Here is a 57,671-nt window from a genome sequence, read left to right as displayed (position 1 = left end):
GCACCTGGCTAACCGTCACCTCGACCGCCTGCACGGTCGCTACCTGCTGCAGCGCAAGTCAAGTGGCGAGCTGGAGCTGGAAATCGTCGATACCTGGCAGGCCGACGTCTGCCGTGACACCCGCACCCTGTCCGGCGGCGAGAGCTTCCTCGTCAGCCTCGCGCTGGCGCTGGCGCTGTCGGACTTGGTCAGCCATAAGGCCTCGATCGATTCGCTGTTCCTCGACGAAGGCTTCGGCACGCTGGACAGTGACACGCTTGACATCGCGCTAGACGCGCTCGACACTCTCAACGCCAGCGGCAAGACCATCGGCGTAATCAGCCATGTGGAAGGGCTGAAGGAGCGCATCGCGGTGCAGCTGCGGGTGGGCAAGGGCAACGGCATGGGGGTGTCGACGCTCAGCATTCACGGCTAGCCGGTGCCAGCGTTTCGGCCGACGTTGAATGTTAGCCGAACGCCGTTTTCGCATTTGCGCACTGGCGGGTCACCTCCCGATGCGAATCGGAATACGTCGCCGCCCGAACTGCCGGTCGAAGCGGCCAAACCGCCCCGCAATCGGCGTGGAGCATTCGGAGCATCGGCCTCCCTGAGTTAGGCGGTAGTGTTCGATGTCATGCCAGTCGCGCACGATGAGCGGCGCGCGACATACCGGGCAATAGGTCGTGGCACCATCGGTATCATGAACGTTGCCCGTGTACACGTATCGCAAGCCCTCTGAAATAGCGATCGCGCGCGCACGAGCGAGTGTAGAAGGCGGTGTCGGTGGCACGTCGCTCATCTTGTAATCGGGGTGAAACGCCGTGAAATGCAGCGGCACGTCGCGGCCAAGCTCGTTCGCGATCCACTGCGTCTCGGCGCGAATTTCGTCGCTGCTGTCGTTCTTACCGGGAATGAGCAGCGTCGTGATTTCGAGCCAGACATCGGTTTCATGCTTCAGGTACTGGAGCGTCTCCAGGACCGGCTGCAAGTGGGCCCCGGTGAGCGTCGCGTAAAAGTCGTTAGTGAAGGCCTTCAGGTCGACGTTCGCCGCATCCATCTTCGCGTAGAAATCGCGCCGGGCTTCTGCCCCCATATAGCCAGCGGTCACCGCCACCGTCTTGATACCCCGCTCATGGCAGGCATCGGCCACGTCCATCGCGTATTCGGCGAAGATCACCGGGTCGTTGTAGGTAAAGGCCACGCTTTTGCAGCCGTTGGCCGCGGCCGCCTTAGCGATGGCGTCGGGCGCGGCCTTGGCAGCGAGCGTTTCCATCTCGCGGGACTTGCTGATGTCCCAGTTCTGGCAGAACTTGCACGCCAGGTTGCAACCGGCCGTGCCGAAAGACAGAACGCTGGAACCGGGGTAGAAGTGATTGAGTGGTTTTTTCTCGATCGGATCGATGCAGAAACCCGATGATCGGCCATAGGCAGTCAGGACCATCTGGTCGCCGACCCGCTGGCGCACAAAACAGGCGCCGCGCTGGCCCGCGTGCAGGCGACAGTTACGAGGACACAGGTCGCATTCGATCCGTCCATCCCCCAGGAAATGCCAATAACGGCCAGGGTAATGCGCATCCTTCATGGCAGTGGCAGCGTGACGGCTGCTCTCCCAAACGGCTTGGGCCCGTGGGCAACCCGCCAGCCTCTATCCAACGCAACGGCCCCACGTGCACTCATTATCCGCCGGGTCTAGCCAATCTACAGCGGCTTCCCCGACTGACGGCGGACAAGCGTTGAAGTGAAGAAGAGGGATTCTGCCCAACATTGGCAGACAGGACGCAAAGGGTGCAGCATCCACAGGCGGGGCGCTGCACCACGGATGGCAGCCGCTCAGTGCGCCTTGAGCTTGAAGTCGCGCAGCACCTCGCGCGCCGCATTGTGCCCGGGCGCGCCGGTCACGCCGCCGCCGGGGTGGGTGCCCGAGCCGCAGGTATACAAGCCGGGAATCGGCCCACGGTAGTCGGCATGCCCCAGCATCGGCCGCGCAGAAAACAGCTGATCCAGTCCCAAGGAGCCGTGCATGATGTCGCCACCGACCAGGCCAAAGGTACGCTCCAGATCGAGCGGACTCATGATCTGCCGGCCCAGCACCGATCCCTTGAAGTTGGGAGCGTAACGGGTGACGGTGTCGATCATCAGATCGGCCACGGTTTCGCGGTGCTCATCCCAACTCGAGCCATCCGGCAGTTGTGGTGCCACATGCTGGCAGAACAGGCTGGCGACGTGCTGGCCGGGCGGGGCCAACGTCGAATCGAGCGTGGACGGGATCAGCATTTCGACGATGGGTTCGCGCGACCAGCCATCGGTACGCGCATCGTGATAGGCGCGCTCCATATAGGCTAGGCTCGGAGCGATGATGATGCCGCTGCCGTGATGCTCGGCAGCCTGTTTGCCGGGCAGGCAGGTGAAGTCAGGCAGTTCAGACAGCGCCACGTTCATCCGGAAGGTACCGGAACCGCAGCGCCAGTTCTCCATGCGGCGCAGGAAGTCGTCCGGCAACGCCGACGGATCGACCAGCTTGGTATACAACAGGCGCGGATTCAGATTGGAAATCACCACACGCGCATCGAGCCGTTCGCCACGCGCGGTCACCACACCGACCGCGCGCCCCTTTTCCAGCAACACCTCGCGCACCGCGCTGTCGGTGTGGATCTCTACCCCGCGCGCCGTCGCCGACTTAGCCATCGCCTGCGTAATCGCGCCCATACCGCCGATCGCGTGCCCCCAGGCTCCTTTCTTGCCGTTAACCTCGCCGAAAACATGGTGCAACAGTACGTAGGCAGAGCCGGGCGTGTACGGGCTGGCATAGTTACCAACTACGCTGTCGAAGCCGTAGGCCGCCTTGATTGCCGCGCTCTCGAACCAGCCGTCCAGATAGTCACCGGCCGATTTGGTGAACAGATCGAGCAGTTCGCGCTGGGTCACCACGTCGAGCTTGCGCATGCGGTTGCCTAGGCGGCCGGCCTTGAGCAGCTCGGGCAGCGCGCTCAGCCAGCTGCCTTGCACCAGATTCGGCGGCGTTTCCAACACCAGCTCACGCAGCAGGTCGGCCGCGACATCCAGGTGCTGCGCGTAGGCGTCCAGCCGCTCGGCATCACGCTTGGAGAATTTCGCGACCTCGTTGGCGGTCTTGCCGGCGCCGACCTTCAGATACTGCCCATCGTCAAGCGGCAGAAAATTGGACAGAGGTCGCTCCACAATGCGCAATCCGTGCTTGGCCAGCTCCATGTCGTGAATCACCTTGGGATTGAGCAGCGACACGGTGTACGACGCCACCGAGTTGCGAAAGCCCGGATGAAACTCCTCGGTGACCGCCGCCCCACCGACCACGCCACGCCGCTCCAGCACGGTCACCTTCAGCCCGGCTCGCGCCAGGTAATGAGCACAGACCAGACCGTTGTGGCCGCCTCCCACGATGATTACGTCGCGCATGTTCTTCTCCTTGTCTTGGGAAGACTCATTGTCCGGGGCGACTCGGCAAAATGCATTATGCATTGCGACGAACCGCAGGATAATATTGATCGAATCGACGAAATATCAGGCAAAACGCAAACATGGACCCGACTGATCAGCGGCTGCTCGCGCTGCTGCGCGAAAACGCGCGCGCCTCGACCGCGGAGCTTGCCCGCCAGCTCGAGCTGTCCCGCACTACGGTACAAAGCCGCATCGAGCGTCTGGAGCGCACCGGGGTGGTGATCGGCTATACCGTGCGCACCAGCGCCGACCACAATGCCGGCCAAGTGCGCGCACTGGTGATGATCACCGCAATGCCAAAGCTGACTCCCACTATCGAGATTGCGCTACGGCGCATCGCTCAGGTTCGCACACTGCACTCGGTGAGCGGCATCTATGACTTCATCGCCGGGCTTGAGACAGGCTCGGTGGCAGAGCTGGACAGGCTGGTGGACCGCATCGGCGCGCTGGATGGCGTGGAGCGCACCACCACCGCGATTGTGATGACCACGCGTATCGATCGCTGAGGACTATCTGCGGAATGCCTCCTGCCAACTTCCGGGGCATCGCTGCGCACCGTATTTTTCCCGAGTTGGCCATGACTCGTGAGATGGCATTTCCTTGCGTCAGGGTTGGTTGACGTCCTGCTTCTTCTGCTTGGACATCATCAAACCGGCCATTCCGATATCGGCAACATCGCCCGAATGGAAAAATCCGAGAATCGGTCCCCAGTAACGATCCTGGTCTTGGGGTGTGATCGCGGCATCATGAGTCAAGGCATCCAGCATCACCAGTCGATGCGGGCTTGTCACCGCCTTACTCAACCGAACGGCCTGGTGCCAATCCAGCACCTCATCGGCACGACTATGGACGATCAGGACCGGGGACTGGACAAGTCTCATCCGAGATTCGTTGTCCCAAACATCGGGCAACAACCAAGCAAGCCATTTCGGCATCAGGCCCACGGCGATAGTTGCTTCTCGGGCAGAGGCGAACCCGGAGGCAATGACCACACCATTTGGGGCAGGGTGCAAGTCGGGGAGAATATCCAAAAGCACGGCGGCACCGAGCGAAAAGCCCAGCAGGTAGTGGCGGCTAGCCTGCGGGGTAAGTGCCATGAATCGCTGGTGGGCGCTTAGTCCATCCTGATCGAGATGCCGCACAGACGGTGCGCCGGTACTCGAGCCGTAGCCGCTGTAGTCGAACACAAACGAGGAAACGCCGTTCTCATAGAGCAGCTTCTGGACATAAGCCCAATCCGCAACATTCTCCTCATCGCCATGAAAGATCAGAACGGCTGCAGCCCCCAGGCGCGGTGCCTGCACATAGCTGCCATGAAGCGCCCGATCACCGCTGTGGAAAACGATCTGTTGCGACGGAACCCCCAGTTTCTCCGGTGTAAGCGTGCCACGCGGCGTGGTAGTGAATGCTTGGCGCTCAACGAGAAGAAAAGCGCTGTAGCGGCCGACGCTGACAAGCAGCGCCAAGCCGATGAGAATCACGAGGAACAGGCGAGTACGCGTCATTGAGATTCCCCAAAATGGGGTGCATTCCAACGAAACAGGAACGCTGCTTAACTGACAGGGCGGCAGTTGCAAGGGGCGCGTCACATTGTTTCTATCTCAGATTTGTAGAACGATTTTGACGGTCTGTTAATTGATTTGATAGGCCCCTGCGGCGCATCATTTGTATGTGCATAGGGAGTAACAACCAGCAATGCACCGGCACCCAAACCATGCACGTAACATCGGTCTTGCTATAATCCTTCAAACCCATTGACATAGCCGACCTGCGCCGAAAGGCAACAGCCAAGCACCCCCGGTGCCGGCAGGATGGCTCAAGGTGAGACGAGGTGTTTCGTGGCAGCAACCAAGATCACATCGCAAAGCACACCACCTACCGGCCCAGCTGTGTCGTCGGGCAGTTCCTTTCATATCGCCTTGCGGGTTCTTCCCGAGCAGCAACGCCTGGCCATGTCCGAGATCTACGCCTTTTGCCGCGCGGTCGACGACATTGCCGATGGCACCGGCTCGCGGGCCGAGCGTCTGGCCGGCCTGCAGCAGTGGCGTACCGACATTGCCGCCTGCTATGCAGGTGCCGCGCCACCCGCTCAGGCTGGCCTGACGACGCAAATTGGCGGCTTCGGCCTGGCGCAAGAAGACTTTATTGCCATCATCGACGGCATGACCATGGACGTGGTTGCCGACATCTGCGCGCCGGATGAGGCAACCCTCGATCTGTACTGCGACCGCGTCGCCAGCGCAGTGGGCCGTCTGGCCGTGCGCGTGTTCGGACTCGACGAGGTGGCAGGCCCAATGCTCGCTCACCATCTCGGCCGGGCTCTTCAGCTGACCAACATTCTTCGCGACATCGACGAAGACGCGGCCATCGGCAGGGTCTATCTCCCGGCCGAGGCCTTGCATGCTGCAGGCATTGCGCCGGGTGAACCGCATCGGATAGTGGCTCATCCCAATCTCGGCCAAGCCTGCATGGCACTGTTGAGCAAGGCGCAGGCACATTACGATCAGGCCGATACAGTGATGGCCGGCTGCCAGCCCGATCTGGTGCGCTCACCCCGTATCATGTCCGAGGTTTATCACGGCATCTTGACCCGCTTGGCGGCTCGCGGCTGGGGCGCCCCCCGCACCAAGGTACGAGTGCCGCGCGCGCAATTGCTGTGGATAGTGTTGCACTACACAATCGGCCGACCAGGCTGGTTCTCCCGATTAGCGGCGCGTCCGGCGTAATGCCTGGCAATCCGCGCAGTGAACGAGAGCGCTTCGACCGATGGACCAAACGACCTTTTCGCCAATACGGCAAGCAGTCATCCCGCCTCAAGCACGTGATGCCGACACGGCACTCGAACAGGCACTGGACGCGTTGTTGGCACATCAGCGCGATGATGGCCATTGGCTATTCGAGCTAGAAGCCGACGCCACCATCCCGGCAGAATACGTGCTGCTGGTGCACTACCTGGGCGAAACGCCCGACCTGCAACTGGAAGGGCGCATCGCGAGCTATCTGCGCCGCATCCAGAATGCCGACGGCAGTTGGCCGCTTTTCCATCAAGGGCAGGCCGATATCAGCGCCAGTGTTAAAGCCTACTTCGCGCTGAAGATGATCGGCGATGCGCCGGAAGCGGAGCATATGCAACGCGCGCGAGCATCAATCCTGGCGCAGGGCGGGGCAGAAGCGAGCAATGTATTCACTCGGACACTGCTCGCGCTGTTCGGCGTGATGCCCTGGCAGGCAGTGCCGATGATGCCGGTGGAAATCATGCTGCTGCCGCAATGGTTTCCCTTTCATCTGTCCAAGGTGTCCTATTGGTCGCGAACCGTACTGGTGCCACTGCTGGTACTGAACAGCCTGCGGCCGCAGGCACGCAACCCACGCGGCATCGGCATCGACGAATTGTTCGGTCGCCCCCGCCAGACCGTACGCCTGCCGCGCAAAGCACCGCACCAGCGATGGCTATGGTTCGGGGCATTCCGCTGCCTCGACGCCGCGCTGCGCGCGTGCGAGCCCCTGTTTCCGCGCCGGACGCGCCAACGGGCCATTGAGCGTGCAGAGCGCTTCGTGCGCGAACGGCTCAATGGCGACAACGGTCTCGGTGCCATCTTTCCGGCCATGGCCAATGAGGTGATGATGTTCGAGGTGCTGGGCGTACCGCGCACCGACCCCTCCGTGATGCAGGCTCGCGCCGCGATCGACCGCCTCTTGGTCGTGCGAGAGCACGAAGCCTATTGCCAGCCCTGCCTCTCACCAGTCTGGGACACCGCGCTGGCTTGCCATGCACTACTTGAGATCGGCAGTCCGCGCGCAACGGATGCGGCGGCACGCGGTCTTGCTTGGCTGCGCCCGCTGCAGGTATTGGATGTGAAAGGCGACTGGGCGGTGCGACGACCGCACCTGCGCCCGGGCGGCTGGGCATTCCAGTATGCCAACGCACATTACCCGGATGTGGACGACACCGCCGTGGTGGCGATGGCGCTGCACCGGGCGGCGTATGCGGTGGACAACAAGGGGCAGAACGGGCAGCCACCAAGCGCCGAAAGCATCGCGCGTGCCGCCGAATGGGTCACCGGAATGCAGAGCCACAACGGCGGTTGGGGCGCGTTCGAGCCGGAAAACACCCATTTCTATCTGAACAATATCCCCTTTGCAGACCATGGCGCGCTGCTGGACCCACCAACCGTGGATGTCTCGGCGCGCTGCCTGTCGATGCTGGCGCAACTGGAGGGCGGGGCGACAGGACTGTCAGCACAGGCAGCTCTGCGCTATGTACTGGCCGGGCAGGAGGCAGACGGTAGCTGGTTCGGCCGCTGGGGGACCAATTACATCTATGGCACTTGGAGCGCTCTGTGCGGGCTCAACGCCGCGGGCCTGCCTGCCGATGCACCCGAAATGCGGCGCGCAGTAGACTGGCTAATCGGCATCCAGAACGAAGACGGCGGCTGGGGGGAAGACGGCGACAGCTATCGGCTGGACTATCGTGGCCATATGCCGGCGCCGAGCACGGCCTCCCAGACCGCGTGGGCCTTGCTCGGCCTGATGGCCGCCGGCGCAGCAGGGCATGAGTCGGTGACGCGAGGGATCGATTATCTAGTCCGGACCCAGGAACCCGACGGCAACTGGCCGGAAGAGCGCTTTACCGCTGTGGGCTTCCCGCGCGTGTTCTATCTGCGCTATCACGGCTATGCCCATTATTTCCCGCTGTGGGCGCTGGCACGCTACCGCAACTTCCGGCAGGACGGAGCTCGTGCAATAGCGTGGGGCCTGTGAGCGCAGCCAGCGTAGTAGTGGTGACCGGCATGGCTTTCGAGGCCCGCACTGCCGCAGGTACCGGAGCGGAGGTTCTCTTTGGGCTGCGCGCCGGCGCGCTTGAGCGCGCACTGGCCGTGCGTCTGAGTTCACCGTGCGCCGGCGTGATCAGCTTTGGCGTGGCGGGTGGACTGGACGCCGCCCTTGTCCCAGGCACAGTGGTGGTGGCAAAGCGCATTGTCGATGGTGAACACGGTTTCGATACCGACCAAGCCTGGTCCGCAGCCTTGCGCGCAGCGCTTCCTCAGGCAGTGTACGGGGCCGTAGCGGGCAGGGATGCCGCCGTAGCCGACGTGGCAGATAAGAGGATCCTGCACCGTATGAGCAGTGCACTGACGGTCGACATGGAGTCGCACATTGCAGCGCGCGTGGCTCAAGCCGCCGGTGTGCCATATACCGCATGCAGGGTGGTGATCGACCCTGCCTGGCGGTCTGTTCCTTCATCTGCGCTGGCTGGGATGGGGAGTGATGGCCACACCGACATTGTCGCCTTGCTGCGCGATCTTGGCGAACAGCCACGCCAGTTGGCAGGCCTATTGCAACTGGCGCGAGACGCTTTCACGGCCCGATCAGCCTTGCATGCGGCACGCCGGGCTTTGGGGGAAAGGTTTGCCATGCCGTAGCAGGGGCGTCGCTTGTCCTCAGCTCATTCGGTTTAAGAGCAGCCGCTGGCAGTGCAAGGAAGCAGCGGGTTTTGCAAAGCTAAACCCGGCGTCGTGATCCTGCTTGTCGCTGAAGCCGGTACGCAGCTGGCACGGTAAAGCCGAACCGTATTGGACAGGTTGGCGACGCTGAACTCGTTTCTTACTTGACAGGTGTTGCTTCGGTATTGCCACTGCCTTCGTGATCAGGCATTGGGTTCGGTGTTTTCCCCTCCGCTTTGACTCCTTCCGTGGCAGGCGCTGCCTCGATGGCGTTATCGTCTTCGCGGGCCGGCTGCTTGGCAGGAGCATCCCCTTGCGGTGTCGCCCCTATTGGCAAGCTCTTGGAAGGGCCGTCGCTCTCATGCTCTGGCGGATTGGCCGGACCGGTCCCAGCTGGTTTCGTCCCTTGCGTGGTTGGCACCGTCTCAGTGTCACCATAATCTTCGTATTCAGGCAGCTTGGCCGGGCCTTTCCCTTCTTGGAGCCGATAGCGTCGCTGCTGCAAATAGGCATCCCGCACAAAGGAATACTTGTCCAGTGCCGCCTCCGCTAACAGATCGGTGGCCCCCAAAAGATTGGTACGGGTGTTGACGAAGTTAGCGCCGAACAGCGAATTGCGCACCGCTGGCTCCGTGTAAGTAGTCGGATCGAGTTGGAAATCGGCGGCCAGCCCCAGACCATCGCGAATCGAGCTGGGACCGAATAGCGGCAACACCAAGTAGGGGCCGGACTGGGCGCCCCAGGTCCCCAGCGTCAGGCCGAAATCCTGCGGGTGCTTATGTAGCCCGGCAGGCGTGGCGATGTCGATCAACCCGCCAAGGCCAAACACCGTGTTCATCGCCACCCTCATGAGGCTCTCCATCGCCGCCTCACCCTTGCCCTGCAGCAGGTTGTTGACGGTGTTGCCTATATCGCCCAGGTTGGAAAAGAAGTTGGTGATCGCCGTGCGCACCGGTTGTGGAGTGACTGCCTTGTATCCCTTGGCAACCGGCGTCGCCACATACTGGTCGAGCTTGTCATTTGCTTTGAAAATGGTGCGGTTGAGTGGTTCCAGAGGGTCGTTTGGGTTGGCTGTTGGCCCGGTGGCGCAGCCGGCCAGCAGCGCTGACAACAACAAGAGCAAAGCGCAAGCGCTTCGGGTTCGTGTAGAGGAGGGTCCGTAACGAAGTGGTGGGAAGATCATCGGCAATTATTCAGCGGCGTGGATGGAGCTGGCAGGCCGTTCGACGCGGCCCTCCCGTTCGTTGCCGGCCGAGCGGCTCTGCTTCCGCCCAGTATTTTTGGGGCCTGCTGTGCGGGCTGAAGGGCGTGGCTTACCCATCAGGATGGGCTGGAAGAAAACAGCGCCGATCAATGTGCATGCCAGGGCCAGGGTCAGCAGCTTGCCCATGCTGGAGGTGCCGGGATGCTGCGATAGCCACAGGCTGCCGAAGGCGGCGGCGGTGGTGGCCGCGCTAAACAGCACAGCGTGGGTGAGGCTGGACTGCAGCAGATTTGTGTGCCCTGTTCGCCAAGCAATCACATAGTAGATCTTGAAGGCCACGCCGACGCCGAGCAGCAGCGGCAGCGCGATGACATTGGCGAAGTTCAATGAGATGCCGAACACAACGCATAGCTCCAATGTCACCACGGTCGAGACCAGGAGGGGCACCAAGGTGCGAAGCACATCACCGAAACGCCGCAGGGTGATCCAGAGCAGCAGGGTGATCGACAGCACTGCCCATGCGCCGGCCTGAGCGAAAGCGGACATGATGGTGTCGGCAGAGCCCCGCACGGAGATCGGGCCGCCCGCGGCTGAGGGCTCTGCCCGCAACACTGCAGCGATAAAGCGATCCAGTGCCGCCGGGCGGTCCGGGCTGTCCGCACGCGGCAGTTTGGGGCTGACGCTGACCAAGGCCCGCCCATCAGGGGTAAGCCAGTCGTGTACCAGCTCAGGCGGCAGGCTCTGCCGGCTGACCGGTTGCGCCTGCAAGGCGCGCTGCAGTGTCCCTAGCGCTAGCCGCAATGGTAGCGCCACTGCCCGTTCGGCACGGTCACGCGCGGCCGCATCGGCAGAGGCCAGCTTTCGCAATGCCTTGGCCAGCCTTTCGCTGGGCTCAGCCCCCGGTCCTGGATGGTCCTCGGCGGCGAGTTCTAGCTGAGTGGCCAGTCGTCTGAGCGCGGCCACTCGCAGCGTGTCGCTGGCAGGGCTAGCGGTAGTCTGACCTAGCACCGGGGCAAGAACCGCTGCGGCAGCAGCAATACGTTCCAACTTGGCTGGCTGTTGCTCCGGAATAAAGTCTTGCAGAGTGACAACGCGCGCCACCTCAGGCAGGGATTTAAGCCGCTTCGCCACGAGCTGCGCATCGGTCAGCGACGGCGCCAGCACGCTGACATCCTCGGTGCCGACCTGCGGTGCGTCCTTGAGCGCGAGGAGGGTGGACATGGATTCCGAGCGAGGGTCCTTCAGGCTCAGTGGATCGAAGTCAAAGCGCAGATGTGGCAGTAGTGGCGTACCCGCCAGGATCGCCGCACAGGTGAACAACAGCACAGACTTGCGATGCCGATCGAAGAAGCGGTCAGCTGGCGCAAGCCAAGGAAAGCTAGGTGTCCTGGATTCGCCTGCCGGGCACAGCACGTGGATCAGTGCCGGCAGCAGTGTGACCGTGGTGGCAAACGCCACGATCATGCCGACACCGGCAATCTGGCCCAGCTCTGCCACACCGCGATAGTCGGTGGGCAAGAAGCTGAAAAAAGCGACGGCGGTAGCTGCTGAGGCCAACGCTAGCGGTACGCCCACCCCCTGCGCGGTCAGAGCCAGTGCGTTTGGGAGGTAGTCATGGTGGTGGCGTTCGGCTCGGTAGCGTATGCCGAACTGAATGCCGAAATCCCCCCCCAGCCCGACAAACAACATAGCGAAGGCCACCGAGATCATATTGAGCGCCCCCACCATGGCGAGGCCAAGCGCTGCGGTGATCACCAGTCCCGCAAACAAGCTAAGCAGCACAGCAACGATCAACTTGGTCGAGCGCAGCGCCAGCCACAGTATCAGCACTACCACCAGAGCCGTCAGCACGCTGTTGAGCACCGCCCCATCTCTCACCGAAGCGAATTCGTCGTCCGCCAGTGGTTGCGGGCCTGTCAGGCGTACCGTAGCACCAAAACGCTCCTTCAAACCCAGCTGCGCGGCAGTAGCACGAATGGCTCCCGATGCGGCCGCGCCAGCCTGCAGGTTGCTAAAGTTCAACACCGGCCGGACAGTGACGAAGCTACTGGTCATGGCATTGCCGTCTGCACTGAGAAGCACGGGGTGGCTTGCCTTCTCTTGGGCGTCAAAATCGGCCTGGGACGCGGCGAGGGAAACCCAGGAGAGCGCGGCGGGTTTGCCTGCCACCCCCTTTTCTATCGTGGTGGCGCTGCGGTCCAACAGGCCGGCCATATCGCCCAGCTTGACTTGGCCGAGCTGCAACGGCAATGCCAAGGTAGTGGACAGCGTGTCGGCCAAACCGCGCAGGGTAGGGTCATGTGCCAGCGTGTTGATCAACGGGCGTGCCTGCACCAATTGCGTACTCATCTCGTCAACGGTCTTGGTCGGCAAGAAGAGCAGGCCGGCGCGTGCGAAGAAGTCGCCGCCGCCTGGCTGACTCACAGCAAGGAAGTGCTGCGTCTGCCCGCGCAGGGCATCGGCCAGGGCATCAGCAGCCGCCTCCGCCAGCTCAGGGGCTGGTGCCTGGACGACAGCCAGGATTTGTTGGTTCCGCTGCGGGAAGGCCTTGCCGATGGCTGCGTCGCGCTGAGCCCACGGTGCATTCACGTCGAGCAGGCGGTCAATGTCGGTATTGATGGCGAAGTGCTTCGCCACATAAACGCCGCTGGCCAAGCTCAGCAAGAGTGCGACCAGGATAACGGCCCATGCACGGCGGGTAGCGAAACGTACGAGGCGGGTAATCAGTAGTGTCAGCATAGTGGCTAGCCGGCTCGGGTTGTGAATACGTTGCGGTGGCAAGAAGACCTGCAACCGAGCCATCGCTGGCCGTCGTATTGCACTGGGCTATACTGCCTTCGCTGTCCATTCTCGCGTGCCACGTGGCGGCCAACGTTCTTCTCATCCACCACTTTGTCCCCCAATCGCATGAATACACACGGTTTTGTTTCGCTGCTTCCTCTTGCCGCCGTAGCTGTGGCATCCACAGCTCAAGCGGCCCAGCCTACTGACCGAGCCACGCCCGAACGGCTGGTGCAGGCTGCGGTGGAGGAGGTGATCGGCACCATCCAGGCCAATCCCGAGACCCGCGCCGGCGACCTCGCCAAGATTACTGCGGTGGTACAGCGCCAGTTCCTGCCTTACACCGATTTCGAGCGCACCACACGCTTGGCAGTGGGCAACGCTTGGCGAGACGCCACGCCAGAGCAACGCAGGCAATTGTTCGAGCAATTCCAGACCCTGCTGGTGCGCAGCTATGCGTTGTCGCTCGCACAACTGCGCGAGCAGAACGTCAAGTTCCGCTACAAGCCGGCACAGTCGGGTTCGAATGCGACCGACGCGGTGGTGGAGACGCGCGTACTGAACAATGGCGATGAAACCCAGATCGACTACCGGCTGCAGCGCACCCCCGCCGGCTGGAAGATCTACGACATCAACATGATGGGCGCCTGGCTGATCGAGGTTTACCGTAACCAGTTCGCGGACATCCTCGCGCACGGCGGCGTGGATGGGCTGCTCAAATACCTGAGCCGTCACAACGCCAAGCAGGCGGCCGGCACCTGAATCCATGGCGGCGCCCAAGAGGCGCCCGTTCTGCTGTGCCCATCGCAGGCCACTCACGATGCGCGTTCCGTTGGGTTGCTGCTACCTTGACGGCTCTTGCCATCGCGCTGCCAATGGCGCAGTTCCAGCCAGTGCCATGACAGCAACGCGGGCACGCCGAACAGTACTTCTCGTGCACGCTTGACCAGTGCTAGCGACAGCGAGACATCCGGACCGATACCGAGCAGATGGCCCAAGAGCAGGACGACCGCCTCTTGCACCCCGAGCCCGGCCGGTACGAAGAAGGCCATATGGCGCACCGCCTGAGTCAGTGCTTCGATCGCCAACGCTTGCCAGAAGGGCACGGGGTGGCCCAGCAACATCAGTGCGAACCAGACTTCGAGCGAGCCAGTGACCATGCCGGCGAACTGCCAGCCCAATGTCTTCAGCAGCACTTTACGGTGCTGGTTAAGGGCGCGGATTTGAGCATCGAGCCGGACCCCGTCGACCATTGCGGCGATCCGGTGATCTTCACCAAACAATCGATGGGCCGCCCCTTCCAGTCGCTCGAATAGAGCGCTATGCCGTAACGACAACGCAAACAACACAGGCACCGGCAGCGACAGCAGCAGCCCAGTCAGGATCACCCAGCCGTGTGCACCGGCCTGCATGGCGGCCAACAGCATCAGCACGCCCAGTGCAGAGAAAAGATACTGGGTGAATAACGTGACCATCACCTCGACTACGATGCTGGCGGTAACCGCAGTGACATCAGGCACGCGCAACCGCGTCAGGCGGATCCCCACCAGTTCACCGCCGACGTTGGCGGTGGGCAGCAGGCGGTTGACGGCTTCGCGCACGGCGGCCACCCACAACAGGAAACCCAGGTCCGCACGGCCGGCTGGGTCGAACGGGGCCAGCAGGTTGCGCCAGCCCTGTGCGTCCAATACCAGTGGCAGCACATGCAGTGGCACCAGCAGAAGCAGGAGCCAGCCTCCCTGGGCCAGGATGTGGGCTACGTCGGCTATGCCCTGATGCACGACCAGGGCAGTGAGACCAAGCAGGCCGATCAGGCCGGTCAGATAGGCGAGGCGCTTCATCGTCATGTCATGTCCAGTGCCAGCATGTCGACAAAACCGCCGCGCCTGGGGGCTATCTCGTCGAGCAGAGCCCGCACACGCGGCGACAATAGCGCTGCCAACTCGTCGGCATGACGATAGCCCGTCATGGAGGGCGACACGTATGTGCCGGATTCCACGGCCGGGTGCATATAGATCTCGACCACTCCGGCAGGCAGCCGGGTCAACGCCTCAAGCAGAGTCGATTCGTCCATGTCACCACTGTCGGCGATGCCCACCACGTAATCATTGTGGGCGATACCGGCCGCCCCCAGGCGACGGCGCAGCAGTGCCAGCCAGGGGCGCAGCGACAACGGAGCACCCGTCTCCAGGGGCAAGCGCATGGCGCGTAAGCCGAACTCGCGGCCGATGCTCAGGATCAGCGACAGCACTGTCGGATGCAGGTGGAAGTGCTTGTGTGCATTGACATGGTCAAGCGGCAGGCCGGTGGCTGCATAGGCCTCGAACTGCGCGCGAATCTCGGCGGCGAGTTGCCGTCGCACATGGGGCAGAAAGAAGAAGCGACAGCCATCCCACGCCATGGCCGAGCCAAAATGGCCCTGAGCATCGACCAGGTCTGGGATCATGGCGTGGGGCAGCACGGCGGGGCCATCGGCGAGCACGATGTGCAGCCCTACGCGCAGGCCAGGCAGCCGACGGGCACGCGTCACCGCGTCAGCCACGGCAGGTGCGCCCACCATCAGGCTTGCAGCATTGAGCACGCCATCGCGGTGCGCCAACTCCACTGCCTTGTTGACGGCCGGGTGCAGACCGAAATCGTCGGCAGTGATGATCAGGCCTCGCGGCAGTGCCTTTTTAGACAGGTGTGTCAGAATCAGGCCTCATGCGAGTGGAGGAAACGGAAGAACTCCACGCCTTCGCGCAAGCGCCGTTTCGTCATGTCCCAACTGCCCAGCATTTCAAGCACGATCTCCCAGATCTTGCTGGGGCGGAAATAGAAACGCTTATAGAAGGTTTCTACGCCGTGATAAATCTCCTCCTTGGACAGATGCGGGTAGCTGATGGCGGCCAGTTGCACCCCGCTGTCGTTGACGAGGTTGATGACTTTATTTTCTTCCAGCCAGCCGTTGTCTACAGCTTGCCGGTACAACGTGGTGCCAGGATAGGGGGCCGCCAGAGAGACCTGAATAGTGTGCGGGTTGATTTCCTTGGCGTATTCGATGGTCTTTTCGATGGTTTCGCGCGTTTCACCGGGCAAGCCAAGGATGAAGGTGCCGTGGATAGTGATGCCAAGCTTGCGGCAGTCTTCGGTGAAGCGGCGTGCAATATCGGTGCGCAGCCCCTTCTTGATGTTGTGCAGAATCTGGTCGTCGCCAGACTCGTAGCCCACCAGCAAGAGGCGCAGACCATTCTCCTTCATGATCTTGAGCGTGCTGTAAGGCACGTTGGCTTTGGCGTTGCATGACCATGTCACGTCCAGCTTGCCCAGGCCCCGTGCGATTTCCTCCGCGCGGGGCTTGAAGTCGGTGAAGGTATCGTCGTCGAACATGATCTCCTTCACTTCCGGCATGTTCTCCTTGATCCACTTCACCTCGGCAATGACGCTCTCGGCCGAGCGAGTGCGATAGCGGTGTCCGCCCACCGTCTGCGGCCATAGGCAGAAGGTGCAGTGAGAGCGGCAGCCGCGGCCCGTATAGATCGAGACGTAGGGGTGCTTCAGGTAGCCGATGAAGTAGTTGTCTATCTTCAGGTCGCGCTTGTAAACCGGGGCGACAAAGGGCAGCTCGTCCATATTCTCGATCATCGGGCGCGGCCCGTTATGAACGATCGAACCGTCGGGCTGCTTGTAGCTCAGGCCGAGTATCTCCTTGAGGGACCGGCCCTCGGCGACTTCCATGCAGGTGTAGTCGAACTCCTCACGGCAGACGAAATCGATGGCAGGGCTGGCGCCCAATGAGCCAGCCGGGTCCACCGCAGCCTTGGCGCCGACCATGCCAATCATTACCCCAGGCTTGCGCGCTTTTAGCTCCTCCGCGAATTTGGCATCCGTGGGAAAAGAGGGAGTGCTGGTATGGATGATGATCAGGTCGTAATCGACGGCGATATCCAGCGTCTGCTTCACGCCCAGCCCATCGGCGGGCGCGTCCAGCACGCGACTATCCGGCACCAGTGCGGCCGGCTGGGCCAGCCAGGTGGGATACCAGAACGACTTGATCTCGCGCTTGGCCTGGTAGCGCGAGCCGGCTCCGCCGTCGAAGCCGTCAAAGGAGGGGGCCTGGAGAAACAGAGTTTTCATAGCGTCCTCTGGGGCATCGCGCCCCTGGCTGAATGCGAGGGTGGCTGGGAGCTGACTGTATCTTGACCAACAGGGTCGGACACGCCGATCTCAGGCGTCGGCACGGAGGCCGCCTGAGCCAGGTCCCGGACCGACAGGACTTGCTCGCGCCAGCGAACGCGCGAACCGCATAGCGCAACGGCCCATTCGGCTAACAGCAAAGCGTCGCGTAGCGGTGCACGCAACGCAGCACCGAAGCTGCCTGCCAGCAGGCAGCGCGCCAGAATGCCGGCCAACGCTACCGCCACTACCGCTGGCAACGGTGCGAATGCCAGGCTCAGCAGCAGTATGGGCCAGGTAAACGTAATGAAAGTGAAAGCAAAACCGACCGGGTTGAGCGAGCGGATGGTGCGCAGCCAGCGCACTTCGTGTAACCACAGCGCCCTCAGGCTGGCCTCGGTGACATCCGTGCTGACCATGACATCCGACAGCACCGTGGTAAGCCCTTGTCGTCGCGTCAGCTCTCCCAGCCAGTAGTCATCGGCCAGCCGTCCGGACAGCGAGGTGAAGCCACCAATAGCCGCGAGCGTATCGCGCCGCAGCGCGATGGTTGCGCCAAAAGCGAAGCTTCGGGAACCACCGGCGTGTGCAATACGTACCGAGGGTGCGAACCAGTCGTCGATGAACTGTGCGCCCAAATGCGCCCAAAAACCACCGACTGCGCGCCCTCGGTAGAGGCACGTCACCACGCCGGTACCCGGTTCGGCAAGCGGTGCGGTCACCCGCCGCAAGTAGTCTGGCGTCACGGCGATATCGCTATCAGCGATTACCAGCCAGTCATGGCTCGCTTGTGGCAGCAGATTGATCAGGTTGCTGACCTTGAGATTGCTGCCATGCACGTCTGGAGAGATCGTCAGGGCAATATCGCAAGCGGGAAAATCGGCCCGCAAGCGCCTGATCACTGCGATCGCAGGATCGTCTGCATCGCGCACCCCGAACACGATTTGATACTGGGGATAATCCTGCCTGCACAGTATCGCCAGGTTTTCATACAGCCGTGGTTCGCTGCCGCACAGCGGTTTGAGCACACTAACGGGTTGCTGAACGGCAGTGGAACGGGGCCCGTTCTGAGGACGCCGACCAAGCCATGCGGCCAGTGCTGCGTAGCTGGCCGACACACCGCTCAGCGCGATGCCTAGGAGGATTGGCCAATCCGGCACCATCGCTCAATGCTCCCCGGTCGCGGTTTGCTTGTGTCCGTGCCTTGCTGGGCTTGCCTTGCCGATCTCCGTCAACTTGATCTCAACGTGGCGCGAGAACACATACTCAGCCGGGCGCTGCTTGTCGAGCGGAATGTCGGGAGCCATCGGCCCGACGGTGCGCACGCCACGCAGGCTGACACCCAGCGCCTTGAGCGGGTGGGCCATAGTGTCGGTGACCGCCGTGGCTTCGTAGCCGCTATGCACCATGCAGTTGGCGCATTTCTCATAGTTGCCGGTGCCGTAGGCGTCCCAGTCGGTCTCTTCCATCAGTTCACGGAAGCTGCCCACATAGCCTTCACCCAACAGGTAGCAGGGGCGCTGCCACCCGAACACCGTACGTGCCGGGTTACCCCAGGGAGTGCAGTGGTAGGTCTGGTTACCGGCTAGGAAATCCAAGAACAGTGACGACTGGCTGAACGCCCAGTTCTTGCCGCCGCGACCACGAGCCAGGATGTCGCGGAACAATTGCCGGGTCTTGCTGCGGTTGAGGAAGTGCTCCTGATCGGGAGCACGCTCGTACGCATACCCCGGTGAGACGGTGATGCCGTCGACCCCGATCGCTTTTAGCGAGTCGAAGAAACGTGCCACCCGCTCTGGCTCGGCATCATTGAACAAGGTGCAGTTGATATTGACGCGAAAGCCGCGCGCCTTGGCTGCGCGAATGGCCTGCACAGCGCGATCGTACACGCCCAACTGACACACCGAGTGGTCATGCATGTCGCGATCGCCATCCAGGTGGACCGACCAGACGAAGTAGGGGCTAGGCTTGTACTGGTCCAGCCTCTTTTCCAGCAGTAGGGCATTGGTGCACAGGTAGACGAAGCGACGACGTGCGATGATGCCTTCCACGATGGTCGGCATCTCCTTGTGCAACAAAGGCTCGCCACCCGCAATAGACACCACCGGCGCGCCGCATTCGTCTACTGCATCCAGGCATTCCTGTACCGAAAGTCGCTGGTCCAGGATGGGGTCAGGGTAATCGATCTTGCCGCAGCCGGAGCAGGCCAGATTGCAACGGAACAGCGGCTCCAGCATCAGGGCTAGTGGATAGCGCTTGCGGCCTGCCAGATGCTGGCGGACTATGTAAGCGCCCACGCGGACAACCTGTAGGAAGGGAATGGCCAAGGCGAGCCTCCTTCAAAAAGGTCAGTGCGAAATTGGCTGTGCGTCAACCAGCTCGGCGGGCAGGCGGAATTCGGCATGCTCCTCCCGACCTTCCATGGTCGAGACCTCCACCGGCCCGAGCCGCCGCAGCGCCGCCAGCACGTCTTCCACCATGGCTTCCGGCGCAGAGGCACCGGCGGTGATGCCGACCACTTGAGCATCGCGCACCCAATCGGGGTTGAGCTCACTGCCATCGGCGATGAGATAGCTGGGCACACCGCTTTCCGTGCCAATTTCGCGCAGCCGGTTGGAGTTGGAGCTGTTGGTGGCGCCGATGACGAGCAGGACGTCGACCCGCTTGGACAGCTCGCGCACCGCGCTTTGCCGGTTCTGCGTGGCGTAGCAGATGTCCCGCGTATCCGGGCCCACCAGGTTGGAGAAGCGCTGCTTCAACGCAGTAATGATGTTTCGGGTGTCGTCCACGCTCAGCGTGGTCTGGGTGACATAAGCCACGGGGGTGTCGGGCGGCAGTTCGAGTTTGGCCACATCGGCCTCGTTCTGCACCAGGATTACCTTGCCGGGAATCTGGCCCATGGTGCCTTCCACTTCCGGGTGGCCGGCATGGCCGATCAGGATGACGGTGCGGCCGCTAGCCGCGTATTGGCGCCCCTGGTTGTGTATCTTGATGACCAGAGGGCAGGTGGCATCGATGGCATGCAGCTGATGTTCTTGTGCTTCTGCCTCTACAGCCTTGGAGACCCCATGCGCGCTGAAAATGGTCACCGCGCCCGTGGGTACCTCGTCCAGATTCTCTACGAAGTGCGCTCCTTTGCGCCGTAGTTCTTCCACCACATGCTTGTTGTGCACGATCTCATGGCGCACGAACACCGGAGCGCCATGTTTGACGAGTGCGCGATCAACGATTTCGATCGCACGAACTACCCCCGCGCAAAAACCGCGAGGCTGGGCAAGAATCACCTGCATACAGAGCCTCCCCTTAATATTTCACGAATGACCGGCCGATTATGTTTAGGTATTTCGGGTATCACTTTTTTTTACGACGTAGTAATTACTATATACCCGTGTCAGTTTGTTTACCGCCTTCAGTGAGCGGATGGCACATTATTAATCGAGCAGGGGGGATTCGATGACGGCAGAGGACGACATTCTGGTGACCGGGGCAGCGGGATTCCTTGGCTCGGCGGTAGTCAGGCGCGCCTTGGCCAGGGGGCTGCGCGTGCGCGCTCTGGTCCGCCCGAGCAGCCCGCGCCGCAACCTTGAAACGCTGCCCGTGCACATGGTGGAAGGCGATATGCGCGATGGCGCCGCCATGGAGCGCGCCTTGTCGGGCGTGCGCTATCTGTTTCACGTAGCGGCGGACTACCGGTTGTGGGCGCCGAATCCCGAAGACATCGTGCGCACCAATACTGCCGGCACCGAGGTGGTGATGCAGGCCGCGCTACGATGCGGCGTGGAGCACGTCGTCTATACCAGCAGCGTGGCCACGCTGCGCGTGGCGGGCGCCACGGCACCGGTGACCGAAGAAGCCACCATGGACGCCGGCGAGGCCATCGGAGCTTACAAGCGAAGTAAGGTCCTGGCAGAACGGTTGGTAGAGCACATGGTCACCGAAAGCGGTCTGCCCGCTGTGATCGTCAACCCGTCCACTCCGATCGGGCCGCGCGACGTGCGGCCTACCCCCACTGGCCGCATCATCCTGGAAGCTGCGTCCGGCAAGATGCCGGCCTTCGTCGACACCGGTCTCAACCTGGCACATGTGGACGACGTAGCCGAGGGCCATTTCCTTGCGTTGGAGCGCGGCAACATCGGCGAACGCTACATCCTGGGCGGTCAGGACGTCAGTCTTCAACAGATGTTGCAAGACATCGCCGCCTTGACCGGACGTCGCGCGCCCACCGTGCAGCTGCCGCGTTGGCCACTCTATCCACTTGCCCATATCGCCGAGGCTATCGCACGACTGACACGGCGCGAGCCGTTCATCACGGTGGACGGGCTGGATATGTCGCGCTACCGGATGTTCTTCAGCTCCGAGAAGGCGCACCGCATGCTGGGCTATCAGCCGCGCGCCTATCAGGAGGGGCTGCGGGATGCCTTGGCATGGTTCCGGGAAGCAGGGTATTTGCGCTGAGCATATTGTCGGCGGCGCGCGGAGCAGACAGAGCAGGCCGCGTGTCAACACCAGAAGGGTTTGTCAGCAGCTTTCAATGCCCTGCAGAGGCCTGAACCCGGCCTTTCCATTGTCCACCACGGCGCAGACTATACCGCCACGCCGACGCCACCGTGGCACCCATATAGAACAGGGCGGTAACGGGCAACAGTAGGGCCAGCCAGCCAGTCTGGCGGTACTCGCGCAGCATCGGCAAATAGGAGACAGTCATGCCAATCCAGGCGAGCCAAGCCGGCCAGGTCAACCCGATGCCCATACCGGCAACCAAACCTGTCACGACGAGAGCAGGCGGTGCCAGATAAGTCAGCAGCATGCCTGCCATGGCGCCGGCCAACAGCAGCGGTGAGTGGCGCAATTGGGTGTAGGCGCTGCGCGCGATCATGTTCCACAGGCTGTGCCAGTCGTCGTAGGGGCGCAACGAATGGCTGTCGTCGGCCAAATCCAGCCTGATCGATGCGCCCGGCTTGATGAGAGCGGCGAGGCTGCAGTCGTCGATCAGTGCGTTGCGGATGGCGGCGAAATCGCCGATTCGTGCCAGCGCGGCGCGGCGCACCAGCATGCAACCGCCGGCCGCTGCCGCCACACGGCTGTTCGGGTCATTGACGCGACCAAATGGATAGAGCTTGGCGAAAAAGAAGACGAAGGCGGGTACGATCAGCCTCTCCGACAGCGACACACAGCGCAAACGCACCATCAGCGAAACAAGGCCCCGTTGTTCGTGGAGGGCACGCGCGACGAGCGCAGCAAGAACGCCGCTGCCATGGTGGATGTCGGCGTCGGTCAGCCAAAGCCAGCCGGCATCAGGAACAAGCCGGTTGGCTGCCGCAAGCCCTTCTGACTGAGCCCATACCTTGCCGCTCCAGCCAGACGGTAGTTCACGCGCGGAGACGACGGTCAGTACATCGGCCTTGCCAAGCTCCGCTGCGGCGGCACGGGCTGCATCGGCGGTGCCGTCGCTACTGTGGTCGTCCACCACGATCAGCTTGAGCGGTGCCGGATAGTCCTGTCCCAACACGCTAGCGACGGCATCAGCGATCACCGAGGCCTCGTCTCGAGCCGGGATGATGGCCACCACCGTTGGCCACTGAGCGGGCGGCGGGGCTGGGTGAGGCTTGCGCACTCGCCAGAATCCCGCACGACCGACCAGCAAGATGCACCAGATCATCAGTGTAAGCAGCGACAGCGCAAGGAACAGGGGAGACAGAACTGGATGGGCCACGGGGCGGACGCCTCGGCTCGCCTAGCGCAGTAGACGCCGGGCCAGACGCGCGAGCCTCGGTACAGTCTCGGGCCTCAACAGGCGCGAGTCGTAGCCGGCCATGCGCCGCTCGTTCTCGGCCAGGCAAAGCTCGATCATTGAACGTGGCGACAGGGCTTCCCCCAGCGCGGCCGAGCCGTTCATGGTGAAGTTGGCATCCTGCGCCACCCCATCGGGGTCGATGCCGCGAGCGATGCCGATGCGCTCCCAGATCAGGAAGGCCCAGACACGCGCCACCTTGAGAGCAAACAGCGGTCGACGCCACCACGGCAGGTTGCGCCGGTACCAGGCGGCCCAGTTGACGAAGAACAGGATGTGGCGGCCTTCTTCCTGAATCACCGGCTCGAAGGTCTCTACCAGTTCGGCGGGGAAGAAGCCCGAGCGCTTGGCCGCGGCGAACAGGCCGAAGGCGAAGAAGCTGTCGATGCACTCGCTGTAGCCCGTCACTAGCCAGCCCCATTCGGGGTCGTCAGGCGGTGGGTAGGAGGGCTCCGGCGCGAGCGGGATGCCGTAGGCTTGCACCAGCTTGGACAACACCACCTTGTGGCGGGCCTCTTCTGTGCCGTCCATTTCCAACGCACGGCGCAACAACGGCTCTTGCACTGTGGCGGCAAAGGTTTCAACGCGGATCGACGCACGACCTTCGGTCTGCACCGCGATGTCCCAGATCGGCAGTGAGGTAACGCGCCCAAGCGCTTCTGGCGAGAGTTGCGGCCATTCAATCACGGCTGGCTTATAGGGGTTGTGGGTCTGCAACAGCATGTTGCAAAACAGGCTCAGATGCCGCGGTGACCCTAACTTGACCGGCTCCGGCGACGGGTCAGCCCAGTGGCGCATGGCATGATCCGCCTCTTCGACGGCGGCCTGGGCGACGGCAGCAATCGCGCTCGCTTCGGCATCTGGCGTCGTTTCGTGTTCCGGCGTGGCTAATGGATCAGACATCCTTTTCCCCTGCCAGTTGTTTACCTAGAAATCATTGTAGTGGTGTCGCGTAGGATTGCGGCATAACCGGGCTTCGATCAGGCGGCTGCCCGTTGATTCGGATGGGGTATTTCTCCGTTGCTTGCGTGTCCGTCAGTGGAGTAGAGGCCGCGGGACGAGAATTGGAGGCGCGTTTCCGTGCGCCCCTACCGCAGCGTAGCGGGCGGAAGGAAAGGCCTGCTTGGGCAGTGTCAGAGAGGCAAGACTCCGATGTCAGTAGCCTCGGCGATCATCCTCTTGCCGGCCTTGGTCTTCCGGTGGGCGTTGGTCGCCACGGTCCCTGTGGTGATCGTCATGCTCGTATCTACCACCGTGGTCATAGCCGCCGTCGCGCCCATAACCCCCGCCTCGATGATCGCCTGGCAACCAGATACAGCCACCAAGCGCCACGGCCATCAACAGTAGCGTGACGCTTCTAGTCCATTTCATGGCGCTGTCCTTTGTGACTGCCAGCTCGTTTGTCGAGCCAGCCGATATCCTCATTGCAGGTAAGGACGCTGGTGATCCGAGCCCTGCTGAGACTCGCCACGCTCACCGTCCCTGTTCCTTTCTTGGTACTGAGGGCGGTTTGGCGGACGTTGTTCGCCGGGCGACCGACCAGGCCCACCTTGCTGCTGCCATGGCTGGTTCTGCGGCACTGGCGCTTGCTGATGCGGTTCGCCATGAGGACGTCCGGGGTTGTGCTGCCACGGTTCGTTTGGCGGTGTGCCTGGCCCTTGTGGGTGGCGCTCGTCATAGGGTCTGCCAGGGTTGGCTTGCTGTTGCCAGGGCTGGTTCGGCGGCATGTGCTGCTGCGGCTGTGGGTGCTGCGGGGGAGGGGCCGGCTGATAGGGTTCGTTAGCTGGCCGGCCTGGCTGGGAGTAGCGTTGCGGTGAGGAATACTGCTGATTCGACGGTCGCTGTTGCTCTGGTCCTGGGCGATACGAATGCTCAGGCATCGGGGCGCTCTGCCGCGTTATCGCTTCTCGTGGTTGATAGTGGTAATTCTGCGACCGAATCGAGTGCTGCTGTTCGATCGTGCGCGGGTAACGACCCCCGGAGTAGTGACGCTGATAAAGCGGCAATGGTGCGGCTGCAGGAACGGCGTGGCGATCCCAGTGTTCCCATCCATGTCGATGCTCTTCCCAGTCGCGCCCCCAATGGTCCCCCCAGCGCGGCGGCTGGTCGACACGCCATCCGCGGAAATAAGGCGGAGGGTAGCGGTAGTAGCGCACCGGCACGCGTAGCAGGTAGACCGGCACATATTCCGGCCCGACCACCTGCCAAGGTCCATCGTACCAACTGCTCTGGTACCAGTTATCACCTTGAAACACCCAGTACAGCCCGTCGTAGAAGAAGTAGTTCGTAGGAGCGCCAGGGGCGTAGTAGACCGGATAGCCCGGGACCAGAACGAGATCCGGGTACACCGGTACATTGATACCGATACTGAGCCCCGGAATGCCGATATTGATGCTGACCTGTGCCTGGCTTGGCGCCACGGGGGCCAGTAGAAGCGGTAGCACAATCAGTAAATGGCGCATCAGCGGTTCTCCAATATATTGAACGGCCGCATCGGCCGGAGATACCTTCCAGTCGCAGCGAGCGTCTCGCACAAAGTGGGTCACCAAGGCGGTGCGGCCAGAAACGAAGACTGGACACTGCACGCGGCCATCGACGAAACGTCGCTTTGGAGACGCTGCAGCAGACACTACGAAGACTATGGAGCGGTGGGCCATATCGCTAGCAGGGTTTTGTTAGCAAATCTTAAGCAGCGGACAGGGGAACTAACTTCCGGTCGTATTCGTTTCCACTTTTATTTGGCCCGCATTAGCCAAATGCTTCGATCCGGAAACATTTGCCCGCCTTGATTTATGTTATATGCATATATTAAAATTGCCTCTTTTTTGCCGAGGGCGCTCCGCCGTGAAAAAACTTCTGTTATTGGGGGCATTGACGCTGATTGGTTGGCTGAGCCCGACCCTGGCGGCACCCGCCACTAAGGCCGACACGCCCCTGGCCGGCCACTACTACCTGAAGAACGCACGCGAAGTCGGCTCCGAGCTACTGCTCAAGCCCGACGGCAGTTTCGAGTGGGGCATGAGCTACGGTGCCGTCGACCAGTACGCCGAGGGCAAGTGGCAGCGCCAGCACGGCAAGGTGATGCTGCAGACCGCCGCCCCGGACAAGGAGCCGGACTTCCGTGTGTTCCGCGACGAGGAACTGCGCATCCGCAAGCAGGCCGAACCGGGTACCTGGCTCGCCATCGTCGGTATGCCCGGCGTCGGCCCGATGCCCGGGGTCGAGGTCACCTTCGAATCCAAGGCCGGCAAGACTGCCACCGCCGTCACTGATCGCAACGGCGATGCCAGCGTCGAGATGCCAGCCGGTGACACCTGGGCCCGTGCCGGCCTGCGTCGTGAGAGCAGCAAGGCGCCGCTGCAGTGGTTTTCGATCCCGGCCGGCCGCGCCATCGCTCACCTGACTGCCTTCGCGGTCGACGACATCGCCTACCTGCGCCCCCAGCCGTTCAAAACCATGCAGCTGCTGGTCAAGGATGGCACCCTAGTGGTGGACGACGGCAGCGGCCGAATGGTGTACGAGCGCCAGTAAGCCGCCACGCTTTCTCCCTATGACAAGGCCCCGCGATGCGGGGCCTTTCGTTTTTTACGGCCCATCCGCCATGCCGAAAAACTGGCGCTTCGACAGCTTGTTGCGCAAGCGCCTGATTTCGTCGTGAGGCGATATCGGCGAAACCCCGCCATTTCAGCTACTTGGCGCATCCACTCCGGGTGGCACGCTCCCTGCTATGAGAGAAACCGCGAGCACAGCCGTGCCGCGCCCCATCAATCGATACGACTAGCGGTGGAGCGAGATGGATTACACCTTTGAAAAGTGGCAGGACAAGGCGCAGCAGCTCGACATCGAGCAGCGCGCCTTCATCGCCGGCGAATACACCGGCGCACAATCCGGCCAGACCTTCGACTGCCGCAGCCCGATCGACGGGCGGCTGCTGGCCCGCGTCAGCCAGTGCGACGCCGACGACGTGGACCGCGCCGTGGCCGCCGGGCGGCAGAGCTTCGAATCCGGCGTCTGGTCGCGCCAGTCACCGCGCCAGCGCAAGGCGGTGCTTCTGCGCTGGGTCGCCTTGCTGAGCGGGCATAGCGAGGAGCTGGCGCTGCTCGAAACCCTGGACGTCGGCAAGCCGATTGCCGAGTCACAGGGCGTCGACGTGGCCGGTGCGATCTATTGCCTGGAGTGGTTCGCCGAGGCGATCGACAAGGTGGCCGGCGAGGTGATCCCCGGCGACGGCAGCTTCCACAGCACGGTGACCCGCGAGCCGGTGGGCGTGGTCGGTGCCATCGTGCCGTGGAACTTCCCGCTGATGATGGCGATGTGGAAGCTGGCGCCGGCGCTGGCCGCCGGCAACAGCGTGCTGCTCAAACCGTCGGAGCGTTCACCGCTGACCGCGTTACGCATCGCCGGCCTGGCACGGCTGGCCGGCCTGCCCGACGGGGTGCTGAGCGTGCTGCCGGGCGATGGCCGGGTTGGCGAGCTGCTCAGCCATCACCCGGACATCGACTGCATCGCCTTCACCGGCTCGGGCGCGACCGGGCGGCGCATCCTGCGTGCTTCGGCCGACTCCAACCTGAAGCGGGTGTGGAACGAACTGGGCGGCAAGTCGGCCAACATCATCCTCGACGACGTCGAAGACCTGGACGCCGCCGCCCAGGCCGCCGCCGCGGCGATCTTCTACAACGCTGGCCAGGTGTGCAGCGCCGGCTCGCGCCTGCTGGTACAGCGCAGCATCCTGCAGCGCTTCAAGGTTGCGTTGCTGGAAGCCGCTCGCGAGTTCGTGCCCGGTCATCCGCTCGACCCGGCCACCCGGCTGGGGCCGCTGGTGGACCAGCGCCATCTGGACTTGGTGCAGCAGTACGTCGCGCACGGCGAGGGCGAGGCGCAGCTGGTCGCAGGCGGTCGTCGCGCCGAACCGGTAGCCGGCGGCAGCTATCTGGCACCGACCGTGTTCGAGTGCAAGGACGGCCGGGAGCGCATCGCTCGCGAGGAAATCTTCGGCCCGGTGCTCGCCATCATCCCATTCGACGACGTAGACGAAGCGGTCGCCATCGCCAATGCCAGCGACTACGGCCTGGCGGCGGCGCTGTGGTCCGGCAACCTGAAGCGCATCCACGCCATCGCGCCGCGGCTGCGCGCCGGCACGGTGTGGGTGAACTGCTACGACGCGCTGGCCGACATGAACTTCCCCTTCGGCGGCTACAAGCAGTCCGGCAACGGCCGGGACAACTCGCTGCACGCGCTCGACAAGTACCAGGAAATCAAGTCGACGATCATGCAGGTCGTCTGATCGCATGGCGGCCGCCCGGCGAGGGCCGGTCGCACCACCTCATACCCGGAGCCACTCCATGTACAAGCCCTTCGACCTCGACCTGCCCGCCGACTTTTGCGCCGATCACGAGCACGCCTACACCTTGCCGGCGCGCTACTACACGGCGGACGAGGTGTTCGCCTACGAGAAGGAGCAGATCTTCGCCAAGGCCTGGCTGTGCCTGTGCCACGCCAGCGAGCTGGCCGAATCCAACGCCTATGTGACGCGCAAAATCGTCGGCGAGAACCTGCTGGCGGTGCGCGGGCGCGACGGCGTGCTGCGCGCCTTCTACAACGTCTGCCCGCATCGCGGCCACGAGCTACTGCAGGGCAGCGGCAATGCCAAGAACGTGATCACCTGTCCCTATCACGCCTGGACCTTCAAGCTCGACGGCGAGCTGGCCATGGCGCGCAACTGCGACAACGTCGCGCACTTCGACAAGGCCGACCATAGCCTGGTGCCGCTGCAGATCGCCGAATACTGCGGCTTTGTGTTCGTCAACATGGACCCGAACGCCGCGCCGATCGAGCAGCAGCTGGGTGGGCTGGAAGAGCACCTGAAATCGGTGTGCCCGAACGTGGCCGAGCTGAAAGTGGCCTCGCGGACCATCACCGAGACCCCGGCCAACTGGAAGGTGATCGTAGACAATTACATGGAGTGCTATCACTGCGCGCCGGCCCACCCGGGCTTTTCCGCCTCGGTCAGCACCGACACCTACACCCACACCTTCCATGGCAACTGGACGCTGCAGCGCGGCGAGTCCAAGTCGTCGAGCAAGGGCTATGCCTTCGATGGCGACGTGCAGAACCAGGCCTTCAACGGCTATTGGGCCTGGCCCTGCGTGATGTTTAACGTGGTGCCCGGCGACGGCACGATGACAGTGATCTACGAATACCCGGTGTCGGCCGGCGTCACCGTGCAGTACTACGAGGTGCTGCTGGCCAGCAGCGAGGTGTCCGAGGCGCAGCAACAGTTCATCGACTGGGCGACCCAGGTATTCCGCCCCGAAGACCTGCGCCTGGTGGAGAGCGTGCAGCGCGGGCTGCAGTCGCGAGGCTATCGCGGCCAGGGCCGCATCATGGTCGACGCCGGGCGCAGCGGTATCAGCGAACACGGCATCGCCTATTTCCACCGCCTGGTCGCACAGAGCTACCAGCGCTGACCGCACCGGCCGCCATGGCGTCATGCATGGCGGCCGTTCCGTTTTGTTGAAAGGCCCGACATGAGAATGCAGCAACAGATCACCACCGAAGTGATCGCCATCGACACGCTGACCGCCGACATCAAGCAGTTCACGCTGAAGCCGCTGGACGGCATGCTGCCGCCGTTCGACTCGGGCAGCCACATCGTGGTGCAGCTAGGGTTGGCCGAACGCCCCTGCGCCAATGCCTATTCGCTGATCAACGACGCGGCGGAAGGGGTATTCAAGATCGCGGTGAAGCACGACGCCGCCTCGCGTGGCGGCTCGCGCCATCTGCACGAGGCGGTCAGCATCGGCAGCCGGCTGATGGTGAGTCCGCCGGCCAATCTGTTCCGCCTCGCCGACACGACGGGCCGCCATGTGTTCGTCGCCGGCGGCATCGGCATCACCCCGTTCATTGCGCATATGCAGGCACTGGAGCGAAGCGGCGACCGCTATGCCTTGCACTATGCGTTTCGCGGTGCCAGCAGCGCGGCCTTTTCCGCCATGCTCGAGGCGCGCCGGCGTGACGGCCTGGCCCTGCTGTACGACACCGCCACTGGCGCGCGCCCGGATGTGGACACCATCGTGGCGGGGCTGGCACCGGACGATCACCTCTACGTATGCGGCCCGGCCTCGCTGATCGACGCGGTCGCGGTCGCGGCCGCTTCCGTTGGCCGAATCGAACCGGAGCGGCTGCATGTGGAACGCTTCAGCGCCCAGCCGCTGGAGGACGGCGCCGCCTTCACCGTGCACCTGGCGCGCAGCGGCGCAACCATTGCCGTCAGCGCCGACGAATCCATCCTCGCCGCGATCGAGCGGCAGACCGATATCGCCGTCGAGTGTCTGTGCCGCGAGGGCTGCTGCGGCACCTGCGAGACTGCGCTACTCGACGGCGAGGCGCTGCACCGTGACCAGTATCTGGACGAGGCGGACAGGGCGGCGCAGAAGAAAATCATGATCTGCGTATCGCGGGCGAAGAGCCGTTCGCTGACACTGGATTTGTAGCACGCTTGCGCAAGGCTCGACCCGCACTGAAATGACATGGCGCACGACAGGCGCAGGGACTATTCAGGTCCTTGCGCCGTCGTGCGCCATTGGGTTTTACCCGTCATCTGCCGGGCCTCACGGGCCCGGCCTGTGCGCAGAGCCTGTTTACGAGATCGCGAACGAAGGGGCAGCTAAGGCGGAATGACGCGAAAAAGCGGAATGTACTTATCGAGTAGATAAGCATGTTGAGTGTCATTCCAACGCAGGATCACCCAAGTGCAGCAGATCGTAAGCAGGCTCTCAGGCATCGACCACCGAGTGCGCCAGCTTGATACCGTACTTCTTCATCTTGTATTGCAGCGTGGCGCGCGGCAGGCCACAGCGGCGCGCCGCCTCGGACAGGTTGGGGTAGCGGCTCAGGTACTGGATCAGCAAGCCGCGCTCGAACGCCTCCACCTGCTCGTCGAAGGACTGGCTACCGTCTTCGGCCAGTGCGACAGCCGGCAGCGCCGCCGCCATCGGCGCGTCAACCTCCTGCAATGACGCGGCTTCCGCATGCCGCGCCGGCACCGGCTGCTCGTCGTCCTCCAGCAGGATGAAGTTCAGCTCGTCGCCGTTCTCGCACAGGATCAGGCTGCGCAGGATGATGTTCTCCAGCATGCGCACATTGCCCGGCCAGTGGTGGCGCTGCAGCCGCTCCATCACCGCGTTGCTGATGCGCTTGACGCGGTTGCCGGTGATCTTACCGTTCTTCTTCAGCAGCGCCTGGGCCAACAGCGGGATGTCGTTGACCCGCTCGCGCAGCGGCGGGATCACCAGGTAGCCGACATTGAGCCGGTAGAGCAGGTCGGGGCGGATCTTTTTGGCGTCCAGCATCGCTTGTGGCGACTCGTTGGTGGCCGAGATGATGCGCACGTCAACCCGGCACTCCGCACTGGAGCCCACGCGGCTGAAGGTCTTTTCCTGCAAGGCCCGCAGGAGCTTGCCCTGGATCGCCATCGGCATCGAGTTGAGTTCGTCGAGGAACAGCGTACCGCCGTTGGCGGTTTCCAGGATGCCGCGGCGGTCTTCCGCGCCGGTGAACGCGCCCTTTACCGTGCCAAACAGCGCGCTCTCGAACAGCGGCTCGGGCAGGGCGGCGCAGTTGAGCACCATGAAGGGCTTGTTGGCGCGCTCGCTCTGGCTGTGCAGCAGGCGGGCGAACAGCTCCTTGCCGGTGCCGGTCTCGCCGTAGATCAGCACCTGCACGTCGGTCTTGGCCAGCCGGTTGGCCTGGTGGATCAGCTTCTGCATGGCCGGGTCGCAGGTGAGGATGCCCACGTCGTTGTAGCTGTGTTCACCCTCCAGCCGCTGCTGCAGGTCGACGAACTGGTCGTGCAGATTGCTGATCACCGACAGGTCGCGCGACATCTCGATCGCGCCGATGATCCGGCCGTTGCGGTCGTTCAAGGGCAGGGTGGTGTGCACTTGGTGCACCGGTTTGCCCGCCGCGTTGAAGTACAGCTGGTACTTGTTGTGGTAGCGCTTGCCCTTGTAGACCGACTGCAGCAGCGTGCTGCTGTGCTTGTCCATCTGTGGATAGACGTCGAGCAGCGCGTTGCCCAGCGCCTTTTCCACCTTGTAATCGTCGAGCCGGGCGCTTTCCTCGTTGTAATAAACATAGTGGCCAGCGCTATCGACGATGGCCACCGGCTGCGGGATCGAATCCAGAAACTCCGAAAAGATGGCCAGGGCAGATGCCAGTTGTTCGTCCATTTGTCCTTTGTAGCTTTCCCGATAGACCGGTTTCCCATCGTCTAAGCGCGACGGTCCGGTTTTGTTTATAGGGCGCCAGCACAGGCTGTCGCGCCGCACGGCAAAGCGGGCCACGGTGTGCGGAGCGGGCCTGCCGAAAATCTGGCGTTCTTATTGTTTTTAGGATTATTACTCGAAAATTACCGCAGAGTCCATTTACGAAAAATTACACAAATTCAGCCGCTTAAATAAATAAATATGACTGGCACGAAGCCTGCTTAATACAGGCAAGCCCGACGCCCAAGCGCCGGGAACGACCCGACCCAAGCAGGGCAGACCACCATAAAGGGGAAGAGCGTGCCGCCTGACCAGCCAGATGTTGCCACCGATCCGGTCCCTATCATCGATGTCGTCGATCTACACAAACGCTTTGGCCAACATACCGTCCTCGACGGCGTATCGCTGTCGGCCAGAACAGGGGACGTGATCTCCCTGATCGGCGCCAGCGGCTCGGGCAAGAGCACGCTGCTGCGCTGCCTCAACATGCTGGAGGTGCCCAACCGCGGCAGCGTGCGCATCGCCGGAGAGGAAATCGCCCTCAAGACCAACCGCAAGGGCGAGCCCATCCCCGCCGACGACCGCCAGGTCGACCGCATCCGCACCCGGCTTGGCATGGTGTTCCAGAACTTCAACCTGTGGCCGCACATGACCGTGCTGGAAAACCTCATCGAGGTACCGGTGCGGGTGCTGCGCCAAAGCCGCGCCGAGGCCACCGAGCATGCCGAGTCGCTACTGGAGAAGGTCGGCCTCGCCAATAAACGCCACAGCTACCCGAGCTTCCTGTCCGGCGGCCAGCAGCAGCGCGTCGCCATCGCCCGGGCACTGGCCACCCGGCCGTCGGTGATGCTGTTCGACGAGCCCACCTCGGCGCTCGACCCCGAACTGGTCGGCGAGGTGCTGAAGGTGATCCGCAACCTGGCGCAGGAGGGCTGCACCATGGTGCTGGTGACCCACGAAATGGCCTTTGCCCGCGATGTGTCGAGCCAGGTGATGTTCCTGCACCAGGGCCGCATCGAGGAGGCCGGCCCGCCCGAACAGATCTTCGTTTCCCCGAACAGCGAGCGCTGCCGGCAGTTTGTCACCGCCCAGCATTCGCGTAATTGAGTCGTAGTCGAGCACACACCCTTACTACCCAGGAGACATCGAAATGAAAACCACGATCAAGAAGCTGGTTCTTTCCTGTGCGGCTACGGCCACCCTGCTGGCGGCGAATGCGTCGGCCACCACGCTGAAGATCGGCGTCGCCGCCGAGCCTTACCCACCGTTCTCGATCAAGCAAAGCTCGGGGCAGTGGTCGGGCTTCGAGATCGACCTGATCAACTCGATTTGCAAGGAAATCAAGGCGCAGTGCCAGATCACCGAGATGTCCTGGGACGGCATCATCCCGGCCCTCAACAGCAAGAAGATCGACGTGATCTTCAACTCGATGTCGATCACGCCGGAGCGCGAAAAGGTCATCGCCTTCAGCGTGCCGTACTACTACACCCCGGCCGAATTCGTCGGCCCCAAGGGCGTGAAGCTCAACACCACGCCGGCCGGGCTGAAGGGCAAGATCATCGGCGTGCAGGCGTCCACCACCCATGCTGACTTTGCGAAGAAGTATTACGAGAAGACCTCGACCATCAAGTACTACAACACCCAGGACGAGCTGAATGCCGACGTTGCCGCCGGCCGCGTCGACGTGATGCTGGAGGATACGGTCGCCGCTATCGACTTCCTCAAGAGCAAGGACGGCGCCAACTTGGAGTCGAAGGGCTTCGCACCGAAGGACCCGATCTTCGGGCCGGGCATCGGCGCGGGTCTGCGCAAGAGCGACGTCGCGCTGAAGAAGCAATTCGACGACGCGATCCACAACATCCAGACCTCCGGCACCTTCAACGCCATCCAGAAGAAGTATTTCAAGATCGACATTTCGGCCAAGTAAGCGCCGCCAGACTGCGTTGCCCTGTCAGTTGAGCAGGGCAACGCAGCCGAGAGCCCCCAGCGACGCCAGCACGGCCTCGTCGGCGGCTTGATAAAAGACGGTTAGTTGGAGACTGCGATGGACTGGATTCAACAGGCGGTGCAAACCGTCATCGGGGACTGGGGCGGGGCGCTGATGAAGGGCGCGCTGGTGACCATGCAGATATCGTTCGGCGCGTTCGCCATCGGCCTCGTCATCGGCCTGACGGTGGCGCTGATCAAGATGACCGGCAACGGGCCGCTGCGCGCGCTCGCCAATGGTTACACCACGGTGTGCCGCGCGGTACCGGAGCTGCTCTTGATTCTGCTGCTGTACTACGCCGGCAGTGACTTGATCAACGCCATCGCAGGGCTGTTCGGCCATGGTCCGGTGGAGGTGAACGGCTTCATGGCGGCAGTGGTGGTGCTCGGCATCGTGCAGGGCGCCTACGCGGCCGAGATCATCCGCGGCGCGGTGCAGGCCATCCCGCACGGCCACATCGAGGCGGCCAAGGCCTTTGGCTGCCGGCGCGGCTTCATCGTCCGCCGCATCATCCTGCCCGAGATGATGCCCTACGCGCTGGCCGGCCTGTCCAACCTGTGGCTGGTGCTAATCAAGGACAGCGCGCTGATCAGCGTGGTCGGTTACAACGAGCTCTTGTTCACCACCAAGCAGGCGGCCGGCTCCACCCGCGAATACCTGCTGTTCTACCTGTCGGTGGCGGCCATTTACCTGGCGGTAACGCTGCTGTCCAACGCGGTGTTCGGCCGCTTCGAACGCAATTTCAGCCGCTGGATGCCGGCCAACTAAGGGGAGACAATCATGCACTTCGAATGGGCTTCCACCTACGGACACGTGCTGCTGCAGGGCCTGCTTATCACCATCGAGCTATTGTTGCTGTCCGGTTTCTTCGGCTTTTTGCTGGCGCTGCTGGTCGGCTTCGGCCGGCTCTCCAAGCAACCGGTGATAGCCTGGCTCAGCCTGTCGTTCACCAACCTGATCCGCGGCACGCCGCTGCTGGTGCAGATCTACGTGCTGTACTACGGCGTCGGCAGCCTGTTCGTCGGCTTCCCGGCGGTGCGCGACAGCTTCCTGTGGCCGTATCTGCGCGAGGGCTTCTGGTACGTGGTGGTGGCGCTGACGCTCAGCGTCGGCGGCTATGTCGGCGAGGTAATCAAGGGCGGCCTGCGCGGCGTGCCCAAGGGCGAGCTGGAAGCCGCCCGCGCGCTCGGCATGTCGCGGCTGTTGATGATCCGCCGCATCTGGCTGCCGCGTGCCATCCAGATCCTGCTGCCGTCGCTGGCCGGCGAGTCAGTGGGCCTGCTCAAGTCCACCGCGCTGGCGTCCACCGTGGCCGTCATGGACGTGCTCGGCGCAGCCAATCTGGTGCGGGCGCAGACTTTCCGCACCTACGAGCCGCTGCTGGTCATCGCCATCACCTACCTGGTGCTGGCCCTGCTTATCGAGCGCGTGTTCCGTCGCCTGGAACTGCGCATTCCTGTCCGAGGTGCCCTGTGAAAAAAGATCCGCGTTTCTCCAGCCTGGTAGGCCGCATCGGCGGCAAACGCACCGATGCCTGGAACATCCATAATGCGGCGCTCGACGCGCTCGATCGCGGCGAGGACGTCATCGTGCTCAGCGTCGGCGACCCCGACTTCGCCACGCCGGACTGCATTACCGAGCGCGCCGTCGAGGCGCTACGCGGTGGCGACACCCACTACAGCGAAGTTCCCGGCCGCGCCGAGCTGCGTCGGGCTATTGCCCGCATGCACAGCGAGGACAGCGGCCAGCCGGTCGGCGAGGACAATGTGATCGTGGTCGGTGGAGCGCAGAACGGCCTGTTCGCCACCGCGCTATGCCTGTGCGAGGCAGGCGATGAGGTGCTGGTACCCGAGCCGATGTACCTGACCTACGAGGCCAGCATCCGCGCCAGCGGTGCCACCCTGGTGCCGGTGCCGGTGGACGCCGAGCGCGGCTTTCACCTGGACCCGGCCGCGGTCGCCGACGCCATCACCCCGCGCACCCGCGCCATTTTCCTGGCCACCCCCGGCAACCCCACCGGCGTGGTGATGACCCGAGCGGAGCTGGAAGGCATCGCCGAAATCGCCAAGCGTCACAACCTGTGGGTGGTGTCTGACGAGGTCTACGCCGGCCTGACCTTCGAGCACCCGCATATCAGCATTGCCTCGCTGCCCGGCATGGCCGAGCGTACCGTCACCATCGGCAGCCTGTCCAAGTCGCATGCCATGCCCGGCTGGCGCATGGGCTGGGTGGTCGGCCCCGAGGACCTGATCGCGCACCTGGGTAAGTTGGCGCTGTGCATGCTGTACGGCCTGCCGGGCTTCATTCAGGAGGCCGCGCTGGTGGCCCTGGCCGAACGCGCCGACATCGTCACCCAGATGCGCGACACCTACCGGCGCCGCCGCGATGTCACCTATCAATTGCTGCAGGGCATTCCCGGCATCCGCTGCCTGCTGCCCGAGGCCGGCATGTTCATGCTGATCGACGTGCGCGCCACCGGGCTGAGCGCCAACGAGTTCGCCTGGGGGCTGTTCGAACAGGCCCGCGTGTCGGTGCTCGACGCCACCGCCTTCGGCGACAGCGCGCGCGGCTTCCTGCGCCTGGGCTTCGTGGTCGACGAGGAGCGGCTCGCCGAGGCCTGCCGCCGCATCGCCGGCTACGTTGCCAGCCTCGAGCCGCTGGCGGCCTGATCCGCCGCCTGGCAGCGGGCCGCCACCGCGGCCCGATCCGAACCTTATTCACGGAGTGGAACGCATGAAAACAGTAGGCATGTATCTGACTGAGCTGTTGGCCGCCTACGGCGTCGACACGGTGTTCGGCATCCCCGGGGTGCACACCGTCGAGCTCTACCGCGGTCTGGCAGACAGCCGCATCCGCCACGTCACTGCCCGCCACGAGCAGAGTCTGGGCTTCATGGCCGACGGCTACGCGCGGGTCAGCGGCAAGCCGGGCGTCTGCTTCGTCATCACCGGGCCGGGGCTGACCAATATCGCCACCGCCATGGGCCAGGCCTACGCCGACTCCATTCCGATGCTGGTGATCTCCGGCGTCAACGCGCTGGGCAAGCTCGGCTCCGGCAACGGCCACCTGCACGAACTGCCCGACCAGCACGGCTTCGCCCGCGAGGTCAGTGCTTTCAGCCACACCGTCACCCGGCCCAGCGAGTTGCCGCAGGTGCTGGCGCGCGCCTTCGCAGTGTTCGACGGCGCGCGGCCACGCCCGGTGCACATCGAAATCCCGCTCGACCTGATGTCAGCCAGCGCCGAGCAGCTGCCGGCCATCCCGGCCCGGCCGGTACGTATCACCGCAGGTCCGGCGGCCAGCAGTGCAATCGCCGAGGCGGCCCAGTGGCTGCAGTCTGCCGAACGCCCGTTGTTGCTACTCGGTGGCGGGGCGCTCGCGGCGTCCGACCTGGCCGCTACGTTGGCCGAACGGCTCGACGCTCCGACGGTGATGACCATCAACGCGCGCGGCCTCTTGCCGGCCGATCATCCGCTCGGCCTGTCGTTCAGCCCATCCTGCAGCGCGGTGCGCCGCCTCGTGGCCGACAGCGACGTGGTGCTGGCCATCGGCACCGAAATCGGCCAGACCGATTACGACGCCTATGTCGACGGCGGCTTCACGCTGCCGGGCCGGCTGATCCGCATCGACATCGACCCCGAACAGCTGTTCCGCAACCGCGCCGCCGATCTGGCGCTGCTCGGCGATGCCCGCGCCACTGTCGCGGCGCTGCTCGAACAGTTGGCCGAGCCGGGCAGGGTGCGTCACGGCGCAGAGCGAGCATTAGCCACCCGCATGGCCGGCGGCGACGACCTGTCCGCACTGATGCGCGACGATCTGGCCTTTCTGCACACGGTGCGCGATGCCTTGCCCGACGCCCGCTTCGTCGGCGACTCGACCCGCCAGGTCTACGCCGGCGACCTCGGCTTCGTCGCCAATGCGCCGCGCAGCTGGTTCAACGCCTCGACGGGCTTTGGTTCGCTGGGTTACGGCCTGCCGGCGGCGGTGGGGGCGGCCCTGGCGGCCGACCAACCGGTGGTGTGCCTCGCCGGCGACGGCGGCATCCAATTCACCCTGGCCGAACTCGGCACCGCGGTGGAAACCGGCGCGCGGCTGATCGTGCTGCTGCTCAACAACGGCGGCTATGGCGAGATCAAGGCGGCCATGCTCGACGCCGGCGTGCCGCCGGTGGGAGTGGACCTGCACACGCCGGACTTCGTGACGTTGGCCCGTGCCTACGGCTGGCACGCCGAGCGCTTCGAGCGTGGCAACTCGATCGCCAAGCTGGTCCGCGTGGCCGCCACCCGTAGCCAGCCCACGCTGATCGAGATCCTTGATCACGACGGCAGCACCCTGCGCGGCCACTAGCCCGTCCGCCGCCGCGTGTCCTGCGCGGCGGCAATCCTCATCCCGTGTGGAGTCCGTCCATGCGCTACACCCATGTCGTGACCCGCCGGCCGGCCGACTCGGCCGACCCTTCGCACTATCGCCATTTCGTCGCCACGCTGCTGGAGCAGGGGCTGTTCGTCGCCGCATTGCCTGCACAGGCAGGCCCGTTTGCGGCGCCGGCCGACGGCGCGGTGGTGTTGCCGGAGTTGGCCATCCTCACTCCGTCCACGCCCGCGGCAAGAAGCGGCGAGGACGGCATCGCACCGCTGTTGGCGCGCTTTCGGCCAACCTTGCAGCTGCCCGCAGGCACTCGACTCGACGGCGGCGACGTGCTGGCCGCCGGCAAGACCTTTCTGGTCGGGCTGAGCGAGCACACCAACGCGGCTGGCATCCGCGAGTTAGCCCGTCAGGTCGAGGGCTACGGGTACCGGGTGCGCGCGGTCGACACCGGTGGGCGCCGGCTGCGCCATACGGTCAGCTATTTGGGGCGCAACCGCCTGATGTTGGCCGAACACGATGCCGGCCAACCGGCGTTTCGTGACTTCGGCCAACTGGTGGTGGACGAGGTCGATGCCGGCGGCACGCTGTGGCTCAACGAGACCCTGCTCGCGCCGGCCGTGTCGCCCGGTACGCTGGCGCGGCTGCAAGAAGAGGGTTTGCCCGTCGTCACCATCGATACTCGCGCCGGTTCGACCAACCTTGGGCCAGCCAGCCTGGCGCTGTGCTTCTGATTCGTCCAAACAAAAACCCGCCGGCCACCCCGGCGGGTTTGTCTTGTTTGGACCCTGTCAGGTAGCCGGCTTGGCCACCCAGGCGTTGAAGCGCTGCTCCAGGTTTTCGACATGGTCGATCCAGAAATTCACGTCCAGCGGCATCGCCTTGCGCAGGTTCTGCGGCGCGGTCGGCAACTCGGCCTGCACCGACGCGGGCAGCAGCGCCAACGCCTTGCGGTTGGTCGGGCCGTAAGGCATCTGTTCGGAATACAGCTTCTGCTGTTCCGGGCGGCTGGCCAGCGCAATAAACTTCATCGCCTCGGCCTTGCGCGGCGAGCCCTTGGGGATGGCCCAGTAATCCAGCTCATACAGGCTCTGGTCCCACACCATCTGCAAGTTCTTACCCTCGCGGCGGGCGTTGGTAATGCGGCCGTTGTACGAGGTGCTCATCACCACGTCGCCAGCCAGCAGGTACTGCGCCGGCTGCGAGCCGGATTCCCACCACTGGATATACGGCTTGATCTGGTCGAGCTTGCGGAAGGCGCGGGTCACGCCTGCTTCGGTCGACAGCACCTTGTACACCTCGGCGGGCGGTACACCGTCGGCCATCAGCGCGATCTCCAGCGTGTATTCAGCGCCCTTGCGCATCGCGCGCTTGCCGGGGAAGCGCTTCACGTCCCAGAAGTCCTGCCAACTCTTCGGCGCAGTTTTCAGTTTGTCGGCGTTGTAGGCCAGCACAGTCGACGACACGAAGGTGCCGATGGCACAGGGCTGTACCGCGCCGGGGATGAAATCGGCCTTGTTGCCGATCTGGCTGTAGTCGAGCTTCTCGAACATCCCCTCGTCACAGCCGCGCCCTTGCAGCGACGCTTCCACCTCCACCGCATCCCAGGACACGCTGCGGGTGTCCACCATCGCCTTCACCTTGCCGACTTCGCCGTTCCACTCGGCGCCCACCACGTTCACCCCGGTCTCGCGGCGGAAGGGCTCGTAATACGCCTTGGTCTGCGCCACCTTGCTGGGCCCGCCGTAGGACACCACCACTAGGTCGCGCGCCATTGCCCCCTGCGCAGTGCCGGCCAGTGCACAGGCCATCAGCACGTATCGTCGAATCGGTGCCATTGTCTCGCTCTCCCCATATTGGTATGCGGACAGAGCCGGCGGCGTGTCGGCCCACCATCGTCGCGATGACATCGACCGGCCGCCGTCTGTCTCTCAAACCAGCTTAGGAGGCGATTTAAATAAAGCAAAAATTTTTTTAATAGAAGAAAAATACCTTAGAGCCGCTAACAAAATTTAGCGAAGCGGCTTTGGCTAGGCATGCGGCCGCAGACAGACAGTACAAGTAGTACGGCAAGGTCGCATAACAACGCCAAGGGCGGTTTGTTAGCGGTCCCTTAGTAGGTAGGCGGGGTGATCACCCACACCACGACCGTCTCCACGCTGCCCGGGTTGCGGTAGCGGTGAGGCTCCTCGCTGGAGTAGGCGAAGCTGTCGCCCTGTTCCAGGTGAAACTGCTTGTCTCCCACCCACAGCTCCAGCGAGCCGGCCAGCACCAGCCCGGCTTCCTCGCCCTGATGGCTGTAGCGCTCCTCGCTCGACGCGCCGGGCGGAATGCGGCAATGGAGCATCTCCAGCTGGCGGTTGCTCTTGGGAGTGAGCAGCTCATCGATAAAGCCGCCGTCGTAGTCGATGCGCAGCCGGTTCTTCTGCCGCACCACATAGCCCAGCTCCTCGGCCGCATGGCTGTCCGGCCCGCTGAAAAACCACTGCACCGTCACGTTCAGGCTCTTGGCCAGGCTCACCAGCGCGTTGATCGACGGCCGCGCCAGGTTGCGCTCGATCAGGCTGATGTGGCCGATCGACAGGCCGCTCTTGTCGGCCAGATTGGCCAGCGTCAGCCCCTGGCGCTTGCGCAGCAGGCGGATGCGCTCGCCCAGCTGCACGGCCGGATCATCCTCGAAGGCCGGCGGCAGCTCGGCGTCGGAGTGCTCCGGCTCGGCATGGGGCAAAGGCTTGTGTCTCATGGTCATCGTTGGGTCTCGCAATCACGCTGCAATGACGATCGCGGCACGCCGCAGAAACGCGCCGGGCCACTGTCATGAGTTTGAGCGTTCCCCCCTGTCGAATTCAATCAAAATTTTTTGCAATTTTTTTTAATTTTACTAAATTTCTGACAAGGCCCGTCGCAGCCGGCGGGCGCACGCCAGCCCACCGCCCATTTGGCCAAGCCGGCGTCCCACCGACACCACCCAGCAGGAGCGTTACATGACCACCCAGTTTCCCCGGCTGTTTTCCCCGCTTACCATCGGCAGCGTCACGCTCAAAAACCGCATCATGTCCACCGGCCACGACACCGTGCTACCGACCGAAAGCCGGGTCAACGATGCGCTGATCGCCTATCACCGGGCGCGGGCGCAGGGCGGGGTGGGGCTGGTGGTGCTGCAGGTGTCCGGCGTGCACGAATCGGCGCGCTACACCTCCCATGCGCTGATGGCCACCGACGACGACTGCATCCCCGGCTACCGCAGCTTGGCCGAAGCGCTGCATGGCGAAGGCTGCAAGGTGTTCGCTCAGCTGTTCCACCCGGGCCGCGAAATCATGGAAACCGCCGACGGCCTGCTGGCGGTGGCGTATTCCGCCTCGGTGTCGCCCAACGAGCGCTTCCACGTCATGCCGCGCGCGCTCACCGTGGCGCAGATCGCCGACATCGTCACCGGCTACGGCGCCGCGGCACGGCGAATGCAACAGGCCGGCATCGACGGCGTCGAGGTGGTGGCGAGCCACGGCTATTTGCCGTCGCAGTTTCTCAACCCGCGCGTCAACCGCCGCCAGGACGACTACGGCGGCAGCGACGAAGCGCGGCGCCGTTTCCTTTCCGAAGTGCTCGATGCCATCCGCGCCGCCACCGGCCCCGACTTCGTCATCGGCCTGCGCATCTCCGCCGGCGAGCTGGACGCCGAAGGCCTGGCCGAAGACGAGGCGCTCGCCACCGTCGCCGCGCTGGAAGACAAGCTCGACTACGTCAGCGTGATCGCCGGCAACTCCGCCAGCATCGGCGGCTCGGTGCACATTGTCCCGCCGATGACGGTGGCCAACGCCTATCTCGCCCCGGTGGCGGCGCGCTTCAAGGCGCGGTTGAACATCCCGGTGATGGTGGCCGGGCGCATCAACCAGCCGCACGAGGCCGAACAGGTCATCGCCAGCGGCCAGGCCGACGTCTGCGGCATGACCCGCGCGCTGATCTGCGACCCCGACATGCCCGCCAAGGCCGCTGCCGGCCGTCAGGACGACATCCGCGCCTGCATCGCCTGCAACCAGGCCTGCATCGGCCGCTTCCACCGCGGCCTGCCCATTTCCTGTATCCAGCACCCGCAGTCCGGGCGCGAACTGCAGTACGGCACGCCCACCCCGGCCGCGCAGCGTCGCCAGGTGCTGGTGATCGGCGGCGGCCCGGCCGGCATGAAGGCCGCGTCCATCGCCGCGCAGCGCGGTCACTCGGTGCGGCTGTACGAATCCGGCCCGCGCCTGGGCGGCCAGGCCGCGCTCGCCCAGCTCTTGCCCGGCCGCGCCGAGTTCGGCGGGCTGATCACCAATCTGCAAAGCGAGCTGCAACGCTACGGCGTCGAAGTCAGCCTCAACAGCCCGGTCGACCGCGCCCTGGTCGAGCGCCTGGCACCCGACGCCGTCATCGTTGCCACCGGCGCCCGGCCGCGTCGCCCGGATATGGAAACGTGCGGCGCTATGCAGGTGCTGGATGCTTGGCAGATCCTGCGCGACGACGCTCCTACAGGCCGCTCGGTGCTGATTGCCGACTGGCGCTGCGACTGGGTCGGCCCCGGCATCGCCATTCGCCTCGCCAGCGCCGGCTGCCGCGTCAAGCTGGCGGTCAATGGCACCAACCCCGGCCAGCTATTGCAGATGTACGTGCGCGACGATCTAGTCGCCCAGCTGCACCGGCTCGGCGTCGAAGTCATCCCCTATGCGCGGCTGTACGGCCACGACGACGACACCGTGTTCATGCAGCACACTGCCAGCGAGGAAGCCATGCTGTTCGACGGCATCGACACCCTGGTGCTGTGCCAGGGCCAGGAGCCAGACGATGGCCTGCTGGCCGACCTTGATGGCATCGATGCCGAGGTCCACGCCATCGGCGACTGCCTGGCACCGCGCACGGCGGAAGAGGCGATTTTCGAGGGGATGCGGGTGGCGTGGATGCTGTAGCGACTACCGGCGGTCATTCGTGTTAGCGGTGACCGCCAACGCTTCAATCGGCGCGCTGGACGGCAAACCGCTCGATCAGCCACTGCATAGCCGGCCCCGTGCGCGAGTCGACCCGGCGTATCAGCGCAAACGGGTAGATCAGCTGATCACGGTCGGCCAGCGTAAGGCGCACCAGCGCCCCCGACGCGATGTCCGGTTCGACGATATGCTCGGGCATCGAGCCCCAGCCGAGCCCGGCGAGAAGTAGCCGGTGCTTGGCGTCAAGGTCGCCAAGCCGCCACGTCTGCGCGGCGTAGACGCCAAAGTTGTGCCCCTCGGTCATCCGGCTGCGGTCCGACAACACCAGCTGTGTATGCTCTCGCAGCGCCGCCACCGGAATCGCGCCTTGATACTGGGCGAGCGGGTGGCTTGGCGCAGCCACCGCCTCCAAGCGAGCCGCGCCGGCAGCGACGGCCTCGATCGGGTCAGGCCAGCTCTCCCGTGGTCCAGAGAGGCCGAGCCCACTTTCCCCGTCGAGCACCAGCTTCAGCACCCCGCCGAGCGCTTCCATCTGCAGGTCTAGCGCCACCGTCGGAAACTGCGCTGCAAACGCCTGCAACACAGACACCAGCTTCACCGACGGATACATCACGTCAACCGCCAGCGATACCTCGCCTTCGAGCCCGCCAGTCAGGCCAGCGGCGCGCGCGGCCATCTCGCGAGTCAGCAGGTCTATCCGGCGGGCATCTGCCAGCATCGCGCGACCCGCCTCGGTCAGCATCGGGCGCCGCCGCCCCCGCTCGAACAGTGCACAGCCCAGCAGCGACTCAAGGTTGCCGATCGTGTAGCTGACCACCGACTGCGCGCGCCCCAGCACCTCGGCCGCCCGTGAAAAACTGCCTGCCTCCACAACGGCGACAAAGACCCGCAACTGGTCCAGCGTAGGGGATCGATCAGACATTGGTATCGAAAAAATAGATATTAACAATCGATTTTAAGCCATTGTTTGTATCGAACGACAGGCATAAAGTTTCGACATGCAGTCACCCAGCCGCCCAGATCCGCGGCTTGTGGTGCAGAAACAAGGAGAGTCCTCATGCTTGAAATCCGACATGCCAACCAACGTGGCCTGGCCAACCATGGCTGGCTCCGCTCGTATCACACTTTCTCTTTCGCGAGCTACTACGACCCCGAGCAGGTCGGCTTCTCCGATCTGCTCGTCATCAACGAGGACCGCGTGGCACCAGGCCAAGGCTTCGGCACGCACCCGCACCGCGATATGGAAATCTTCTCCTACGTGCTCGACGGTGCACTGGAGCATAAGGACACCATGGGCACCGGCTCGGTCATCCGCCCCGGCGACATCCAGCTGATGAGCGCAGGCACCGGCGTGGCGCACAGCGAGTACAACCACTCGAACACAGAGCTTGTCCACTTCCTGCAAATCTGGATTGGCCCCGCCTCGCGCGGTACGAAGCCCTGTTACCAGCAGCAGCATTTCGCTGAAGCAGAAAAGCGCGGCAAGCTCCGCCTCATCCTGTCCCCGGACGGCGCGCAAGGCTCGCTGACGATCCAGCAGGATGCACGGGTGTACGCAGGCTTGTTCAACGGCGACGAAACGGCGCAGTTTGCACTGGCCCCGAACCGTTACGCCTACATCCACGTCGCACGCGGCAGCGTCACGGTGAATGGCACACGCTTGTCTGAAGGCGACGGCGCCCGGGTACGCGACGAGGAGGCGCTGACGTTTGCCGACGGGCAGGGCGCCGAGGTACTCGTGTTCGACCTGCGCGGCCCCGACGGCGCCGCAGCCTGACTGTACTGAGCCCCGATCACGCCAAGTACTGTGTGATTCGCGGCCTGGCATGAAGGGGACTGGGTGCTCTTGCAGGAGCGGCCAGTCCCCGTGGCCAGCTGCCGCCAGCCCGCATTTGTCGGAATGTACGTGACGCCGCCCGTCCAAACCTCGTTGAGGCGGCTCGGCACAAACACCTGGCCCAGCACATTCTCAATGACCGACAGCGGCGCCGAGTTGGTCGTTGCCTTCAATTTGCGCGTCTGCGGCACCGGATGCCCATTTGGCACGTGCCGCCCGAATCGCCACTTTCAGCCGCTCATTCTCCTGCGCCCGTGCTGATGGCTCACGCCCACGCCAATCATAGAAACCCGAACGCGACACGCTCAATCCGTTACCCATCACCGCCACTGGGAACATCATTCGATGCTCCTCTATCCACGCGAACCGGAAGGCTAGATTAGCCTGAACTACCCTAACTTCAATATCAGTGGCATCAAGCTAGAATTGAACTAGGATAATTTGGCATGGGGGCGGATCGCTCATTGCTTTTTCGGCCTTGCACTCTGATCCATGCCTCGATCCCAGCCGGCCCTCCTGCGACACAACATGGCAAGGATGGGGAGCGAGCAATGACCAGAAAGTACGAGCCGGACGAAGAACTCGAACGACACATCGCGTCGCGCCTGCTTGATGTCCTGATCCGCGCCGGTCTCGTTCTCGCGTTGGTGATGCTCTGTTATCGAGTATTCTCGCCCTTCCTCACTTTGATGGTGTGGGCGGTGATTCTCGCCGTGACGCTTTACCCCTTGCAGCAGAAGATGGCGCGCAAGATGGGGGGCAAACAGGGGTGGGCGGCGACGTTGCTAGTTCTGCTCAGCCTCCTGCTGCTATTCGGTCCAACAGTGTTGCTGTTGAGTTCGCTCGGCGATTCCGTGCAAGAAACGGTGACGGCCGTGCAGACGCTTTCGGTAAAGATTCCTGTTCCGAACCCCAGCATTGCCGCGTGGCCAATAATCGGCAAAAAAATCTATGCGGCCTGGGTGCTCGCCTACAATGATCTGCCCGCCTTCGTGAAGTCGATGCAACCGAAGGTCGTTGACCTCACCAAGGTCCTGCTTGGGGTCGTCGCGGGCATCGGCGGTGGGCTCCTGCAACTGCTTGCCTCCTTCATTATCGCTGGCATCATCATGGCTTTCGGGCAAGCAGGGGCGAAAAGCAGTCTCGCCATCTTCCGACGCATTGTTGGCGCCGAACGAGGCGACGAATTCGCGAAGCTTTCCACTTCCACCATTCGCGCCGTAGCGCAGGGCGTCATTGGCATTGCGTTCATCCAGGCGATCATCGTCGGTCTTTGCCTGATCATCGCGAGCGTACCTTGGCCCGGCGTCCTCACGGTGATCGTACTGGTACTCGGCATCGCCCAAGTACCGGCGCTGATCGTCACACTGCCGGCGATTATCTACATTTGGTCGAGCCACGGCGATTACAGCAATGTCGAGGCAATCGGATACACGGTTCTGCTGCTCGTCGCCGGCATGGCCGACAATGTGCTCAAACCACTGATGCTGGGCCGCGGCGTCGAGGCACCGATGCCGGTGATCCTGCTCGGTGCCCTCGGTGGCATGGCGACTGCCGGCATCCTCGGCATGTTCATCGGTGCGGTGCTGCTGGTGCTCGGCTACCGCATCTTCATGGGCTGGGTGGCCGCCAATCCTCATTCTGAAGCGGCCTCGGCAGAGGATCATGCGGAGACCTGAGCCTGAGCCTGAGCCTGAGTCGGTCATGTCATGCCGAAGTATGGCGGCCACTGCGAAAGCGCTGGTCGCCTCGTTATGGCTTAGCGGCTGTACCCTCGTCGGGCCCAATTTTGCCAGCCCCGATGTGCCTTGGCTCAAGCACTGGAATGGCGGGTCGCTTCAGACGGTGGCGTCTGCGACGTCTGGCGCGCAAAGGCCGCGGGCGGAAACTGATGCCTGGTGGCACAACTTCAACGATCCGATACTCGATCAGCTCGTGGCCGAGGCACAACGCCAGAATCCGGACGTCCGCACTGCCGGATTGCATATCATGGAGGCACGCGCCCAACTGGGCATCGCGAACAGCGGGCTATACCCGCAGGTGCAACAGATCAGCGGGCAAGTGACACGTATTGGTCACAATCCGTCGTCAGGCCCCAACTCGGTATTCACATCCTACGGCGCCGATCTCAATATCGCCTGGGAACTGGATTTCTGGGGAAAATTCCGGCGCGGCATCGAATCAGCTAATGCGGCCTACCTCGCGAGCATTGCCCAGTACGACGACGTGCAGGTGCTGGTGGCGGCGCAGACGGCGAATCTCTACGCCTCGATTCGGATAATCGAGCAGCGGTTGCGTATCGCTCGCGATAACGCGGCGCTGCAGAAGCGAAGCCTGGAAATCACCGAGCATCTGTTCAAGAGTGGCAACGAATCCGAACTCGACGTGCAACAGGCTCGTACGCTCTACCTATCCACCATCGCCACGATTCCGCAACTCGAAGGCAGTCTGCGACAGGCGCAGAATGCGCTGAGCGTCCTGCTTGCACGCCCACCCGGCCCGCTGCCTCAGATGGAGGCGGGCAAGGAAACCATTCCGCTTGCAACACTCGATGTCGTCGTCGACATACCGGCCGAGATGCTTCGTCGACGCCCCGATGTAAGAGCCGCCGAGGCACAGTTGGCCGCGCAGTCGGCGTTGATCGGCGTATCCGAGGCAGCGCTTTATCCATCGATCTCACTTGCCGGCGCGGTGGGGTTGTCGGGCACCTCGCTGCCCGGCGCGTCCCACGCTTTCAACTGGGCCATCGGGTCGGCGCTAGTGTGGAATGTCTTCGACTACGGGCGTTTGACGAACCAGGTGCTAGTCGAGGACGCGCGGTTCCAGCAGCTCTATGAGCTTTATCAGGGAACCGTGCTCAATGCAGCGAGGGAAGTTGATGATGCCGCAATCATCTTCGCCACGAGCCGCGCGCAGATCGACGTGCTGCGCGACGCGGTCAAGGCGGCGCGGCGTTCACTCGATATCGCGACCATTCAGTACCGTGAGGGGCTGATTGATTTCGAGCGTGTGCTCGATTCACAGCGCACCTTGTTCAGTCAGCAGGACAACTTCGTCACCACCCAAGGCGAAGTGGCACAGAGTCTGATCTCGCTCTACAAGGCTATGGGCGGTGGATGGCAGGTGGCGCGTGGGCAACCGGTAGTGGATGAGGCCACGCGCAAGGTCATGAACGACCGTAGCCAGTGGAAGGGCCTGCTCGAAGCGCCTTTACCGCCAATCAACGCCGACAAATCCCCAATAAACAATACGAAAACGCCATGAGTCAGCCCAACTCCGAGAACAACTCCCCACCCGCAGCGGACGCTAACGTCGGAAAAGGCACCCGCAGAAGCGCCATCGTCATCGCTGTACTGATTTTGGGTAGCCTGTTGCTCTATTTCATTGGCGACCGTATCACGCCGTACACTTCGCAGGCGCGGGTGCAGGCCTTCGTCGTGCCCGTGGCAGCCGAAGTAGCGGGCAAGGTGAAGCGGGTGTATGTGCGCGACAACGACGAAGTGCAACCAAGGCAGCCACTGTTCGAAATCGATCCGCTGCAGTACAAGATCGCCCTGCAGAAAGCGCGAGCCGATTTTGCCTCGGTACGCCAGTCCGTCAATGCCTCCAACGCAAACATCGATGTGGCACGCGCGTCGCTGGCCGTGGCGAAAGCCGATGCCAAGATGGCGGCTACCGATGCCAGCCGGCAGGAGAGTCTGTACAAAGAGGATCCAGGCGCGATCTCCGTGCGTAGGCTGGAAATCGCCCAGACCACACGTGAAGAGGCGCGTAGCAAAGTTCGTCGTGCCGAGGCCGATCTTCGCAAGGCGATTGAATCGGCCGGCGAGGCGGGCGATGCCAACGCCCAGTTGCAGAGCGCTCGCGCGGCGGTCGAAAAAGCCGAGCTGGATTTGGCGCGCACGCGTGTGCTCGCCCCCGCGCGCGGCCGAGTTACCGACCTACAAACAGATGTTGGCCACTTTGCCCAGCCTGGCGCACCGGTGATGACACTGATCTCCATGCACGACCTTTGGGTCAGCGCCGACATGACCGAGAACAACTTGGGCAACGTCGATGTGGGCAACGAAGCCGCAATCGTGCTGGATGTCATGCCCGGCAAGGTGCTGAAAGGTCGGGTGCGCAGCATCGGCGGTGGCGTTAGTAGCGGCCAGGAGTCACCCCCCGGCATGCTGCCCACGGTGCAAAACAACCGCGACTGGCTGCGCCGTGCGCAGCGTATACCAGTGGCTGTCGAGATTGACGCCAGCGAGCGCTCGCACCTGAAGGGCCTGCGTGTCGGTGGTCAGGCCGAGGTGCTGATCTATACCGGCGACAATGCCGTGATGAATTTCCTGGGGGCCCTCTACATCCGCATCATGAGCTGGCTGTCATACCTTTACTGAGATGCGATCATGGAGCGCATAGCCATCCACCCTCGAGATCGGGCAGCACTTCGGCTCTCGCTCGGCGTCGGGCTTGCGGTATTCGTCGCCTACGGCCTGGCTCTACCGATTCCATTCGTCGTCTGCGTCATGGCTGTGCTGATGCTGTGCAAGCCGGGGCCACCACTACCGCTTGCCAAAGGGCTGTTCATCGCAGGCATATTCGGCGTATTGGTATTGATAGGCGGGCTGATGGTGCCACTGCTCGAAAACTACGCACTCGCGGGCATCTTGCTAACTGCTGCAATCCTGTTCACGCTGTTTTTCACCGGGTTGACGAGCGGCAATCCGCTGACCATGGTACTCGTATTGTCCTTTGCCCTGATTCCGGTCGCGGGGGTCGCCGAGCAGTCATTGGTACTGGCGCTGGCCGGTACGCTGGCCATTGGCGTTGGAGTCGGAACACTGGTTAGCGCCATCTCTAACATCCTGTTTCCAGATCCATCGGGGGCTGCTGGCAAGGCGAAAGTAAGCGGTCCGCCGCCCGCAGTTGCGCGCTGGATAGCCCTGCGCGCAACACTCATTGTCATGCCGGTATTCGTGTTGGCGCTCACCAATCCATCGTTCTATCTCGCTGCAATCATGAAGACCGTCGCACTTGGCCAGCAGGCGGGTGATACCGATGCCCGCTCGGCTGGACGCGAACTCGTTGGCTCGACATTGGCTGGCGCCGGAATGGCAGCCCTTGCTTGGGCCGGGCTTTCGCTCTGGCCGAGCTTATGGATGCTGGCGCTATGGCTGATGGCGGTGGCGCTTTGGTCGGGTTCGGGGCTGTTCGGCACGCGGCACACCGCCTATCGGCCATCGTTCTGGAGCAACGCTCTGTTCACGACGTTGATTTTACTCGGCCCGGCCATTGAAGACAGTGCAAACGGCAAAAGCGTGCTGCAAGGGGCATTGATGCGCACCAGCCTCTTCATCGGCGTAGCCCTCTATGCTTGGGCCGCAGTATGGGTGCTCGAACGCTGGAGAGGCCGTGACCTGGAGTGTAAATTCGATCTGATGGGGGGAGAGCAATGACACTGCCGAATTTTCTCGGCGGCCTGCCAATGATGCTACTGTGAGTAATTGGCAAACCGTACTCGACAACGATTTTAGAGCATTGCCATTTATTTTCGACCGAACCGGACATGTCGGCCTACATCCCGCCGACCCGGCCCATCGGCCGCTTGAACGGGCAGACCCAGGCGCAGCCCCTCGATAAGTTGACAGCACATCGCGAGCAGGGCACAACTTAGTCCTTGTGCCATCCTCCTTCCTCCTGGCTCGAAACAGACAACCTCAACATGAATCCCGTTATCCAGCTTCTCAAATCCCACCGCTCCATCCGCAAGTTCACCGACCAACCGATCAGCGATGAGTTGATCAACGAAATCGTAGCTTGCGGCCAAGCCGCGGCGACTTCCAGCAACATCCAGGCCACGACCGTGATCCGGGTGCGCGATCCAGAGCAACGCGAAAAAATCGCCACGCTCGCCGGTGGGCAGGCCTACGTGGCCAGCGCCGGGGCTTTTCTGGTGTATTGCGCGGATCTGCATCGCCCGCAGTTGGCATGTGAAATTCAGGGTGGGCAGTTCAGCGAAGGCATGACAGAGCACTTCATCATCGCGACGGTGGATGCGGCATTGGCCGCACAAAACAGTGTGATTGCTGCCGAATCGTTGGGACTGGGTATCTGCTACATCGGTGGCATCCGCAATCACCCGCAAGAAATTTCAGAGCTGCTCGGTTTGCCTAAGCACGTGTACCCGATCTTTGGACTGTGCCTTGGCTACCCGGCCCAGGACCCAGAGATCAAACCGCGTCTGCCGTTGTCGGTAGTGCTGAAGGAAGAACGCTACCAGAGCCAGGACGACCTGGAGGGGATCACGGCTTACGACGAGCAGATGCGCGCTTACTACCGAAGCCGCACTGGCGGAACCAAGGACAGTTGCTGGAGCGTGGAAATGAAAGCGCTAGTGGGTAAAGAGTCTCGCCCACACATGCGCGGCTTCCTGGCCCAGCGAGGTTTTTCGATGAAATAGCCATCCCCTGATGGGGGCCGCAGACAGTACAGCTAGTACGACAAGGCCGCATAACAACGCCAAGAGGGGGTGTTAGCGGCTCTTAGTGCCAAAGCCCCCTGCATTAGAGGGGGGCTTTGGCAATTATTGTCAGTTACATTGGCACTCATGATTCGTTGACCAGCTTGCCCAGGACGTTTCGCTGCGCATATATCCTATTTACAATCAATTGCTTGTATTTAGGCTTGGGTGAAGAATGTCTTTCTTCGGTCCATCGGCGTTGGCTGACTTGTAACCGTTCAGGTGTGTGGATTTAGCGCGGCTAACAAAACTCTTTTGCCATTGTTTTGGCATCTTTCCGTAATCCGGCAGTGCTCCTCGCCAAGCCCCCGCGCTGAGTTTTGTTAACGGCTCTTAAGTCAGTCATCTTCCAGATATCCTCTTGCACCTGCGCCATCTGCTTGTCGAATTCCGGCACATTGCGTGCTGCCGGCGTTACTTGGGTGCCTGACTACCGCAGGGCGAAAGCGGCCATAGAAGAGAACACGCAGCTGCCAAGATGGTGCTTTTCACTTCGCACCTTCTTTCTGTATTCAATCTCCAACTTGTCGCAGTGGTCGATACGTCAGGTCCACTTACTTGCGGACAAGCTTTTCAGGTCCTCGATCCGCCATTGCATGCACATGGGTCTCAACGCGAAAATTGGAAATATTTGCTGCGCTTGAAAAAAATCCAATTTTGTCAATAAGTCGACCAAGGACTTGCCGCTCAGCAAGCATTCGTTTGTTTGCAGGTAAAAATTTTGCGCTTGATTTTATTTACCAATAAAATCAAGCGATTATAAAAACAACAATCAGCCGACTCAATAAACGGATTGTGGCTTGGGCGGGATTTATTTTAAGCTGCATAGAGATTTTTCAAGCGCTTACTGCATTGCATTAGGTCAGCGGTATTCATGCAGTGTTCGGCACTACTTGCGTACGGTGGTCTGGATTGCCTCAACGGTACAGATACATAAGAAAACCTTACCTGGATGACTGAATGAAGGTAGTCGGACTGCGCTGGATATTCATGGCCGTTCTCATGCCGTGCCTGATCGGCCTGGTGCTGTTCTTTGCCACCATCTATCAGTCCGAGAGCGGTCAGCTCGAACGGACTACCCAGCAACTGGCACGTACCGTTTCTGCTCAGGTAGACGCCGAGTTGCTTGGCGCCCAGCATGCGCTGCAAGGGTTGGCTGCCACATCGCACGAACTCGACCGCATGGACATCCAGACCTTCCGCCAACATGCGCTGCAATTCATGGCGGCAAGCGGTTATGGCGACGCTATCGCACTGGTGGATGCCTCCGGCCAACAGTTGATGAATACCAAGCTGCCCTATGGCAGCCCATTGCCTAAGACCAGCAATCTTGCCGACACCGCCTTGATGTTTGCGCAGGGTAAGCCTTATGTGTCCAACCTGTTTGCCGGCGCCGTCTCAAAACAGCCTTTATTGGCCATCGCCGCGCCGGTGATTCGTGCAGGTAAGGAGCGCTACAAACTGATAATGGGGGTGAGTGCTGGCACACTGGCACAGCTCGCCAAGGCACAGTCGTTGCCGCCAGGCTGGGGACTGGTGATCTATGACCGCCAGGGAACCATTGCAGTCCGTATCCACTCACCGCAGAAATTTGTTGGCCAGAAAGTCATTCCGGTCCTACTGGAAAAACTAAATGGACCAATCGAAGGCCTGATGAAAGGCCAGAACCTTGATAAAGTGGCCGTGGTTGGGGCCTACCACCGTTCACCGCAAACTGGTTATTCGGTGGCCATTGGTGCACCGGAATCGGTACTGCTTGTTACTCTGTACAAGAGACTGTTCTTCCCCGCGCTGGTGCTGCTGTCGATCAGTCTGGCCAGCGGCCTACTGATGCGCCGCTTCACTGGCCAGATGCGGGCCTCGTTGCGCTCCCTTTCCCAAGCCATCGATGCGGCATCCCAGCGCCAGTCCGATCATGATGTGCCTGCCAATGGCCCAGCCGAATTCGTACAGCTCGCCGCCCAGTTCAATCGTCTGCAGGACATGCAGCGAGAGGCGGAGCTGACCTTGCACGAAGTGGAGCGTTTTGCGGGTATCGGACGCTGGGAATGGGATATCACCGCCGATACTCATGTGTGGTCTGCCGAAATCTATCGCCTCTACGGACGTGATCCCGCCCTGCCACCGGCCGTGTATCCAGAAGTGCAGGCCTATTTCACAGCGGAAAGCTGGGCGCAGCTGACGAAAGAAGTCGTGCAGTGCCTCACCACCGGCGAGCCTTATCAGTGCGATGCGCAGCTAGTGCACAGCGACGGCACGCAGCGTTGGGTGTTCATTACCGGCAGTGCGCAACGCGACCCACAGGGGAAAGTGTTCAAGCTGCAAGGGCTGGTGCAGGACATTACCAGCCGCAAGCAGACCGAATTGGCACTGGAGCGGGTTAACCGCGCGCTCAAGCTGGTCAGCGAATGCAACAGCGAGCTGGTGCATTCGGCCGATGAAGCCACGCTGTTGTCATCGATCTGCAACCAGATCGTGGAAACGGGCGGCTACTTGATGGCCTGGATCGGCTTTGCACATTCCGACGAAGCCAAATCCATCTTGCCAGTGGCAAAGTCCGACTCGGAGCAGGGCTACCTCGACAGTATTCATATCTCGTGGGGGGATAACGCAGAGGGGCAGGGGCCGACGGGTATGGCTTACCGCTTACAGACCACCCAGGTTAACCAGAACTGCCTGACCAACCCCCTGATGTCGCCTTGGAGCGAAGCGGCCCTCAATCGCGGCTATCAGGCCAGTATCTCCTTGCCGCTACTGGCGGGGGAGAACATGCAGGGCGTGCTGACCATCTACGCCCGGGAGCCGGACGCCTTCCAGCACGACGAAGTGGCACTGCTGGAACAGCTCGCCAACGATCTGGCCTATGGCATCGCCGCCTTGCGCAACGAGGAAGCACGCAAGCAGGCCGTGGCCTTGCAACAAGTCAGTGAGGAACGTTATCGCACTGTGCTGGACAACGCCGCCGATGCCGTGGTGATCGCCACGCGCGAAGGCCGTTTCATCTACGCCAACCATCAGTCGCTCAGCCTGCTGGGTTACCCCCTGGACGAGCTGCTGGGCATGACGCTTGCCGAGATCACGCCGGCGGCAGAGGCCTCAAAGGTGCTCGGGATGCTGGACGAGTTGACCAGCAGCCGCCAAGCACGGGGGGAAATGGACCTCAAGAGCCATGGGGGAAAGACGATCCCGGTGGAAGTCCATGCCGTGGCGCTGCCGGACGGTAACGTCTACGCAGCCTGTCGCGACATCACCGAGCGCAAGCAATTCGAGGCCGACCTGGAATACGCCGCCACCCACGACAAGCTGACCGGCCTCGCCAACCGCCACCTGCTGCATGACCGCATCGCCCAGGCAATCGCCTTGGCACGGCGCGAGCACCAATCGGTCGCCCTGATGCTGCTGGACCTGGATCGTTTCAAAACCATCAACGACACCCTGACGCACAATACCGGTGATTTGCTACTGCAGGAGGTCGCACAACGCCTGCAGCAACAGGTGCGCGAGGGGGATACCGTAGCGCGCCTGGGCGGCGACGAGTTCATGGTGGTGATGAGCGATGTCGCGTCGGCCGGCGAGGTCGCCGAACTGGCAAGAACACTGATGCAACACATCCAGCAGCCCTTGCTCGCCGCCGGTCACCACATTGTGGTGACCGCCAGTGCCGGCATTTCCCTCTATCCGCGCGATGGCGATTCGGTGCATGAGCTCATCAGGAACGCCGACGTGGCGATGTACCGGGCCAAGGAACTAGGCCGCGACGAATTCCAGTTCTACGCCCCGGAAATGAACGAGCGCATGCTGGAGCGTCTGCAGCTGGAAAGCAGCCTGCGCCGAGCGCTGCAGATGAACGAGTTGGAGCTGTATTACCAGCCCAAGGTCAGCCTCGCCGATGGCCGTATTGTCGGCGCAGAGGCACTGATTCGCTGGCAGCGTCCCGGTCATGGCATGGTGTCGCCGGGGCAGTTCATTCCGCTGGCCGAGGAAACCGGCCTGATCCTGCCCATGGGCGCCTGGGCGATCCGTGCAGCCTGCGCGCAGCTCAAGCACTGGCAGGCGCAAGGGCTGCCGGAGGTACCGGTCGCCATCAACCTGTCGGCGCGGCAATTCCAACAAAGTGGCCTCGCCGAACTGGTGCAACAGGAAATCAGCAGGCATGGCCTGCACCCTGGGGTAATCGAGTTGGAAATCACCGAAAGCGCGCTGATGATCGACCCGGAGAAAGCCAAGCGTATTCTGCTGGAACTGCGCGACATGGGGGTGCGCATCGCGCTGGACGACTTTGGTACCGGCTATTCCAGCCTCAACTACCTGAAGCGCCTCCCGGTCGACACCCTGAAAATCGACCAGTCCTTCGTGCACGGTCTGAGTTCGGAACTCCACGATGTCGCCATCGCCAAGATGGTCATCGAGCTGGGACATGCGCTGGGGATGAACGTGGTGGCCGAAGGCGTGGAAACCGTAGAACAGCAGCAACAGCTACGCACACTCGGTTGTGACGAGATGCAGGGTTACCTGTTCAGCAAACCGCTGCCCGCCGAGCAATTTGGCAGACTGTTGGCCACATCGACGAAGGTCCATGACGAGCAAGTCGTAGCAGGGTAACCCTATTGGCCATGAAAACCCCATGGCCAGCTGAATCAGGTTTGTCCGTTATTTCAGTTGCGTTGTCACATCCTGGAGCCGAAGGTTAGCGCCGCGATAACGAGCAAGGTGTACTACCCGACCGCCAACCGTACGGCACGTCAGTTCCTACCAACTGCCGTAGCGAACGACCCGACTGTTTCCCCGCCAGAGGCCGAGCTGAGGAAAATGGCGGTCATGAAGGCAGTGCCGCCCAATATTCAGCGTCTGCAAAGCCGTCTCTGCGAGCAAATGTGCGTATTCCGGGGCAACCTGATCACCTGTTCCAGCTGAACCTGGACAGTCGTTCCAGCGCAAACTGGACACCCGTTCCAGGCCAACCTGGACGGCTTGCAACATTGCCGTAACAAGCTGTAGCGCGCGGGGTAACCCGTGGCACCCTCGAGCTTTTTTCCTGGGTGCCCGATGTCTAACCACAGGTTATCCATGCGCAAAATCGTCGAAATCCTTCGCCTGCATCACGCAGGTCTGTACTCGCGGCGCGCGATCGCCCGAATGATCGGCGCATCCCCCACCACGGTCAGCGACTACCTCGCCCGCGCCAAGCTCGCCGGGCTGAGCTTCCCGCTACCCGCCGGCCTGGACGAAGCCACCGTCAATGGCCTGCTATTTCCCCCGACGGCGCCGTCGAAAGTCCGCCGCACCGAACCCGACTGGCCGACGCTGCACCAGGAACTGCGCCGCAAAGGCGTGACGCTGGAGCTGCTGTGGCAGGAGTACAAGGCCGAAACACCGGACGGACTCCAGTACAGCGCGTTCTGCGACCATTACCGCCGTTGGCGCAAGACGCTGGCAGTGACGCTGCGCCAGCACCACACACCCGGTGAGAAACTGTTCGTCGACTACGCCGGGCAGACGGTCGACGTCATCGACCCGCATACCGGCGAAATTCACGCCGCGCAGATCTTCGTCGCGGTGCTCGGCGCCTCCAACTACACCTACCTCGAAGCGACCTTCACGCAGCAGCTGGAAGACTGGATCGGCAGCCATGTGCGCGCCTTCGACTATCTCGGTGGCGTCACCGCGCTGGTGGTCCCCGACAACCTGAAGAGCGGCGTGCGCCATCCGTCCCGCTACGAGCCGGACCTGAACCCGACCTACCAGGACCTGGCACAACATTACGGCTGCGCGGTGCTGCCGGCGCGGCCGTACAAGCCGCGCGACAAGGCCAAGGTCGAGGTCGGCGTCCAGGTGGTCGAGCGCTGGGTGCTGGCCCGGTTGCGTCACCAGCGCTTCTTCAGCCTGCAAGAACTCAACCTGGTTCTGCGTCAGTGCCTGGAG

General features: G+C 62.8%; 46 protein-coding genes (1 of these 46 running past the window's edge). 27 read left to right on the top strand and 19 right to left on the bottom strand.

Features of this window, described 5'->3' with window-relative positions:
- A protein-coding gene (sbcC, locus tag QU481_RS15250; RefSeq protein ID WP_289830923.1) for an exonuclease subunit SbcC crosses the window boundary here: on the top strand, positions 1-415 show its 3' end. The gene continues 3,008 nt to the left of window position 1, outside the view; only the last 415 of its 3,423 coding nucleotides appear in the window; its start codon lies beyond the left edge, outside the window; it ends in the stop codon at positions 413-415.
- Between the two features lie 69 nt (positions 416-484).
- On the opposite strand, the gene amrS is transcribed toward sbcC, so the two are convergent.
- The gene (gene amrS, locus QU481_RS15245; RefSeq protein ID WP_289830922.1) at positions 485-1,561 is read right to left on the bottom strand and encodes an AmmeMemoRadiSam system radical SAM enzyme; all 1,077 of its coding nucleotides are present in this window, start codon (positions 1,559-1,561) and stop codon (positions 485-487) included.
- A gap of 248 nt (positions 1,562-1,809) precedes the next feature.
- Positions 1,810-3,411 (bottom strand): phytoene desaturase family protein, encoded by a 1,602-nt coding sequence (locus QU481_RS15240; protein WP_346432443.1) that lies wholly within the window; start codon positions 3,409-3,411, stop codon positions 1,810-1,812.
- 122 nt (positions 3,412-3,533) lie between these two features.
- Here QU481_RS15240 and QU481_RS15235 point away from each other — a divergent pair, with 122 nt between their 5' ends.
- Positions 3,534-3,959, top strand: a complete 426-nt coding sequence (locus tag QU481_RS15235) for an Lrp/AsnC family transcriptional regulator (protein ID WP_289830920.1) — start codon at positions 3,534-3,536, stop codon at positions 3,957-3,959.
- Positions 3,960-4,058: 99 nt separating this feature from the next.
- On the opposite strand, the gene QU481_RS15230 is transcribed toward QU481_RS15235, so the two are convergent.
- Positions 4,059-4,958 (bottom strand): alpha/beta hydrolase, encoded by a 900-nt coding sequence (locus tag QU481_RS15230; protein ID WP_289830919.1) that lies wholly within the window; start codon positions 4,956-4,958, stop codon positions 4,059-4,061.
- Positions 4,959-5,264: 306 nt separating this feature from the next.
- Here QU481_RS15230 and hpnD point away from each other — a divergent pair, with 306 nt between their 5' ends.
- From hpnD to QU481_RS15215, 3 genes are read left to right on the top strand one after another with little or no spacing between them, the layout of a single operon-like run.
- A complete protein-coding gene (gene hpnD, locus QU481_RS15225) occupies positions 5,265-6,179 on the top strand; it encodes a presqualene diphosphate synthase HpnD (RefSeq protein ID WP_289830918.1) in 915 nt (304 codons plus the stop codon).
- Positions 6,180-6,219: 40 nt separating this feature from the next.
- Positions 6,220-8,214 (top strand): squalene--hopene cyclase, encoded by a 1,995-nt coding sequence (gene shc / locus QU481_RS15220; RefSeq protein WP_289830917.1) that lies wholly within the window; start codon positions 6,220-6,222, stop codon positions 8,212-8,214.
- Entirely contained in the window at positions 8,211-8,876 is a 666-nt protein-coding gene (locus QU481_RS15215; protein WP_289830916.1) for a phosphorylase, read from the top strand. Before shc ends, QU481_RS15215 begins: the two co-directional genes overlap by 4 nt.
- Before the next feature lie 181 nt (positions 8,877-9,057).
- Here QU481_RS15215 and QU481_RS15210 read toward each other — a convergent pair whose 3' ends face one another.
- Positions 9,058-10,020 carry an MlaA family lipoprotein gene (locus QU481_RS15210; protein WP_289830915.1) on the bottom strand — a complete coding sequence of 321 codons (963 nt, stop codon included), beginning with the start codon at positions 10,018-10,020 and terminating at the stop codon, positions 9,058-9,060.
- Between the two features lie 66 nt (positions 10,021-10,086).
- Positions 10,087-12,840: a hopanoid transporter HpnN gene (gene hpnN / locus QU481_RS15205; protein ID WP_289830914.1), complete on the bottom strand. Its 2,754-nt coding sequence runs from the start codon at positions 12,838-12,840 to the stop codon at positions 10,087-10,089.
- Positions 12,841-13,113: 273 nt separating this feature from the next.
- Between hpnN and QU481_RS15200 the strand changes: the two genes are divergently transcribed.
- Complete coding sequence (locus QU481_RS15200) at positions 13,114-13,644, top strand: MlaC/ttg2D family ABC transporter substrate-binding protein (protein ID WP_289830913.1); 531 nt, start codon at positions 13,114-13,116, stop codon at positions 13,642-13,644.
- 53 nt (positions 13,645-13,697) lie between these two features.
- Here QU481_RS15200 and QU481_RS15195 read toward each other — a convergent pair whose 3' ends face one another.
- The 6 genes from QU481_RS15195 to ispH are packed head-to-tail and all read right to left on the bottom strand — an operon-like array spanning position 13,698 to position 20,327.
- Positions 13,698-14,729, bottom strand: coding sequence for a lysylphosphatidylglycerol synthase domain-containing protein (locus QU481_RS15195; protein WP_289830912.1), 1,032 nt, complete (start codon positions 14,727-14,729; stop codon positions 13,698-13,700).
- Positions 14,726-15,532 carry a hopanoid biosynthesis-associated protein HpnK gene (gene hpnK / locus QU481_RS15190; protein WP_289830925.1) on the bottom strand — a complete coding sequence of 269 codons (807 nt, stop codon included), beginning with the start codon at positions 15,530-15,532 and terminating at the stop codon, positions 14,726-14,728. The genes QU481_RS15195 and hpnK overlap by 4 nt, the downstream gene beginning before the upstream one ends.
- 44 nt (positions 15,533-15,576) lie before the next feature.
- Positions 15,577-16,998: a hopanoid biosynthesis associated radical SAM protein HpnJ gene (gene hpnJ / locus QU481_RS15185; protein ID WP_289830911.1), complete on the bottom strand. Its 1,422-nt coding sequence runs from the start codon at positions 16,996-16,998 to the stop codon at positions 15,577-15,579.
- On the bottom strand, positions 16,995-18,200 hold the full coding sequence (gene hpnI, locus QU481_RS15180) for a bacteriohopanetetrol glucosamine biosynthesis glycosyltransferase HpnI (RefSeq protein WP_289830910.1): 1,206 nt from the start codon (positions 18,198-18,200) through the stop codon (positions 16,995-16,997). The genes hpnJ and hpnI overlap by 4 nt, the downstream gene beginning before the upstream one ends.
- Positions 18,201-18,203: 3 nt before the next feature.
- On the bottom strand, positions 18,204-19,364 hold the full coding sequence (hpnH, locus tag QU481_RS15175; RefSeq protein ID WP_289830909.1) for an adenosyl-hopene transferase HpnH: 1,161 nt from the start codon (positions 19,362-19,364) through the stop codon (positions 18,204-18,206).
- Positions 19,365-19,385: 21 nt separating this feature from the next.
- Positions 19,386-20,327 (bottom strand): 4-hydroxy-3-methylbut-2-enyl diphosphate reductase, encoded by a 942-nt coding sequence (ispH, locus tag QU481_RS15170; protein WP_289830908.1) that lies wholly within the window; start codon positions 20,325-20,327, stop codon positions 19,386-19,388.
- 163 nt (positions 20,328-20,490) lie between these two features.
- Here ispH and hpnA point away from each other — a divergent pair, with 163 nt between their 5' ends.
- Positions 20,491-21,492 carry a hopanoid-associated sugar epimerase gene (hpnA, locus tag QU481_RS15165; protein WP_289830907.1) on the top strand — a complete coding sequence of 334 codons (1,002 nt, stop codon included), beginning with the start codon at positions 20,491-20,493 and terminating at the stop codon, positions 21,490-21,492.
- Between the two features lie 73 nt (positions 21,493-21,565).
- Here hpnA and QU481_RS15160 read toward each other — a convergent pair whose 3' ends face one another.
- The 3 genes from QU481_RS15160 to QU481_RS15150 all read right to left on the bottom strand — a co-directional run bounded on the left by QU481_RS15160 (position 21,566) and on the right by QU481_RS15150 (position 25,290).
- Positions 21,566-22,750 (bottom strand): glycosyltransferase, encoded by a 1,185-nt coding sequence (locus tag QU481_RS15160; RefSeq protein WP_289830903.1) that lies wholly within the window; start codon positions 22,748-22,750, stop codon positions 21,566-21,568.
- Positions 22,751-22,771: 21 nt separating this feature from the next.
- Positions 22,772-23,731 carry a hypothetical protein gene (locus tag QU481_RS15155; protein ID WP_289830902.1) on the bottom strand — a complete coding sequence of 320 codons (960 nt, stop codon included), beginning with the start codon at positions 23,729-23,731 and terminating at the stop codon, positions 22,772-22,774.
- Positions 23,732-24,249: 518 nt separating this feature from the next.
- Positions 24,250-25,290 (bottom strand): chromosomal replication initiator protein DnaA, encoded by a 1,041-nt coding sequence (locus QU481_RS15150; RefSeq protein WP_289830900.1) that lies wholly within the window; start codon positions 25,288-25,290, stop codon positions 24,250-24,252.
- A 382-nt stretch (positions 25,291-25,672) separates the two neighbouring features.
- Here QU481_RS15150 and QU481_RS15145 point away from each other — a divergent pair, with 382 nt between their 5' ends.
- The 4 genes from QU481_RS15145 to QU481_RS15130 all read left to right on the top strand — a co-directional run bounded on the left by QU481_RS15145 (position 25,673) and on the right by QU481_RS15130 (position 30,321).
- Entirely contained in the window at positions 25,673-26,359 is a 687-nt protein-coding gene (locus QU481_RS15145) for a hypothetical protein (protein WP_289830898.1), read from the top strand.
- Between the two features lie 262 nt (positions 26,360-26,621).
- Positions 26,622-28,112: an aldehyde dehydrogenase gene (locus QU481_RS15140; RefSeq protein WP_289830896.1), complete on the top strand. Its 1,491-nt coding sequence runs from the start codon at positions 26,622-26,624 to the stop codon at positions 28,110-28,112.
- A 58-nt stretch (positions 28,113-28,170) separates the two neighbouring features.
- On the top strand, positions 28,171-29,295 hold the full coding sequence (locus tag QU481_RS15135) for an aromatic ring-hydroxylating oxygenase subunit alpha (RefSeq protein ID WP_289830895.1): 1,125 nt from the start codon (positions 28,171-28,173) through the stop codon (positions 29,293-29,295).
- A gap of 66 nt (positions 29,296-29,361) precedes the next feature.
- Positions 29,362-30,321 carry a PDR/VanB family oxidoreductase gene (locus tag QU481_RS15130; protein ID WP_289830894.1) on the top strand — a complete coding sequence of 320 codons (960 nt, stop codon included), beginning with the start codon at positions 29,362-29,364 and terminating at the stop codon, positions 30,319-30,321.
- Positions 30,322-30,603: 282 nt separating this feature from the next.
- On the opposite strand, the gene QU481_RS15125 is transcribed toward QU481_RS15130, so the two are convergent.
- Positions 30,604-32,058, bottom strand: a complete 1,455-nt coding sequence (locus QU481_RS15125) for a sigma-54 interaction domain-containing protein (RefSeq protein WP_289830893.1) — start codon at positions 32,056-32,058, stop codon at positions 30,604-30,606.
- A gap of 336 nt (positions 32,059-32,394) precedes the next feature.
- Here QU481_RS15125 and QU481_RS15120 point away from each other — a divergent pair, with 336 nt between their 5' ends.
- The 7 genes from QU481_RS15120 to QU481_RS15090 all read left to right on the top strand — a co-directional run bounded on the left by QU481_RS15120 (position 32,395) and on the right by QU481_RS15090 (position 39,180).
- Complete coding sequence (locus QU481_RS15120) at positions 32,395-33,201, top strand: ABC transporter ATP-binding protein (protein ID WP_289830892.1); 807 nt, start codon at positions 32,395-32,397, stop codon at positions 33,199-33,201.
- A gap of 43 nt (positions 33,202-33,244) precedes the next feature.
- On the top strand, positions 33,245-34,021 hold the full coding sequence (locus QU481_RS15115) for a transporter substrate-binding domain-containing protein (RefSeq protein ID WP_289830891.1): 777 nt from the start codon (positions 33,245-33,247) through the stop codon (positions 34,019-34,021).
- Between the two features lie 117 nt (positions 34,022-34,138).
- Positions 34,139-34,849, top strand: a complete 711-nt coding sequence (locus QU481_RS15110; protein WP_289830889.1) for an ABC transporter permease — start codon at positions 34,139-34,141, stop codon at positions 34,847-34,849.
- Between the two features lie 12 nt (positions 34,850-34,861).
- Positions 34,862-35,557, top strand: coding sequence for an ABC transporter permease (locus tag QU481_RS15105; RefSeq protein ID WP_289830887.1), 696 nt, complete (start codon positions 34,862-34,864; stop codon positions 35,555-35,557).
- The gene (locus tag QU481_RS15100) at positions 35,554-36,750 is read left to right on the top strand and encodes a pyridoxal phosphate-dependent aminotransferase (protein ID WP_289830886.1); all 1,197 of its coding nucleotides are present in this window, start codon (positions 35,554-35,556) and stop codon (positions 36,748-36,750) included. The genes QU481_RS15105 and QU481_RS15100 overlap by 4 nt, the downstream gene beginning before the upstream one ends.
- Before the next feature lie 64 nt (positions 36,751-36,814).
- The gene (locus tag QU481_RS15095; RefSeq protein WP_289830884.1) at positions 36,815-38,428 is read left to right on the top strand and encodes a 5-guanidino-2-oxopentanoate decarboxylase; all 1,614 of its coding nucleotides are present in this window, start codon (positions 36,815-36,817) and stop codon (positions 38,426-38,428) included.
- Positions 38,429-38,487: 59 nt separating this feature from the next.
- Positions 38,488-39,180 (top strand): amidinotransferase, encoded by a 693-nt coding sequence (locus tag QU481_RS15090; protein ID WP_289830882.1) that lies wholly within the window; start codon positions 38,488-38,490, stop codon positions 39,178-39,180.
- A 57-nt stretch (positions 39,181-39,237) separates the two neighbouring features.
- Here QU481_RS15090 and QU481_RS15085 read toward each other — a convergent pair whose 3' ends face one another.
- Positions 39,238-40,284, bottom strand: a complete 1,047-nt coding sequence (locus QU481_RS15085) for an ABC transporter substrate-binding protein (protein WP_289830881.1) — start codon at positions 40,282-40,284, stop codon at positions 39,238-39,240.
- A 275-nt stretch (positions 40,285-40,559) separates the two neighbouring features.
- Entirely contained in the window at positions 40,560-41,189 is a 630-nt protein-coding gene (locus QU481_RS15080; RefSeq protein ID WP_289830880.1) for a cupin domain-containing protein, read from the bottom strand.
- A gap of 241 nt (positions 41,190-41,430) precedes the next feature.
- Between QU481_RS15080 and QU481_RS15075 the strand changes: the two genes are divergently transcribed.
- On the top strand, positions 41,431-43,386 hold the full coding sequence (locus QU481_RS15075; RefSeq protein WP_289830878.1) for an oxidoreductase: 1,956 nt from the start codon (positions 41,431-41,433) through the stop codon (positions 43,384-43,386).
- A 43-nt stretch (positions 43,387-43,429) separates the two neighbouring features.
- Here QU481_RS15075 and QU481_RS15070 read toward each other — a convergent pair whose 3' ends face one another.
- The gene (locus QU481_RS15070) at positions 43,430-44,326 is read right to left on the bottom strand and encodes a LysR family transcriptional regulator (RefSeq protein WP_289830876.1); all 897 of its coding nucleotides are present in this window, start codon (positions 44,324-44,326) and stop codon (positions 43,430-43,432) included.
- A 135-nt stretch (positions 44,327-44,461) separates the two neighbouring features.
- Between QU481_RS15070 and QU481_RS15065 the strand changes: the two genes are divergently transcribed.
- The gene (locus QU481_RS15065) at positions 44,462-45,181 is read left to right on the top strand and encodes a pirin family protein (protein WP_289830875.1); all 720 of its coding nucleotides are present in this window, start codon (positions 44,462-44,464) and stop codon (positions 45,179-45,181) included.
- Positions 45,182-45,373: 192 nt separating this feature from the next.
- On the opposite strand, the gene QU481_RS15060 is transcribed toward QU481_RS15065, so the two are convergent.
- Positions 45,374-45,583: a hypothetical protein gene (locus QU481_RS15060; RefSeq protein ID WP_289830874.1), complete on the bottom strand. Its 210-nt coding sequence runs from the start codon at positions 45,581-45,583 to the stop codon at positions 45,374-45,376.
- Positions 45,584-45,792: 209 nt separating this feature from the next.
- Between QU481_RS15060 and QU481_RS15055 the strand changes: the two genes are divergently transcribed.
- The 7 genes from QU481_RS15055 to istA all read left to right on the top strand — a co-directional run.
- Positions 45,793-46,920, top strand: coding sequence for an AI-2E family transporter (locus QU481_RS15055; protein WP_289830871.1), 1,128 nt, complete (start codon positions 45,793-45,795; stop codon positions 46,918-46,920).
- A gap of 25 nt (positions 46,921-46,945) precedes the next feature.
- Complete coding sequence (locus QU481_RS15050) at positions 46,946-48,505, top strand: efflux transporter outer membrane subunit (RefSeq protein ID WP_289830870.1); 1,560 nt, start codon at positions 46,946-46,948, stop codon at positions 48,503-48,505.
- The gene (locus tag QU481_RS15045; RefSeq protein ID WP_289830869.1) at positions 48,427-49,626 is read left to right on the top strand and encodes an HlyD family secretion protein; all 1,200 of its coding nucleotides are present in this window, start codon (positions 48,427-48,429) and stop codon (positions 49,624-49,626) included. Before QU481_RS15050 ends, QU481_RS15045 begins: the two co-directional genes overlap by 79 nt.
- A gap of 9 nt (positions 49,627-49,635) precedes the next feature.
- On the top strand, positions 49,636-50,685 hold the full coding sequence (locus QU481_RS15040) for a DUF2955 domain-containing protein (protein WP_289830868.1): 1,050 nt from the start codon (positions 49,636-49,638) through the stop codon (positions 50,683-50,685).
- Positions 50,686-50,951: 266 nt separating this feature from the next.
- Positions 50,952-51,689, top strand: coding sequence for an oxygen-insensitive NADPH nitroreductase (gene nfsA, locus QU481_RS15035; protein ID WP_289830867.1), 738 nt, complete (start codon positions 50,952-50,954; stop codon positions 51,687-51,689).
- Positions 51,690-52,709: 1,020 nt separating this feature from the next.
- Positions 52,710-56,351, top strand: coding sequence for an EAL domain-containing protein (locus QU481_RS15030; RefSeq protein WP_289830866.1), 3,642 nt, complete (start codon positions 52,710-52,712; stop codon positions 56,349-56,351).
- 444 nt (positions 56,352-56,795) lie between these two features.
- Positions 56,796-57,671: IS21 family transposase (gene istA / locus QU481_RS15025; RefSeq protein WP_289830490.1), on the top strand; the 876-nt coding region annotated here is incomplete at its 3' end.

Source organism: Crenobacter oryzisoli (genome assembly GCF_030385785.1).
Classification (GTDB): domain Bacteria; phylum Pseudomonadota; class Gammaproteobacteria; order Burkholderiales; family Chromobacteriaceae; genus Crenobacter_A; species Crenobacter_A oryzisoli.
The sequence above is the reverse complement of the archived record's forward strand: the minus strand, read 5'-3'. Positions and strand labels throughout refer to the sequence as shown.

What these genes read in the sequence shown, in the direction of transcription:
- QU481_RS15140 (WP_289830896.1), top strand. Translation starts at nt 26,622, where the DNA reads ATGGATTACACCTTTGAAAAGTGGCAGGACAAGGCGCAGCAGCTCGAC.
- QU481_RS15105 (WP_289830887.1), top strand. Translation starts at nt 34,862, where the DNA reads ATGCACTTCGAATGGGCTTCCACCTACGGACACGTGCTGCTGCAGGGC.
- QU481_RS15240 (WP_346432443.1), bottom strand. Translation starts at nt 3,411, where the DNA reads ATGCGCGACGTAATCATCGTGGGAGGCGGCCACAACGGTCTGGTCTGT.
- QU481_RS15040 (WP_289830868.1), top strand. Translation starts at nt 49,636, where the DNA reads ATGGAGCGCATAGCCATCCACCCTCGAGATCGGGCAGCACTTCGGCTC.
- hpnI (WP_289830910.1), bottom strand. Translation starts at nt 18,200, where the DNA reads ATGGTGCCGGATTGGCCAATCCTCCTAGGCATCGCGCTGAGCGGTGTG.
- QU481_RS15150 (WP_289830900.1), bottom strand. Translation starts at nt 25,290, where the DNA reads ATGCGCCATTTACTGATTGTGCTACCGCTTCTACTGGCCCCCGTGGCG.
- nfsA (WP_289830867.1), top strand. Translation starts at nt 50,952, where the DNA reads ATGAATCCCGTTATCCAGCTTCTCAAATCCCACCGCTCCATCCGCAAG.
- QU481_RS15095 (WP_289830884.1), top strand. Translation starts at nt 36,815, where the DNA reads ATGAAAACAGTAGGCATGTATCTGACTGAGCTGTTGGCCGCCTACGGC.
- QU481_RS15230 (WP_289830919.1), bottom strand. Translation starts at nt 4,958, where the DNA reads ATGACGCGTACTCGCCTGTTCCTCGTGATTCTCATCGGCTTGGCGCTG.
- QU481_RS15060 (WP_289830874.1), bottom strand. Translation starts at nt 45,583, where the DNA reads ATGATGTTCCCAGTGGCGGTGATGGGTAACGGATTGAGCGTGTCGCGT.
- QU481_RS15030 (WP_289830866.1), top strand. Translation starts at nt 52,710, where the DNA reads ATGAAGGTAGTCGGACTGCGCTGGATATTCATGGCCGTTCTCATGCCG.
- QU481_RS15155 (WP_289830902.1), bottom strand. Translation starts at nt 23,731, where the DNA reads ATGTCTGATCCATTAGCCACGCCGGAACACGAAACGACGCCAGATGCC.
- QU481_RS15125 (WP_289830893.1), bottom strand. Translation starts at nt 32,058, where the DNA reads ATGGACGAACAACTGGCATCTGCCCTGGCCATCTTTTCGGAGTTTCTG.
- QU481_RS15085 (WP_289830881.1), bottom strand. Translation starts at nt 40,284, where the DNA reads ATGGCACCGATTCGACGATACGTGCTGATGGCCTGTGCACTGGCCGGC.
- hpnJ (WP_289830911.1), bottom strand. Translation starts at nt 16,998, where the DNA reads ATGAAAACTCTGTTTCTCCAGGCCCCCTCCTTTGACGGCTTCGACGGC.
- QU481_RS15080 (WP_289830880.1), bottom strand. Translation starts at nt 41,189, where the DNA reads ATGAGACACAAGCCTTTGCCCCATGCCGAGCCGGAGCACTCCGACGCC.
- hpnD (WP_289830918.1), top strand. Translation starts at nt 5,265, where the DNA reads ATGGCTCAAGGTGAGACGAGGTGTTTCGTGGCAGCAACCAAGATCACA.
- hpnA (WP_289830907.1), top strand. Translation starts at nt 20,491, where the DNA reads ATGACGGCAGAGGACGACATTCTGGTGACCGGGGCAGCGGGATTCCTT.
- QU481_RS15070 (WP_289830876.1), bottom strand. Translation starts at nt 44,326, where the DNA reads ATGTCTGATCGATCCCCTACGCTGGACCAGTTGCGGGTCTTTGTCGCC.
- QU481_RS15235 (WP_289830920.1), top strand. Translation starts at nt 3,534, where the DNA reads ATGGACCCGACTGATCAGCGGCTGCTCGCGCTGCTGCGCGAAAACGCG.
- QU481_RS15090 (WP_289830882.1), top strand. Translation starts at nt 38,488, where the DNA reads ATGCGCTACACCCATGTCGTGACCCGCCGGCCGGCCGACTCGGCCGAC.
- QU481_RS15130 (WP_289830894.1), top strand. Translation starts at nt 29,362, where the DNA reads ATGCAGCAACAGATCACCACCGAAGTGATCGCCATCGACACGCTGACC.
- shc (WP_289830917.1), top strand. Translation starts at nt 6,220, where the DNA reads ATGGACCAAACGACCTTTTCGCCAATACGGCAAGCAGTCATCCCGCCT.
- hpnN (WP_289830914.1), bottom strand. Translation starts at nt 12,840, where the DNA reads ATGCTGACACTACTGATTACCCGCCTCGTACGTTTCGCTACCCGCCGT.
- QU481_RS15065 (WP_289830875.1), top strand. Translation starts at nt 44,462, where the DNA reads ATGCTTGAAATCCGACATGCCAACCAACGTGGCCTGGCCAACCATGGC.
- amrS (WP_289830922.1), bottom strand. Translation starts at nt 1,561, where the DNA reads ATGAAGGATGCGCATTACCCTGGCCGTTATTGGCATTTCCTGGGGGAT.
- QU481_RS15075 (WP_289830878.1), top strand. Translation starts at nt 41,431, where the DNA reads ATGACCACCCAGTTTCCCCGGCTGTTTTCCCCGCTTACCATCGGCAGC.
- QU481_RS15055 (WP_289830871.1), top strand. Translation starts at nt 45,793, where the DNA reads ATGACCAGAAAGTACGAGCCGGACGAAGAACTCGAACGACACATCGCG.
- QU481_RS15115 (WP_289830891.1), top strand. Translation starts at nt 33,245, where the DNA reads ATGAAAACCACGATCAAGAAGCTGGTTCTTTCCTGTGCGGCTACGGCC.
- ispH (WP_289830908.1), bottom strand. Translation starts at nt 20,327, where the DNA reads ATGCAGGTGATTCTTGCCCAGCCTCGCGGTTTTTGCGCGGGGGTAGTT.
- QU481_RS15135 (WP_289830895.1), top strand. Translation starts at nt 28,171, where the DNA reads ATGTACAAGCCCTTCGACCTCGACCTGCCCGCCGACTTTTGCGCCGAT.
- QU481_RS15195 (WP_289830912.1), bottom strand. Translation starts at nt 14,729, where the DNA reads ATGACGATGAAGCGCCTCGCCTATCTGACCGGCCTGATCGGCCTGCTT.
- QU481_RS15110 (WP_289830889.1), top strand. Translation starts at nt 34,139, where the DNA reads ATGGACTGGATTCAACAGGCGGTGCAAACCGTCATCGGGGACTGGGGC.
- QU481_RS15050 (WP_289830870.1), top strand. Translation starts at nt 46,946, where the DNA reads ATGTCATGCCGAAGTATGGCGGCCACTGCGAAAGCGCTGGTCGCCTCG.